We start from the raw sequence: 57003 nt of genomic DNA on the forward strand, positions 1-57003 counted from the left end.
TGCCACGTTTGCCACGCCTGCGGCGCGCGGGCGTTAGGCACCGCATGGGGCTCAAGCGAAGCCCAAACGCGACCCAGGCGCGCCCCGAGTGCGACAGAAACACCAAGAGACATCGCTCCACATTCAATCGATCCTGCATGACCGAACCCGAAGCAACCGACGATTTCGAGCCGAAAAAAGTGCTCGCCCAACTGCCGCATCTGCCCGGCGTCTATCGCTATTACGATAGTCAGGGCGCGGTGCTGTATGTCGGCAAGGCGCGCGACCTCAAGAAGCGTGTGTCGAGCTACTTCACGAAAACGCAGCTGTCGCCGCGCATCGCGATGATGGTGACGCGGATCGCGCGCATCGAAACGACGGTCACGCGTTCCGAGGCCGAAGCGCTGCTGCTCGAGAACAACCTGATCAAGGCGCTGGCGCCGCGTTACAACATTCTGTTCCGCGACGACAAGTCATATCCGTATCTCAAGCTCACCGGCCACAAATTTCCGCGCATGGCGTACTACCGCGGTTCGGTGGATCGCAAGAACCAGTATTTCGGACCGTTCCCGAGTGCATGGGCCGTGCGCGAGAGCATCCAGATCCTGCAGCGCGTCTTCCAGTTGCGTACCTGCGAAGATTCCGTGTTCAACAATCGCACGCGTCCGTGTCTGCTGCATCAGATCAGCCGTTGCACGGCGCCGTGCGTGGCGGCGATCAGCGAAGAAGATTACGCGCGCGATGTCGCCAACGCTTCGCGCTTTCTGCTGGGTCGGCAAGGCGAGGTGATGAAGGAACTCGAACAGAAGATGCACGCGTTCGCGAGCGATCTGAAGTTCGAGCAGGCCGCTGCCGTGCGCAACCAGATGAGCTCGCTGTCCACCGTGTTGCACCAGCAGGCGATCGAGGTCGGCAGCGATAGCGACGTCGACATTCTCGCCGTGGTGGCGCTGGGTGGTCGCGTCTGCGTGAATCTGGCGATGGTGCGCGGCGGCCGGCATCTCGGCGACAAAGCCTATTTCCCGGCGCACGTGGAAAGCGCCTTGACGGTCGACGAAGGCGGTCTCGAAGAGGGCGTCGGCGACGCCGAACTGGCCACCACTTCGACCGACGCAGCCGATCGCGCGGAGCAGGCCGCGGCGACCGCCGACGCGCTGGCCATCGCGCAAGACATGCCGTCCGAAGACGATGACGACGAACAGGAAGCCGCCGCCGACGCCATCGACGTTACTGCCGACCCCGCTGCCAACGGCGAAGAGGACGATTTCGCGGAACGACCGGCGCGCGGCAAGCGCCGTGCTGCGGGAGGTATCGAATCCGAAGTCCTCGAAGCGTTCATCGCGCAGCACTATCTCGGCAATCGCGTACCGCCCGTGCTGGTGGTCAGCCACGCGCCCGCGACGCGCGAACTCGTCGACGTGCTGATCGAGCAGGCCGGTCACAAGGTGACCGTGCTGCGTCAGCCGCAAGGTCAGCGTCGCGCGTGGCTCGCGATGGCCGAACAGAACGCGCGCCTCGCGCTTGCCCGGCTGCTCTCCGAGCAAGGCTCGCAGCAGGCGCGCACGCGCGCGCTCACCGACACGCTCGGCATGGAATGCGACGACCTCGCGCATCTGCGCATCGAGTGCTTCGACATCAGCCATACGATGGGCGAAGCGACGCAGGCGTCGTGCGTGGTCTATCACCATCACAAGATGCAGTCGTCGGAATACCGCCGCTACAACATCACGGGCATCACGCCCGGCGACGATTACGCGGCGATGCGGCAGGTGCTGATGCGCCGCTACGAAAAAATGGTAGCGCAGGCTGCCGCCAATGCCGCCGACGAAGCCGCGGAACTGCAAACCGACGCAGCCGCCGATCCTGCTCTTGCGGCCGACGCTGCGGAGCCTGCGGCGGCCGGCGGCATTCTGCCGACGATCGTATTGATCGACGGCGGCAAGGGCCAGGTCGAAATGGCGCGTCAGGTGTTCACCGAGCTGGGCCTCGACACGGGCATGCTGGTCGGTGTCGCGAAAGGCGAGGGGCGCAAGGTCGGCCTCGAAACCCTGATTTTCGCGGACGGCCGCGCGCCGCTCGAACTCGGCAAGGAAAGTGCAGCCCTGATGTTGGTTGCGCAGATCCGCGACGAGGCGCACCGGTTTGCCATCACCGGCATGCGCGCGAAACGCGCCAAGACGCGGCAGACTTCGCGTCTCGAAGAACTCGAGGGCGTGGGCGCCAAACGCCGTCAGCGGTTGCTTGCGCGCTTCGGCGGATTGCGCGGCGTGGTGGCCGCCAGCGTGGAAGATCTCGCGAGTGTCGAAGGCATTTCGCAAGCACTGGCAGAGCAGATCTACCGGCAATTGCATTGAACACGGCGGCGCAAGGCGCGTTGCCGCGGGGCTGGATACCTGCACTGGACGGCGCGCGCGGCAGGCCTCGCGCGCCGCTTTGCTTGTGGCAGGCCTTGTGACACGGCACAATTGCATCTCCCTTGCCAGACGCTGCGCCTGCCCATGCCGTTTAATTTTCCGATTTTCCTGACCTGGCTGCGAATCGTGCTGATCCCGCTCGTCGTCGGCGTGTTTTACTTGCCCGACATGATGATGAGCCCGGCGCACCGCAATCTGGCTGCCGCAACGATCTTCATTCTGGCGGCGCTCACCGACTGGTTCGACGGCTTTCTCGCGCGTAAGTGGAACCAGACGTCGGCGTTCGGCGCGTTCCTCGATCCGGTCGCCGACAAGCTGATGGTCACGGCCGCGCTGCTCGTGCTGGTGCAACTCACTCGTATCGATTCGGCAATCGCGCTGGTCATCGTGGGTCGCGAGATCGCCATCTCGGCATTGCGCGAATGGATGGCGCAGATCGGCGCGTCGAAAAGCGTCGCGGTGAATTCGCTTGGCAAGTTCAAGACGGTTTGTCAGATGGTCGCCATTCCGATGCTGCTGTTCTACGGCCCGTTGTCTTTCGGCGGTGGGCTCGTCGTGGACACACGCGTGTGGGGACTGTGGCTGATCTATCTGGCCGCCTTCCTGACGATCTGGTCCATGCTGTATTACATGAAGCTCGCGTGGCCGCAAATCCGCGAGCGAGGCGGCGTTGCATGACCGAAATGACGGTCATGATTGCGTGATTCGCCGTAACGTATTGATGCCGCGAGAAAATTTTGTGCGAATGCATCTCAGCCGCTATGAGTGAAATCTTTTCCGCAAAAGACATTCGCAAAAGGGGTTGACACGTTTCAGTCGTTTCTCCATAATCTCGTTTCTCCGATGCACGCAGTACGAAGCGCCGGGCGAAGTAAGGCATCAGTAGCAGTGAATTGGCAGCAGTTAAGCAGTAATACGCGGGAGTAGCTCAGTTGGTAGAGCGCAACCTTGCCAAGGTTGAGGTCGCGAGTTCGAGCCTCGTCTCCCGCTCCAGTTTTTAAAGCACCGCGTTGTTTGGCAGAGTAGTGCAAGGCGTTGTGAAGCAGTGCAATGCGGGAGTAGCTCAGTTGGTAGAGCGCAACCTTGCCAAGGTTGAGGTCGCGAGTTCGAGCCTCGTCTCCCGCTCCATACTTAAGGGGAAGCAACGCTTCCCTTTTTGTTTGGTGGGTCAGTCGTGTAGATAGACCGCCAGACAGAATCTGCGAGCCTGAAGCTAGGTTCCAGTCCGCTTGCGGCGCGATAGCAAAGCGGTTATGCAGCGGCCTGCAAAGCCGTTTAGGCCGGTTCGACTCCGGCTCGCGCCTCCAGTAGTTGATGTGAAGAAAAGCCCCGACCTGTCGGGGCTTTTCTTTTTTGCGCCGTCGATTTGTCGCCTGTGCACCGGCAGTGCGGCACAATGCGCCGGTCAACATCCAACTCGCCTGTCTCTATCGAGGTCGCATGTACCTGCAACTCACCGGCACGCAGGTTCGTCTGCTCGGGTCGATGCATCTGTTTCCCGCAACGAGTCGTCGGACGCCGCCATGGATTGCCGACGCCTACGACTGGGCCGAAGAACTCGTCTTCGAATCCGATCCGCCGACCATCCTGCCGTTTCTGACCGCGCAATCCACGAACGCCGCCGCGCCGCTGTCGTCCGTGCTGCCCGTCGACGTATGGAGCCAACTGCAGGCGGTCTGGCCGACGGAAGGGCCGCTGGCGCCGCTCTCGACCTTACGCCCTTGGGCCGCGTTGATCGTCGCGCCGACGCTGTTTCAGCAGGTCGTCGAAGGCGTCGAGCCGCGACTGTTACGCTCGGCGGCCGCGCAGGGCAAGCCGTTTCGGTATCTCGAGACCGCGCATGATGTCGCGAACTCGCTCGAGTCGATTCCGCTCGCAGCAATTGCCGACGCGCTGGCTCTGCTGATGTCCGACACCACCGAGCCTCAACGCACGCTCGAACGGATGCACGACGCGTGGCTGCACGGCGATCTGCAGGCCGTGCACCATATCGCCGTCGAATCGCCGATGTTCAATCTGCCCGGCATTCGCGACGCGATTCTCGACGCGCGCAATCGTGCGTGGGCCACGCGTATCCACGCCTTGCTCGGGCGTTCGGAGCGCACTCTGGTGGTCGTCGGGGCGCTGCATCTGTGCGGACCGGCCAATCTGATCGACTGTCTGGGCGTGCCCGCCGAGCCGCTTTTTTAAGCGCCTGGCGGATTCGGCCTGGTGGCGGCCGTACCGTCGTTCGCGCGCAAAAGCCCGCAGCGCGGGCCTTGCGTCGATTCAATGATGCGGAACTTGAAGCCGCCAACTCAATCCCACCCTTAAGCTGGCCGCTATACACTATGAGCGAGCCGGTGCTTTGTCGACGCGCGGCCGTCGGGCCCGTCGAATCAGGAACGCGAGATTGGAACAGGAGACAGGAACACGATGCATGTGCCACCGACCCCCATCAATGAAAGCGCCCGTCTCGACACGTTGCGCGCGTTGAATATTCTCGATACGTCGCCGGAAGAGCGCTTCGACCGTCTGACGCGGCTCGCCAAGCGGTTATTCGGCGTGCCCATTGCACTCGTAAGTCTCGTCGACGCCGACCGACAGTGGTTCAAATCGTGTGTGGGCTTGTCCGCGAGCGAAACGGCGCGCGACATTTCGTTTTGCGCGCATGCGATCGTCGGCGACGAAATTCTGACTGTCCCCGACGCGTCGATCGACGTGCGTTTCCACGACAACCCGCTCGTCACGAGCGCGCCGAATATCCGCTTTTACGCCGGCTGTCCGCTGACGGTCGCCAACGGCAGCAAACTGGGAACGCTGTGTCTGATCGACATGAAGCCGCGCGAACTCGACGCCGAAGAGTGCGACCTGCTGCGCGATCTGGCGCGTATGGCCGAACAGGAACTGGCCGCCGTGCAACTGGCCACGCTCGACGATCTGACGCTGCTCTCGAACCGTCGCGGATTCGAATCGCTGGCGCAACACGCGCTCAACGTCTGCAAGCGGCTCGACAAGCCGGCGTCGCTGCTGTTTTTTGATCTGAACGACTTCAAGCAGATCAACGACACCTTCGGTCACGCGGAGGGCGACCGCGCCTTGACGAACTTTGCGGAAGTGCTGCGCCACGCGCTGCGCGAGAGCGATGTGATCGGGCGGCTCGGCGGCGATGAGTTCGTCGCGTTGCTGACCAATTCCAGCAGCGCGGAAACCGAGGAAGTCACGCGGCGGCTCAAACTGGCGCTGGATGTGCGCAACGCCGAAGCGCAACGCGGCTACGAGATCCGCTTCAGCGTGGGACAAATTCAATACGACCCGGCCTCGCATGGGTCGATTTCCGAATTGCTCGCGGCCGCCGACACGGCGATGTACAGCCACAAACAGGCCTCGAAGGCGCGCGCGGCACGTCGCGGCTGAGGGCGGCTTCTGCGGCATAATTGCGCGTCGTCGCCGTCCGTAGCGGCGCGTTTTCTGAAGCCTTTTCATGACCGACTCGCAGCACACTGCCGCCTCGCGGCTTGCCCAACTCGAATGGCGCTGGAAATCCTTCGACAGGCTCGACACCTTCGAAGTGTATGAAATGCTGGCCGCGCGCAGCGCGGTCTTCGTCATCGAGCAGAATTGCCTGTACGGCGATATCGACGGACTCGACCTCGACGCATGGCATCTGCTCGTGTTCGGTCCGCAGGCGGACGCAGGCCAGCGCGCGCCGCTCGCAGGCTATCTGCGCGTGCTGCTGCCCGACGCAGATGAAAGCGATATCCGCATCGGCCGCGTACTCACCACCGCCCAGTTCCGCGGAATCAAGCTCGGCAACGCCATGCTCGAACGCGCGCTGTCGCATATCCGTGCGCAGTGGCCAGGCACGCCGGTTCGGCTGCATGCACAGGCGCATCTGCAAGGCTTCTACGGCGCATTCGGCTTCGCGCCGATTTCAGACATCCACGAAGAGGACGGTATTCCGCACGTCTGGATGCGTTCGGCCTGAGTTTCCGGCGCGGCGCGTGACGACGCGCTACGCGGCGGCAGAGTGGGCAGGTCGTGATTTCGCGCGCCGTTCGCTACGCAAACGTCCACGTGCGGAGAGACGCATCCAGTGACGCAGCGCCAGCAGCGCGCCGATCACGCTCATCATCGAACCCGGAATCCACAGCAACAGCCCGCCGATCTGCTGATCGCGCATCGGGCTCAGCCAGGTGAAGGCGCGGCCGCAGATCGAATAGATCGGATACAACTCGTGCGGCGTGAAGAAGATAAAAGCGCCGAGCATGATCTGCGGCGGGATGGCCGCGATCACCACGAGGACACGTTTGCCCGGCGACAGACGTGCCGGCGGCGCAGGCCGCGGATCGAGCACGAGCCACCAGAACAGCAGTCCGTCGATCACCATGCTCCAGTTCATCACGCGATAAAGCCGCCAGTCGAGCATCGCGACGAAATGAATGGGCGACATCAGCCAGAAGTAAATCAGTCCGACGAACAGCGTGACCGCGACCACCGGATGCATCACCATGTCGAGTAGTTTCCGCACGACCGGCGTGGCGAGCGCCGGACGGACGAAGCGTTGTCGCCAGCCGAACGGAATGCCGGCTTTGAGCGCGGCGCCCGGATACGACAGCGCAATGAAAAACGGCCCGAGGTGATGCAGCACCAGATGCTGCGCGCGATGCATGAAAAACTCGTGCTCGAAGAAATAGTCGAGCCGCGTATGCAGGGCGACGTAGAGCGCGACGAGTCCGAACCAGAACGACACGCGTCGCGCGACCGACACGCGGGCCTTGCGCGCGCCGCGCACAAACAGGATCGCCGGCACCAGCAGGGCGATCACGACGGTCGGCGAGAATTCCCACGGATCGAGCCAGTAGAGCAGGTTCATTGCGCGCTTATTGCGTCTGGGCCGGCGACTTGACGGCGAACGGCGTGTCGAGCGTTTCGCCGTCGGAGAACTTCAGCGTGAGATGCACGGTGTCGCCGGGCGCGACCTTGTGCTTCGCTTCTTCCAGCATGACGTGATAGCCGCCAGGCGCGATCGCGACCTGGCCGTGCGCCGGCACGGTCAGCCTGTCGACCATCACCATCTTCTGCGACGAACCGTTCGACACCGTCTGATGCAGCATGGCGTCGCCGTAGTCTTTGCTCGAAATCTCGACGAGATCGATGGGCTTGTCGCCGGCGTTCACGAGCGTGGCGTAACCGGCGGCCGGCAGGTTGCCCGGCAGCCAGCGGACCCACGCGTCCTTGACGCTGATCGCGTGTGGATCGGCGGCCTGCGCGGCCGGAGCAAACGCGAACGAGAGGGCGAGTGTGCAGCTCAGCGCTGCGTATGTCATGGTTTTGATCGACATGGATGGGTCGGAGGTGGACGGTGAAGAATCAGGAGTGGTCGTCGATGATACGGCGCAGGTCCTGGGCGATCGTATCCGGCGTGTCGTGATCGGTGGCGAGCAGTCGCGCGTGGCCCTGTTTGTCGAACACGTAGACGGCGGAGCTGTGGGTGACTTCGTAGTTGCCGTTCGGATCGCGCTTTTCCATCTGGTACGCGACACGGTAGCGCTTGGCAAGCGACTCGATCTGCCAGTCGGTGCCGGTCAAGCCCTCGGCATGTTGCGCGTCGAACGCGCCGACGTATTCGTGCAATGCCTGGGCGGTGTCGCGCGCGGGGTCGACGGTGATGAAGAGAATGCGCACCTGGCTGGCGTCCGGGCCCAGCTTGCCGAGCACCTGCATAAGCCTGCCCATCGTCTCGGGGCACACGTCCGGGCAATGCGTGTAGCCGAAATAGACGAGCGAGGTACGGCCCTTGAAGGTGTCGCCGCTGACCGCGCGGCCGTCGTCGCCGGTCAGTCTGAATTCGAGGTCGGGCAAATGGCCCGTGACGTCCGTCAGATGCCATGGCTCGGCAGGATGCGTGCATCCGGCAAGCAGGGCTATCGCACTCGCGGCCACGCCGAGGGCGAGGCGCGTCGCCCATCGCTGCGAGCGCGCGACGGGTGTCGATGTCGAAACCGTCTGTTGGCGCAGGTTGGAGAGTTTGGGGAACAAAGCAGGTATCTATTACTCGATTAAAGAGCGACGCATGCTGCCATTCATGACCGCGACCGCTGCGCCGCGAATTATCGCCGGGCAAGGTGCGCGAGGGACTGGCGAGACCCGGTTGTGCCACCATGGCGCTAACGAAGCGCGGCCCGCGTGGCAGTGACTGTAGCGCAAAAGTTTTGGCCGCGCCGCGAAGCGCCTGCGGGCGCAAGGTTTGCGAGTCAATTTGACGCATACGCATGAAAGCTGGCCGAAGCCGGATTGTCGTGCTTCTGAATGCAATCCTGAATGGCCGCGGTACAGGCAGCCCGCTGGGCTTGCGCGCAAGCTTACTTTCTCGAAAAATTGACGGATGCGCGGTAAGATGCGCACACTTTTCCGGCCGCCAAAGGCTGAAAGGCAAAACTAACCGATGCAAGCACTTCCGGCTTTTCTGTCTCCTGGCGAGACGGCATTTTTCTTCGACTTCGACGGCACGCTCGTCGAACTTGCATCCACGCCCGACGGCGTGCAGGTGGAACCGCGTGTATTCGATCTGCTCGCCGAATTACGCAGCCTGACGAACGGCGCGGTGGCGGTGGTGTCCGGGCGCGGCATCGAGAGCATCGACGGATTTCTCGCCATGCCCGATCTGCCGATCGCCGGACTGCACGGTGCGGAGCGCCGCGATTCCAATGGCGACGTGCAGCGCATCGGCTTCCACGACGAACGTCTGCTGCGGATGGAGCAGGTTCTCGCGCAGGTCGTCAACGAAAACCCCGGCATGCTGCTGGAAATCAAAGGCGCGGCGCTGGCGCTGCACTATCGCAACGCGCCGGATCGCGAAGCGGTGGCGCGCGCGGCAACCGAACGTCTGGTGGCGGATTACGCGGCTTCGTACGTGCTGCAACCGGGCAAGATGGTCTACGAGATCAAACCGAAAGACGTCGACAAAGGCCGGGCCGTGCGCGCGTTTCTCGATGAACCGCCGTTCGTCGGCCGTCTGCCCGTGTTTGTCGGCGACGACCTGACGGACGAAAAGGGCTTCGCCGTGGTGAACGAGCGCGGCGGCCTCTCGATCAAGGTCGGCGCGGGCGACACTCTCGCGCACACGCGCGTCGAGTCGGTCACGGCCTTGCTCGACTGGCTGCAATCGATTGTGCTGGCGGCGCGCGGAGCATGATGAGCGCGCCGTCGTATCAGCATCACTTCACGCAAATAACGTCGTACTGGACCGGGACGCGCGCTTCATGAGTCGACTCATCATCGTATCGAACCGGGTGGCGCCGATCTCGGAGGGTGGCCCGGCGGCGGGCGGTCTGGCAGTCGGCGTGTACGACGCGCTGAAGGAAACCGGCGGCATGTGGTTCGGCTGGAGCGGCGACGTGCTCGGCTCGGGCCAGCCGCAAATCAAGGTCGAAGAACGCGGCCCCGTGACGTTCGCGACGATCGCGCTGATGCGTCGCGATTACGACCAGTACTATCGTGGTTTTTCGAACGCGACGCTGTGGCCGGCGTTTCACTATCGCGCCGATCTGCTGCAGTACGACCGGCACGATTTCGAAGGTTATTGCCGCGTCAATGCGTGGCTCGCGCAGCAACTCGTGCCGCTTCTACGCGACGACGACGTCATCTGGGTTCACGACTATCACCTCATCCCGTTCGCGCAGGCTTTGCGCGCGGCGGGCGTGAAGAACCGTATCGGTTTTTTCCTGCACATTCCGTTTCCCGCGTCGCAAGTGCTGCTCGCCGTGCCGCCGCATCGCCAACTGGTGGAAGCGCTGTGTTCGTTCGACCTGCTCGGTTTTCAGACGGCGCCGGATCTGCGCGCCTTTTGCGATTACATCGTCAACGAGGCGGGCGGCACGGTCGAGCCGTCGGCGAACGGGCCACTCACGATTCACGCATTCGAGCGCACCTTGCGTGCGGCGGCGTATCCGATCGGTGTCTATCCGGATGAAATCGCGGAACTTGCGAAAGCAGGTGAGCGTGGCAAGCCGGTTCGCACCATGAAGGCCACCTTGCACTCACGCAAGCTGATCATGAGCGTGGACCGCCTCGATTATTCGAAAGGCCTGGTCGAGCGGTTTCGTGCGTTCGAGCGTTTGCTCGAACATTGGACCGCGCAGCGCAACAAGGTCTCGTTCCTGCAGATCGCGCCGCCCACGCGCGCAGATATGCGCGCGTACCAGGACATCCGTTTGCAACTCGAAGGCGAGTCGGGGCGAATCAACGGCCGTTTCGCGGAGCTCGACTGGACGCCGATTCTGTACATCCACAAACAGTACGAGCGCTCCGTACTCGCGGCGCTGTTTCGTACGGCGCATGTCGGCTATGTCACTCCGTTGCGTGATGGGATGAATCTCGTCGCCAAGGAATACGTGTCGGCGCAAGACCCCGAGAATCCCGGCGTCCTCGTGCTTTCACGCTTTGCCGGCGCTGCGCAGGAACTGGACGGCGCGCTGATCGTGAATCCGGTCGATATCGACGGCATGGCCGAGGCGCTCGCGAAGGCGCTCGACATGCCGCTCGTGGAGCGTCAGGCACGGCATCGCGACATGATGGCCCAGTTGCGCGAGAACAATGTCTCGGTCTGGCGCGACAATTTCATGCGCGATCTGCAGGCGGCACATGGTGCGAAACATGGTGCAACACGCACGAAAACAGTGAAAGTGCGGGCCGGATCGGGCAAGAAAGCTGCCTCGGCCCATTGAGTCTTTCGGGAATAAAAAAAGCCGCTTCGAGCGGCTTTTTTTGTCGGTGCGGGTTGGATCAGACGACGTGCTGTTCGTCGACTTTCTTGCCGCCGATATGCAGCGTCGTGCCCTTGCCGTATTGCTTCGACAGCAGATCGCGATACAGGCCCGGCCGCTGACGCAATTCTTCGGGACTGCCGTCGTCGATGACTTTGCCAGCGCTCATCACGATGATGCGGTCGAAGTTGTTGAGCGTCGACAGACGGTGCGCGATGGCGATCACCGTGCGACCGACCATCAGGCGGTCGAGGGCTTTCTGGATCGCTTCTTCGGACGAACTGTCGAGCGCGGACGTGGCTTCGTCCAGCAGCAGGATCGGCGCGTTCTTCAGAATGGCACGCGCGATCGCGATGCGCTGACGTTGGCCACCCGAGAGCTTCACGCCGCGATCGCCGACGATCGTATCGAAGCCTTCCGGCATCGCTTCGATGAAATCGGAGCAACGTGCTTCACGGGCCGCCGCCAGCACCTCTTCGCGCGTGGCGTCGGGACGTCCGTAAGCGATGTTCTCGTACACCGTGCGATGGAACAGCGAGATGTCTTGCGGCACCAAAGCGATGGCATGACGCAGACTGTCCTGCGTGATCGTGGCGATGTCCTGCCCGTCGATCTTGATCGCGCCGCCCTGCGTTTCGTAGAAGCGCTGCAGCAGCGCCAGCACGGTGGACTTGCCCGCGCCGGATTTGCCGATCAGGCCGACCCGCTGGCCCGGTTCGATGTGCAGATCGAAGTGATCGAGAATCGGACGGCGGCGCGGATACGCGAACGTGACGCCTTCGAAGTCGACCCGGCCGCCTTGCGGCACGAGTTCGGTCGCGTCGTTACGGTCCGGCATGCCGTGTGGTTCGAGCAGCGTGCGAACGGCTTCGGCGAGACGCGCGACGTGCTGCGTGACGTCCACCAGTGCCACCGCCAGATCTCGCGTGCCGTGCAAAATCGTAAATCCGAGCGAGCTGACCAGAACGATGTCGCCGGAGGTTGCCTTGCCTTGATCCCACAGCCACAGCGCCCAGCCCAGCAGGCCGGCGGACAGCAGGGCGGTGATCACCGCGTGGAGTAGACGCAGTTTTTCGAGGTACAGCAGGCTCTGCTGGCGCGCGTCCATCTCGGCCTTGACCGTGGCGCCGAACCGCTGCTGCTCGCGGAACGTCATGCCGAAGGCGCGCACGAGGCCCATGTTGCTGATCACGTCGACCAGTTCGCCGTCCACCGAGGCGGCCTTGGTGGCGAAGTGATGGTGACGCGCCGAGCCGCGCCCGGCCAACTTGTACAGCACCACCGAGAGAATCGCCGAGCACAGCATGAGGCCGCCGGCCATCAGCGGATTCACGGCGATGATCATGACGATGGCACCCAGCACCGCGATGCACGGCGGCAGCACGTTCCAGGCGGTGGTGTTCTCGGCGGTGTAGACGGCGTTCGAGGTCGCGGTGATCCGGCTCGCCAGCATGCCGGGCTGCTTCTCTGAGTAGTAACTGGGTGAGTGCCCCGACAGATAGGAGAAGAGGTCCCGGCGCAAATCGCCCGTGACCGCGACGAACGTATGCGCCGCGACCCACCCGCCGACCCGCCACAGCAGGTTATCGGCGGCGATCAGGCCAACGAGGATGGCGAACGCGCCCCACAGTGGTCCGGGATGATGGCGTCCTTCGCCGAGCACGTCGATCAGATGCTTGATCGCGTACTGCGAAGCGAGCGCACAGCCCACGGCCGCAAACACGCTGCACAGCACGATCGCATGCGCGAGCGGATGGCGGCGGATAAAGCGGAAAAGAAACGCAAGCGGACGGTGCGCATAGCTCGCGAGCTTTGCGTCCTTGGCGTTGCGCTGGGCGATGGTTAATTGTTCCAATTGATCTGAGGTCGGAGTGTGTTTCGGGTTGTGCATGCAAAGCACGGGCCACGGCGAAAATTCATTGTTCGCCGTCAAGCCGATGCTTCGCATTGTAAACATGCAAAAGCGATTGCGCCCTGTGTATCCGGGCGAAGACGCGACTGATTTTGCGATAGATGACCGCGACTCACTGCTACTCGACCACGAACCGGGGCCGATCGTTCAGGCGGGCGGCGAAAAATTCTGGAAAAATTCGAGATATAATTACAAGTTGCATACAGCGGCGGCAAGACATTAGTTGAGCGTTTCTTCAATGTTTGCCGGCAAAGTTGGCGCAGATGCTTACAGATGCCTCGGTCACGGCCCGTGTTGCAAGTCAGTTGCCACTTTAGAACTGTCTTATAAAACAAGGGTTTGCAAAGTGTTTCTTCTTTGTAACAACGTAAAGACTTTGAAATGTTGTGCCGCAGCACAATATCCGGCACTGATAATGCATGCTCGATTGGCCCGGCGAAATATCTGACAGTTTGTCAACGTAGGTGCAGCGTGTGCGTTTACCGGCACATGCACAGATGGTGATCGGCCAGTCTGGGCTCTTTACCCAAGCGATTCATCGCAAGATTTCTCGAAAGTATCAGGCCCGCGCCGGCATGACCGGCCAGACTGCCCTGGCGAGCAAGCGAGTCGCTTTTACCAAACGCAGCACCTTTGCCTGATTTTTTACGAGGAGTTCTTCATTATGCGAATCGCTCAAATCGCTCCCCTGCACGAGGCGGTTCCTCCCAAGCTTTACGGTGGTACGGAACGTGTTGTGTCCTACCTGACCGAAGCTTTGGTTGAACAGGGTCACGACGTTACGCTCTTCGCGAGCGGCGATTCGCAAACCTCCGCGAAGCTCGAAGCGTTCTGGCCGCAGGCACTGCGCCTCGACCCGACCATCCGCGACGTGATGGCGCCGCACATGCTGCTGCTCGAAGAAGTGCGCCGCCGCGCCGACGAATTCGACGTGCTGCATTTCCACATCGATTACTACCCGTTCTCGCTGTTCGCGCGTCAGCCGGTGCCGTTCCTGACCACGATGCACGGCCGTCTCGACCTGCCGGAACTGCAACCGATTTTCAACACGTTCAGCGACGTGCCGGTCGTGTCCATCTCGGACAACCAGCGCCTGCCGCTGCAACAGGCAAACTGGCTGCAAACCGTTTATCACGGTCTGCCGGAAGACGTGCTCACGCCGATCCTCAATGTCGAACCGGGCTACCTCGCTTTCCTCGGCCGCGTTTCGCCGGAGAAGGGCCTCGACCGCGCGATCCGCATCGCCGGCCAGGCAGGCATGAAGCTGAAGGTCGCTGCAAAGATCGACAAGGCCGACCGCGCTTACTACGAAGAAGTGATCAAGCCGCTGATGGCGCTGCCGCACGTCGAGTACATCGGCGAAATCGGCGAGTCGGAAAAGCGTGAATTCCTCGGCAACGCGCATGCACTGGTGTTCCCGATCGACTGGCCGGAGCCCTTCGGTCTGGTCATGATCGAAGCGATGGCGTGCGGTACGCCGGCAATCGCGTTCAACCGCGGTTCGGTGCCGGAAGTGATCGAAAACGGCGTGTCGGGCTTCGTCGTCGAAGACGAAATCAGCGCGGTCGCTGCAGTCAAGCGTCTGCACACGCTGTCGCGCGCCGGTGTGCGCAAGGCGTTCGAGTCGCGCTTCTCGTCGAAGGTCATGGCGCAGAACTACGTCGCCACCTACGAAGAACTGCTGCGCCAGAAGCACCGCACGGTGCTTCGCGAAGTCAACGCGAGCTAATCTGGTCCAGCTCATGCTGGATAGATGAAGCAAGCGAAGCGTTACGCGAATCCTTTCCGGATGGTCCGCATAATCGCCAGCAACGCCCCGCAAGCCTTTCGGCAGCGGGGCGTTGTTGCAAGCGCGCCGCGTTTTTGCGCATGAGCGTCAGAAAGTATCGTTTTGCGTGCGGCAGGATGAGCCGCTCTCCGTAATATCCCTATAATGGCCCTGCCGCAAAAACTGGCTGCGGCGCCGACGAATGGAGGATGCCTTGGCGAGAACGAAAGAGACGCGTGCGAACGCGGCGCCCGGCGCCGGAACGATTTTCGCGTTGCGCGCCATCGGTCTCGTGCTGCTTGCCCGTTGGCTGTTTTCAATGGCGCAGATGGATCTGGGCGCCTCGCTTTCGGCCATGGTGTCGTCGCCGTGGGCCTGCATCAACCTTGTTTTCCTTTTCCTGCTGATTTTCTTGCCTGGCGCGCGAGCTGTCGCCGAACGTCCGTTTCATCCGCTGCCGCAATGGCTGCGGCAGGCGTTGCGGGTCTTCGCCTTTCTCGGTTTCCTGTTTGCCGCGTGGTCGGTCGGTGCGTTCGTCGCGAGCGCGGGCTGGCGGCGTGCGGCACAAGCCGTCGCGGCTACGAACGGCTGGCTGCTGGCCGCACCGGCGCTTTACGCCGCCGTGATGTGGATCTGCCGTCCGCGGGCGCTCTGGCGTACGAATGTTGCCGCGCGGCGTTTCGCGATCGGTCGTTATGCGGTGGCGCTCGATCCGGCCACGCGCACGGTGATCGTGTGGGCAGAGCGCCGGAAAGTCGGCCAGTACGACGCGCGTGAATTGTCCGTGCGATGGGCGCTCGGTTCCGCCGCGCCGTCGGCGCCGCCACCCGGCCCGGCCGTCGCGACCGTGGCATTCGGCATGGCGGGCGAGGGCAGCCAGACTGCGCAGGTCGGCGCCGCTGCCGCTCCGGCGGTTGCGCACGGCTTCGGTCGTCGTCCGAAAATTGAACTGCTGTGGGATTCGCCGGCAGCGGCCGGTCACAATCGCCAAACTGTCTTCCGTACGGCGCTCACTACCGAAGGCGATCGGGTCGCGGCGCGAGCGCTTGACACCTCTCTGCGGCAAGTCTGAATCTGAGTACTGTGCTCTCGGCCCTATCCGCGCTTGCGGCAGGCGTCGTAAAGTAAGCGTGTTCGGATTGTCGTCGTGGTAACTGAAGTCGCTGCTGAGCAAGGTCGTCCGGCGTCTGTCTGCGCGGGGCGAGTGAAACGTACATCGTTCGTGTTGCCTCGTTTGCAGGAGTCGCCATGCTGGTTCGCTGGTTACTTGCCGCCATTCACTTGCTTGCTTACGGCTTCGCGCTCGCGTCGATTCTCCGGCGCACCTGGGCGCTGCGCCGGGCAACGGTGCCGGCGGCATTACGGTCGGTGTTTCGCGCCGACACCGGATGGGGCCTGTCGGCTCTCGTGCTGATCGTTACCGGACTGATACGGGCATTCGGCGGCTACGAGAAGGGTGCCGACTACTATCTGCACGAACCGCTTTTCCACGCCAAGATGACCTTGCTGGTGCTGATCCTGATTCTCGAGGTTCCATCCATGCTTGCGCTCATGCGCTGGCGCGCCGCGCTCAGAAAAAAAGCACCGCCGGATCTACACCGTGCGCGCGCTTATGCACGCTACAGCGTCATCCAGACGGTGCTGCTCGTCCTCATGGTATTCGCCGCCACCGGCATGGCGCGCGGCGTCGGCTTACCCGCTGGCGTCGTGTAATCAACGACGCCGGCTTGCCGGGTTATCGACTCGCTTACTTGCCGACCAGCAGGCTCGAGTCGTCGGTACGGGCAGCCTTCGCGACGGTGGCTTTGGGTACGACTTCGGGGTCGTTCAAACCCTTGATCAGTTCGAGCGCCTGCCGCTCGAAAAGCCGCCGGTAAAGCCCGTTTTCGAGCCTGATCAGCGTGTCGTGGCTGCCTTCCTCTATCACCTTGCCCTTGTCCAGCACCAGCAGCCGGTCAAGTGCGCGCACGGTCGACAGCCGGTGTGCGACCACCAGCGTCGTGCGTCCGGTCATCAGGCGCTCCATGGCCTGCTGGATCAGCACTTCGCTCTCGCTGTCGAGACTCGACGTCGCCTCGTCCAGAATCAGGATCGGTGCGTCGGCGAGAAACGCCCGTGCAATCGCTACGCGCTGACGCTCGCCGCCCGAAAGCTTGACGCCTCGCTCGCCGACCAGCGTGTCGTAGCCGTTAGGGAGCGCCGCGATGAAGTCGTGAGCATTCGCCAGCCGCGCCGCGCGCTCGATGTCGGCCTGGCTTGCGCCTGGTTTGGCGTAAGCGATGTTCTCCGCCAGCGAGCGGTGAAACAGCACCGGTTCCTGCTGCACGATCGCGATCTGACGGCGCAGCGAAGCCTGCTTCACTTGCGCGATGTCCTGCCCGTCGATCGTGATGCGACCGCCGGAAATATCGTACAGGCGCTGGATCAGCTTGATGAAAGTCGTCTTGCCCGAACCCGAATGCCCGACCAGACCGATGCGTTCGCCCGGCGCGATGCGCATGGAGAAATCGTCGTAGAGCGGTTTCTCGGTCGCGCCATAGTGAAACGTGACATGCTCGAAACGGATTTCGCCTTTGTCGATCGCAATCGGACCCGCGCCCGGGCGATCTTCGATCCCGAGTGGCTGACTGTCGAGCGACACGAGTTCTTCCATGTCGTTGACCGAGCGTTGCAGGTTGCGAATGTGCATGCCGACGTCGCGCAGATAGCCTTGCAGCATGAAGAACATGGTCAGCGCGAACGTGATATCGCCGACACCTGCCTCGCCGCGCGCCCACAGCAACAGTGCCACGCCGAGGATCGCGGCCTGGATCGCGACCAGCATCGTGCCCTGCAGTCCGCCGTTGAGCGTGCCGCGCATCCACGTGCGCCGCGTGCGATGACGCCATTTGGCAATCACGCGCGCGAGCAGCGCTTCTTCGCGCTCTTCCGCGCCGAATGCCTTCACGACGCCGTTGCAACTCACGGCGTCCGCGAGCGCGCCGCCCATGCGCGTATCCCACGCGTTGGCGAGGCGTGCCGCAGGCGCGACGAAGCCGAGCGACATGGCAACTGTCACCGCGATATACACCGCCGAGCCGACGCCGACGACCGCGCCCATCAACGGCCAGCGCCAGCCGAGCAGGGTGGTCGCGCCGAGCAGCATGACGAGCGACGGCAGCAGCGCGATCAGCAGCGTGTCGTTGAGCAGGTCGAGCGCCCACATTCCGCGCGTGATCTTGCGCACCGTGGAACCGGCAAAGCTGTTGGCGTGCCAGTCGGTAGAAAAACGCTGCACGCGATGGAAAGCGTTGGCGGCGATCTCGCTCATCATCTGCAACGTCAGCCGGATGATGTTGAAGTACACGCCTTGACGCAGCAGGGTTGCGCCGAGGCCGAGCGCGGCCAGCACGCAGAACGCCGTGATCGCCGCGTGCCAGGCCGTGCCGTTGCTGGCCGCGCCGGAGGCGATCGCGTCGACGAGCCGGCCGGCGTACATCGGCGTGAGGACATCGGCAATCGCCGACAGCAGCGCGAGACTCATGATGACGACGATGCGCCAGGGTTGCCGCGCCCAGTGACGGAAGGTGAAGCCGAGGACATCCTTGAAGGCCTGTCCGCGAAAGTCGAGTTTTTTGATGGTCATTTGCCACGACCCGGTGATGCTTGAGCGCACCGAGGTTCCAGTCAGAAGCGAAAGGAAGAGACAGTCGATTGGCGCCGGATACGACCGGCGGGAATGCTGCGAACTGTCTGGGAATTGCGCGGTATGCCGATCAGGCAAAACCGCAATTGCGACGACTCAGATTCGCGACGACGGTCGCGAGACCATGCCGGGGAAGCACATATGCACTGCGAACATGTGACGCCTCCCTGAAGTCGAAGAAGTGAAGGGAATTGGATCGGAGCGGATGTCCGAGAACTCACTATATCAGCAGTATTTTGCTGCCGCAATCGTACGAGGTTTCGCTGTTGACAGCGATGCTGATCCGCTCTCGTTCAGCTTGCGAGCAAATCCGCTTCGGAAAACAAAAAGCCCTCGAATTCATTCGAGGGCTTTTTCTTGCGGGTCACGCGAATCTGGTGGGTGGTACAGGGATTGAACCTGTGACCCCTGCCGTGTGAAGGCAGTGCTCTACCGCTGAGCTAACCACCCGAAGAGAGCCGAATTATGTCAGGGATTTTTCAGCTCGTCTAGTACTTTTTAAGCGGTTTGCTCATCCGAGGCGGGGGCCGGTTCGAGACGCCACACGCTCGTTCCTTTGATCGCCTTGTCGAGTCCATCGAGTACCGCCTGGTGCTCGACGAGTTCGTCTTCGCTGGCGGAGATGACGATCAGATCCAGCGAGTCGAGCGCGACGCGCGGCGCGTGTGCATCGCCGCCGCCATGTGCGTCGCCCAGCATGTCGATGACGAGGCTCTCCTGGCCGCGCGTCATGGCCAGATAGACCTCGGCGAGCAACTCCGAGTCGAGCAGTGCGCCGTGCAGCGTGCGGTGTGCATTGCTGATGCCGAAGCGATCGCACAGTGCGTCGAGCGAATTGCGTTTGCCCGGGAACATCTGCTTGGCGCGTGCGAGCGTGTCGATGATCTCGCCGCAATACGTGTTCACCGGCGGCAAGCCGAGCAGTGCGAATTCGGCGTCGAGAAAGCCGATGTCGAACGGCGCGTTGTGGATGATCAGTTCCGCGTCCTGGATGAAGTCGCGGAACTGGTCGGCGATCTCGGCGAACTTGGGTTTGTCGCTGAGAAACTCGGTGGTCAATCCGTGAACCGCCAGTGCGCCCGGATCGCTGTCGCGTTCCGGGTTGATGTAGAAGTGCAGGTTGTTACCCGTCAGCCGGCGATTCACCATTTCGACGCAACCGAGTTCGAGAATCCGGTCGCCGGTACGTGCATTCAGGCCGGTAGTTTCGGTGTCGAGGATGAGTTGACGCATGTCGGAATAGCCTGGTCAGAAAATGTGTGCAAAAGAGAAGTGCGACGGCGATTGTCGCCGTAACGGCCAGACCGTCGATCAGACGGCCGTCAGCGACGCGACGCCGCGATTGGCCAGCTGGTCGGCGCGCTCGTTTTCCGGGTGGCCATTGTGGCCGCGCACCCAGCGCCATTCGATCTGGTGCTGCGCGACCAGCGCGTCGAGCCGTTTCCACAGATCGGCGTTCTTCACCGGCTGTTTCGCCGCCGTGATCCAGCCTTTCTTCTTCCAGCCGTGAATCCACTCGCTGATGCCTTTCTGCACGTACTGGGAATCGGTGTGGACGACCGCTTTGCACGGGCGCTTGAGCGCTTCGAGCGCGGCGATCACGCCCATCAGCTCCATGCGATTGTTGGTGGTGTTGGCTTCGCCGCCGAACAGTTCTTTCTCTTGGTCGCCGAAGCGCAGCAGCGCGCCCCAGCCGCCGGGGCCGGGATTGCCTTTGCAGGCGCCGTCGGTGTAGATGTCGATGATGTCAGAGGTCATTGATGGTGGTGTCGTGTGTTCGGGGTGGCGGCGGGCGCGAGGCCGGCGGCAAGGACGGGCTTTTTCACTTTCAGCGGACCGACGAGGCGCATGCCGCGCACGCGCTTGATCGCCTTGATCATGTAGGTGGCGCCGAAGATCGGCCACCAGCGGTCACCGGCCGCTTCCATGAAACCGTAGCGCGAGAGCCACTGGTCGCTGTCGAGCGGCGGACGATAGCAGCCGAAGCGCCCGCGTTCAAGGTCGAAGCCGAGCAGTTTGATCCAGTCTTTGAGGCGCGTAAACGCGATCAGATCGACTGCCGACGGCACGAACGGCCGGCCGGTCATCTTGCCGACCGATTGCCGCGCGCCCCACAGCGAAAGTGAATTGAAGCCCGAAATAATCAGTTGCCCCTCGGGCATCAGCACGCGTTCGGCTTCGCGCAGCAGCCGGTGCGGGTCGCTCGTGAATTCGAGTGTGTGCGGCATCACGATCAGGTCGACGCTTTGCGCTTCGAAGGGCAGGTCGAGCAGGTCGCACCACACGGCGCTGCGCCCGGCCGGCGCGGACAGGCCTTGCGGGCCGACGTTGCCGGGACCTCGGCCGTTCGCACCGCCCACGTTGCGCGGATACGTGTACGGCGCGCTGGCGCCGCTCGCCGCGTCCAGCACGAGGCCGCGGCACGGCATGCGATTTTCGCGCAGCGCGTCGAGTTGCGGCAGGCCGAGCTGCAGCGCATGGTAGCCGAATACGTCCGACACCACGCGATCGAGCTGGGTTTGCTCCCAGTCGAGTACGTAGCGGCCGGGCGGCGAATCGGTCCACGCGGGCCAGTCTATAATCGCTCGGTCAGTCATATCTGAGAATGCGTCGCCTATGAATGCGCTCGAGTACGTACCGGTCCCGGCGTTTGAAGACAATTACATCTGGGTCGTTTCCGACGGGCACCATGCGGTGGTCGTCGATCCGGGTGAGGCCGCCCCTGTGCGCGCTTATCTTGAGAAACGCGGTTGGCGGCTGAGCGCTATTTTACTCACGCACCATCATCAAGACCACGTCGGCGGGGTAGCCGATCTGCTGAATGGCCAGGCCGTACCCGTGTACGGCCCGGCCGGTGAGGCGATCGAGCATCTCACGCAACGTCTCGCAAATGGAGATCGCGTCACGATCCAGTCGCCCGCGCTCGAATTCACGGTGTTGGACGTGCCCGGCCACACCAGCGGTCACATCGCCTATTTTCAGGCGGCCGACCCCAACGGCACGCCGCACGTGTTTTGCGGCGACACGCTGTTCGCCTGCGGTTGCGGCCGGCTGTTCGAAGGCACGCCGAAACAGATGCTGGCGTCGCTCGACGCGCTCGCCGCGCTGCCCGGCGCGACGGAAGTCCACTGCGCCCACGAGTACACGCTCTCGAACATCCGTTTTGCGCTGGCCTGCGAGCCCGGCAACCTCGAACTGCAAGCCTGGCGGGACAAAGCGAATGCGCTGCGGGCGCGCCAAGTGCCGACTTTGCCGACCACGATCGCCCATGAACGCGCGGTCAATCCGTTCTTGCGCGCCGGCGAACCGGCCGTCCAGGCAACCCTGCAGGCGCAGTTGCATGAAACGGTGCCGGATCGACTGGCGGCATTTACGCTGATGCGCGAATGGAAAAATCGTTTTCGTTGAACTAATCCGTGCGAGGGTAATCCTCAAGCGAAGAATCGCGAAAATTCGCCAAGCCTTAGATTTCCTTGATTTTTTTCGTAATATTCCGATTGACGTAAACGTTGCTGTTTCGTACTATCGGCTGCAAATTCCAGCCCTTGTGGAAGCCGAGACGTTCATGAGATTTATCTTTAGTGCGTTATTGGTCCTGACACTCGCCGCCTGCGCGAGCCAGGGACCGACGACGAATAGCCCGACCACCGCAACAAACCCCGCCAGCCAGCAAGCCGTAGCCGACGCCCTTCGCAAGACAGCCACCGCCAAAGAGACGATCAACGTCGATCAAGGCTCGGTCGATCAATTGACGAGCGCCGACGCCGACCTTTGGGGCCGCATTCGTCGTGGCTTCCAGATGCCGGATCTGCAAACCGACCTTGTCGACATGCAGGTCAACTGGTACGCACAGCGTCCCGACTACGTGCAGCGCATGACCGAGCGCTCGCAAAAATACCTGTATCACATCGTCGAAGAACTCGAGGCGCGCCATATGCCGACCGAGTTGGCGCTGCTGCCGTTCATCGAATCGGCGTACAGCCCGCAGGCGCTGTCGGTCGCGAAGGCGGCGGGCATGTGGCAGTTCATGCCGGGCACCGGTCGTACTTACAACCTCAAGCAGAACATGTGGCAGGACGAGCGCCGCGACGTGCTGGCGTCCACCAGCGCCGCGCTCGATTACCTTTCGCGTCTGCATGACATGTTCGGCGACTGGCAACTCGCGCTAGCCGCGTACAACTGGGGCGAGGGCAACGTTCAGCGCGCGATCGCGCGCAACGAAGCGGCGGGTCTGCCGACCGACTACCTCAGCCTGCGCATGCCGAACGAAACGCGCAACTACGTGCCGAAACTTCAGGCGGTCAAGAACATCGTGATGAACCCGCAGGTCTACGGGCTCACGCTGCCGTCCATTCCGAATCACCCGTATTTCGTCACCGTCACGACCTCGCACGACATCGACGTGGAGATGGCCGCGAAGCTGGCGAATCTGTCGATCGAAGAATTCCGTTCGCTGAATCCGTCGTTCAGAAAGCCGGTGATTCTCGGCGCCACACAGCCGCAAATCCTGCTGCCGTTCGACAACGCGAGCGCGTTCGAGCGCAATCTGAAAACTTACTCGGGTTCGCTGTCGTCGTGGACCACCTACACGGTCACCGAGCGCTCGGCGCCCGCGGCGATCGCGCAGAAAATCGGCGTCGACGCAGACACGCTGATGGAAGTGAACAAGATTCCGGTCGGCATGCGTCTGAAGCCGGGCTCGACGATCGTCGTGCCGCGCGGCTCGGACGACGACGAAGACATCAGCGCGGACGTCGCCGAGAGCGCCGTGCTTGCCATGGAACCGGACGTTCCCGATACGCGCAAGATGCTGATCCGCGTGCGCCGGAATCAGTCCATGGCGGCCATCGCCGTGCGGTACGACGTGTCGGTCGGTCAACTGAAGGCCTGGAACCGTACCCGCCGCGATCAGGTTTCGCGCGGTCAGGTGATTGTGCTCCACGTGCCGGTTGGCAAAGCCATGCCGAGCGAGCCGGGCCCGGAACGTATCGCGGCCGACGTGCAGGGCGGCGGTGTCGAAAAGATCGGCACCCGTGTTGCGGACACGCGCAGCGAATCGCGCTACGATAAGAAAAAGGGTCGTGGCCATACCGGCGTCGTGAAGGTGTCCGAGCCGGTAGGCAAAGTCAGCAAGCCGACAGCGTCTGCTGCCACCAAGGGCAAAGTGACGAAGGTGTCGGCTTCCACGTCCGGCAAGGCGTCGAAGGCTGTGGCGGAAAGCCGCCCGAAGACCGCGGCCAGCGCGAAGAAGGGTAAGTAGACCAACAGCGGCTCCACGGTAGTGACCACATGCGTTGCGGGGGCAGCGCATGAATTGCGCTCCGATCACGCACCGTGTTTCTTTCAACGCCGTCACCTCTGGTGACGGCGTTTTTCATTCTGCAGACTAATCGGGCAGCCTGGATCAGATTCCTTTATTGTTCGTGCCTGTTCACGCTGGAATTTTTTCGTCATGTCGCTTACCCAGCTTCGCGTCTTCGTTCTGTTCTCAGCCGGTTACTTCGTCTCGTACGTGTTTCGCGGCGTCAATTTAGGTTTCGCGCCCGCCATCACCCACGAACTCGGCTTGTCGGCCGCCGACCTGGGCGTGCTGACCAGTCTGTACTTTCTCGGCTTCGCGGGTGCGCAGATTCCGGCCGGCGTGCTGCTCGATCACTACGGCGCGCGTCGCGTCACGGCCGTTACGATGCTGTTTGCCGCGCTCGGCATCTGGGTGTTCGGCGCGGCGCACGGCGTCGGCGTGATGATGCTCGGGCGGTTGCTGATCGGCGTCGGCGTGTCGGTGTGTCTCGGCGCGGCGTTCAAGGCGCTGGCGCAACATTTCGAACCGGCGCGTCTGCCGCTGATGAACGGGCTCGTGATGGCCGTCGGCGGCTTCGGCGGCGTCATGGTCGGTACGCCGTTGACCTGGATCTTGACGTTCGCGAACTGGCGGGCAGTGTGCATCGGCTTGGGCATATTGACGGTGCTGGTGTCGGTGGCGCAATGGACGCTCCTGCCCGACGCCCAACAACCGCGGCATCAGGCGAGTATCGGCACGCAATTCAAGGGCACGCTGCATATTTTGCGCAGCGCCGCGTTCTGGAAAATCGGTTCGTTTTCGATCGTCACGCAAGGCGTTTTTTACGCGATGCAGTCACTGTGGGTCGGCGCGTGGTTGCGCGACGTGCAGGGTTTCGCGCCGCGTGAGGCGGCTTCGCTGGTGTCCGTGCTCGGCTTTGCGATGATGGCGGGCTGCGTCGGCTTCGGCGCGGCGGCGCGCGGTCTCGAGCGACGCGGCGTGTCGCTATACGCGTTCTGCGGCATCGGCATGGCCTTGTTCGTCATCACCCAGTTGCTGATCATGTTCGGCGCGCCGCTCCCTGCCGGGCTGTTATGGGCGGGCTATGGCGTGTTCGGCGGCACGGGCATTCTGAGCTACGCGATCATGGCGCGGCACTTTCCGGCGAGCATGACGGGGCGCGTCAACACCACGCTCACGCTCACCATTTTTGTGCTGATTTTCGGTTTTCAGATCGGCGTGGGGGCGGTGCTGTCGCACTGGCCTGCCAACGGCGGCCACTATCCGGCCGCCGCACATCTCTGCGCCTGGGGCATTCTGGTCGCGCTGCAAGTGGTCAGCGGCATCTGGTACGTGATGCCCGGCCGGACCCGCAATCAGCCGGTTCCGGCGCCCGTCCCGCAAGAAAACTGACCGTCGAAAGTGTGTGGCGCGGAGGGGCGTCATTTTTACCCGCGCTATCCCGAATGGTCGCGTGGAAAATTTGTCTTTCGGCCGCTGAAGCCGGTCCAGTAAGGATTTCTTTGGGGTAGGGTCAGGCGTTTCCACACCGTCGCACCATCTCGGATTTGGCGGGAAGGGCGGATTCAAGCTATAATTACAAGGTTTGAGCTTATCAACCCGCACCCTAGCGCCTACCTCTCCCATACCGTTCATCCGCCGCGCGCAGCTGACGCCCCGCACCTTAGCCGATCCGTCCACACAATGGACTCATCGCGCCCCTTGCGACGTTAGCGGCAGTACGCGAGCGAGTCTGCGCGCGCATCCCACGGATGCGTTTCGCTGCGGCTCGCAGTCGGATAGACAGGTCGGCAACAGGGTGTTCCCCAAGGAGTCTCCCGTGTTGCCGTCATTTTCTCCCGCTCTGCTCGCGCTCGCCGACGGCACGGTCTTTCGTGGTTACTCGATCGGCGCCCCCGGCCATACGATCGGCGAAGTCGTGTTCAACACCGCTATCACCGGCTATCAGGAAATCCTGACCGACCCGAGCTACGCGCGCCAGATCGTGACCCTCACGTATCCGCACATCGGTAACGTCGGCGTCAATGCCGAAGACGTCGAAGCCACGAAAGTCCATGCCGCCGGCCTGATCATCCGTGATCTGCCGGTCCTCGCGTCGAATTTCCGCATGGAGCGCACGCTCCCGCAATACCTGAAAGACGAAGGCGTGGTGGCTATCGCCGGTCTCGACACCCGTATGCTGACACGCGTTCTGCGCGACAAGGGTGCACAGAACGGCGCAATTCTCGCCGGCTCCGATGACGAAGCGAAGGCCATCGAACTGGCGCGCTCGTTCCCGGGGCTGTCGGGCATGGACCTCGCGAAGGTCGTGTCGACGAAGGAAACCTACGAATGGACCCAGACGGAATGGCGTCTGGAAACCGGCTACGGCAAGCAGAACGCGCCGAAGTACCGCGTGGTCGCATTCGATTACGGCGTGAAGTACAACATTCTGCGCATGCTGGCCGAACGCGGCTGCCACGTCACCGTGCTGCCGGCGCAAGCCACCGCGGCCGACGCGCTCGCGCTCAACCCGGACGGCATCTTCCTGTCGAACGGCCCCGGCGACCCGGAACCGTGCGACTACGCGATCGCTGCCACCAAAGAGTTGATCGAGCGCGGCATTCCGACCTTCGGCATCTGTCTCGGTCACCAGATCATGGGTCTCGCGGTCGGCGCAAAAACCATGAAGATGAAAACCGGTCACCACGGCGCGAACCATCCGGTGAAGGATCTCGACGACGGCCGCGTGGTCATCACGTCGCAGAACCACGGCTTCGCGGTCGACGCCGACACGCTGCCGGCCAACGCGAAGGTTACGCACGTCTCGCTGTTCGACGGCACGCTGCAAGGCTTCGCACTGACCGACAAGCCGGCGTTCTGCTTCCAGGGTCACCCGGAAGCGTCGCCGGGTCCGCACGACATCGCCTATCTGTTCGACCGCTTCACCGCGTTGATGGACACGAAGAAGGCCGGCAAGACCGCGGCATAAATCAGCTTGTGACGCGCCCCGGCGGCGCGCGGCTCGACGAGCGCGCCGCCCCTGGCGCGAGGCACGGCGAGCCGCACACAACACAGCGCGCGCAAGTTTGAAACGGCGCGCGCCGACGTAAAGAATTGCAACCGAGTTGCATGGGACCGGAGTAAGGCGCTAAAGCGCCAACTCAGGTCGGCACAGGAATACATTAGCGAGAGCGTTATGCCGAAGCGGACAGACATCAAGAGCATCCTCATCATCGGCGCGGGTCCGATCATCATCGGCCAGGCGTGCGAGTTCGACTACTCGGGCGCGCAGGCGTGCAAGGCGTTGCGTGAGGAAGGCTACAAGGTCATTCTCGTCAACAGCAATCCCGCGACGATCATGACCGACCCGAACACGGCCGACGTGACCTACATCGAGCCGATCACGTGGGAAGTCGTGGAGCGCATCATCGCCAAGGAGCGCCCCGACGCGATCCTGCCGACGATGGGCGGCCAGACCGCGCTGAACTGCGCGCTGGATCTCCACGCGCACGGCGTGCTGGAAAAGTACAAGGTCGAGCTGATCGGCGCGTCGCCGGAAGCCATCGACAAGGCGGAAGACCGTCAGAAGTTCAAGGACGCGATGACCAAGATCGGCCTCGGTTCGGCCAAGTCGGGCACCGCGCATTCCATGGAAGAAGCGCTGCAGGTGCAGGCGAAGATCGCGGTCGAAACCGGCAGCGGCGGCTATCCGGTCGTGATTCGCCCGTCGTTCACGCTGGGCGGTTCGGGCGGCGGCATTGCCTACAACCGCGACGAATTCGAAGAGATCTGCAAGCGCGGTCTCGATCTGTCGCCCACGCGCGAACTGCTGATCGAAGAATCGCTGCTCGGCTGGAAAGAGTACGAGATGGAAGTGGTCCGCGACAAGCAGGACAACTGCATCATCGTCTGCTCGATCGAAAACCTGGACCCGATGGGCATTCACACGGGCGACTCGATCACGGTCGCGCCGGCGCAAACGCTCACCGACAAGGAATATCAGATCCTGCGTAACGCCTCGCTCGCGGTGCTGCGCGAAATCGGCGTGGACACGGGCGGGTCGAACGTTCAGTTCTCGATCAATCCGAAAGACGGCCGGATGATCGTTATCGAAATGAATCCGCGCGTGTCGCGTTCGTCGGCACTGGCGTCGAAGGCAACCGGTTTCCCGATCGCCAAGGTCGCGGCGAAGCTGGCGTGCGGCTACACGCTGGACGAACTGAAGAACGAAATCACCGGCGGTCAGACGCCGGCGTCGTTCGAGCCGACCATCGACTACGTCGTCACCAAGATTCCGCGTTTCGCGTTCGAGAAATTCCGCGAAGCCGATTCGCGCCTGACCACGCAGATGAAGTCGGTCGGCGAAGTGATGGCCATTGGCCGCACCTTCCAGGAGTCGTTCCAGAAGGCGCTGCGCGGTCTGGAAGTGGGCGTGGACGGTCTCGATGAAAAGACCGACAACCGCGACGAGATCATCCGCGAGATCGGCGAAGCCGGTCCGGATCGCATCTGGTACGTCGGCGACGCGTTCCGTGTCGGCATGACGGCCGAGGAAATTTTCGAAGAAACCTCGATCGACCCGTGGTTCCTCGCGCAGATCGAACAGATCGTGCTGAAGGAAAAGGCGCTGGCCGGCCGCACGCTCGCGAGCCTGTCGAAAGAAGAACTCAAGTATCTGAAGCAGAGCGGCTTCTCGGACCGTCGTCTGGCGAAACTGCTCGGCGCGAAGCCGGCCGACGTGCGTCAGCGCCGTATCGAGTTGAACGTGCGTCCGGTGTACAAGCGCGTCGACACGTGCGCGGCCGAATTCGCCACGAAAACCGCCTACATGTACTCGACCTACGAGGAAGAGTGCGAAGCGAATCCGACGAACAACAAGAAGATCATGGTGCTGGGCGGCGGCCCGAACCGGATCGGCCAGGGTATCGAGTTCGACTACTGCTGCGTGCACGCCGCGCTCGCCATGCGCGAAGACGGCTACGAAACGATCATGGTCAACTGCAACCCTGAAACCGTTTCGACCGACTACGACACGTCCGATCGTCTGTACTTCGAATCGCTCACGCTCGAAGACGTGCTCGAAATCGTCGACAAGGAAAAGCCGGTTGGCGTGATCGTTCAGTACGGCGGTCAGACGCCGCTGAAGCTCGCACTCGACCTCGAAGCGAACGGTGTGCCGATCGTCGGCACGTCGCCGGACATGATCGACGCGGCCGAAGACCGCGAGCGTTTCCAGAAGCTGCTGCAGGACCTCGGCTTGCGCCAGCCGCCGAACCGCACCGCGCGCGCGGAAGACGAAGCCCTCAAGCTCGCCGAAGAAATCGGCTACCCGCTGGTGGTGCGTCCGTCGTACGTGCTGGGCGGCCGCGCAATGGAAATCGTCCACGAGCCGCGCGACCTCGAGCGCTACATGCGCGAGGCCGTCAAGGTGTCGAACGATTCGCCGGTGCTGCTCGACCGCTTCCTGAACGACGCGATCGAGTGCGACGTCGATTGCATTTCGGATGGCGAAGCCGTGTTCATCGGCGGCGTGATGGAGCACATCGAACAGGCAGGCGTCCACTCGGGCGACTCGGCTTGCTCGCTGCCGCCGTACTCGCTGTCGCAGGTCACGATCGACGAACTCAAGCGTCAGACCGCCGCGATGGCCAAGGCGCTGAACGTCGTCGGTCTGATGAACGTGCAGTTCGCGATCCAGCAGGTGCCGCAAGCGGATGGCTCGAAAGAAGACATCATCTACGTGCTGGAAGTGAATCCGCGCGCCTCGCGTACCGTGCCCTACGTGTCGAAGGCGACCAGCCTGCCGCTCGCGAAGATCGCGGCGCGTGCGATGGTCGGTCAGACGCTCGCGCAGCAAGGCGTCACGAAGGAAATCGTGCCGCCGTATTTCAGCGTGAAAGAGGCCGTGTTCCCGTTCGTCAAGTTCCCGGCGGTCGATCCGGTGCTCGGACCGGAAATGCGCTCCACCGGCGAAGTGATGGGCGTCGGCATGACATTCGGCGAGGCGCTGTTCAAGTCGCAACTCGCGGCGGGTTCGCGTCTGCCGGAGTCGGGCACGGTGCTGCTCACCGTAATGGACGCCGACAAGCCGAAGGCGGTCGAAGTCGCGCGCATGCTGCACGAACTCGGCTATCCGATCGTCGCAACCAAGGGTACGGCTGCCGCGATCGAAGCGGCCGGCGTGCCGGTCAAGGTCGTCAACAAGGTGAAGGACGGCCGTCCGCACATCGTCGACATGATCAAGAACGGCGAGATCGCGCTGGTCTTCACCACCGTCGACGAAACGCGCGCGGCGATCGCCGATTCGCGTTCCATCCGCATGAGCGCGCAGGCGAACAAGGTCACGTATTACACGACCATGTCCGGCGCACGGGCCGCGGTGGAAGGTTTGCGCTATTTGAAGAACCTGGAAGTCTATGATTTACAAGGCCTCCACGCTCGCCTAAACTAAGGCGTCAAATACCTGTCCAAGATGTAAGTGCCGCGGTTAAGCGGCGTTCCGCAGGTGCTTGGGTCCGGATTGTGTCCGGCGCTCCGGCCCTGCGGAATGCACTTAACCGCGGTGATTTTTTTTACGGCTGTTTTTTGCATAGAGTTGTTTATGAGCACTGTTCCATTGACGAAGCGCGGCGCGGAAATGTTGCGCGATGAATTGCAGCGCCTGAAATCGGTCGAGCGTCCGTCGGTGATCAATTCGATCGCCGAAGCGCGTGCCCAGGGCGATCTGTCGGAAAACGCGGAATACGACGCAGCGAAAGAAAAGCAGGGCTTTATCGAAGGCCGGATTGCCGAAATCGAATCGAAGCTTGCCGGCGCGCAGGTGATCGATCCTGCCGCGGTAGAAGCGGATGGTCGCGTGGTGTTCGGCGCGACGGTGGAACTGGAAGACCTGGATTCGGGTGCGTCCGTCAAGTATCAGATCGTCGGCGACGACGAAGCCGACATCGACCACGGCCTGATTTCGATCAGCTCGCCGATCGCGCGCGCGCTGATCGGCAAGTCGGAAGGCGACGTGGCATCGGTGCAGGCACCGGGCGGCGTGCGCGAGTACGAAATCATCGCGGTTAGCTACGTTTGAAGGCGGCTCCGGTGTCCACGATGCCGCATCGACTATTCCGTCTGCTGACGGTGGTATGGGTGGGCAGTCTGCTGACCATCGGCTATGCGGTGGCGCCGGTGTTGTTCACGTCGCTCGACCGGATGACGGCGGGCGCGGTGGCTGCGCAACTGTTTCGCATTGAAGGTGTGCTGGGCGCGGTCTGCGGTATTTTGCTGCTGGGTCTGGCCAACGTACTCGTTCGCCGTGGCAACGACGCCTATCGGCGCCTGCGCTGGCTGATCGCCGGTATGCTGATCTGCGTGCTGGTCGGCTACTTCGCGTTGCAACCGTTCATGAATGCGTTGCGTGTGGCGGCAGCAGAGGCCGGCAGCGATGTGGGACATTCGGCGTACGCCACGCGATTCGGCATCCTGCATGGCGTGTCGAGCCTCTTCTATCTGATCGAGAGCCTGCTGGGTGTGGCGCTGGTGTGGAAGCTGCCGGCGGGAATGAGCGCGGTGGCGGAGCAGGGCGCTCGCAATGCTGCGGGAAAAGTGACCGGCTAGGTCAGCGTTCCGACCTTGGTGATGGCTGCTCCCGGTATGGTTTCGAGCAGCTCACGTGAAGCGTGGCAAGGTGCGGGCGTGGCCCACACCTCTCACCAGTTTCTTACTTCGACGATTGATGCGCGCGCTTTGCGCTGGTTTGACGCTTCTTGGCGCGCTTGATGTTGCCGCCTTGCGTGACACGCTCATTGCCACGCACCACCACGGCTTTGGCCTTCGGCTTGCGCATTGGTACTTCGCTGGGCTTGACCACTTTCACTACGCGCGGCGCGCGGCCTTTACCCGGTTTGGCTTCGACAGCGGCTTCACGAGCGCTCGGCAGGGCGCCGCGTTTGGCCTTCGCAGCCGGTTGCGCAGCGGCTTCCGGCTTCCAGATCACCAGCAACTTGCCGATATGCTGGATCGGCGCGGCGTTCAGCTGATCGCAGATCTGTTCGTAGATCGCGATGCGCTCTTCGCGTTCGTCGCCAAAAACGCGGATCTTGATGAGTTGATGGGCCCCGAGGTGGACCTTGATTTCAGAGAGAACGGCGTCGGTCAAACCTTCGGCGCCGACGAGCACGACCGGTTTGAGCGCATGTGCCTGGGAGCGCAACTCGGCGCGTTGGTCGGAAGAGACTTTGAGGGCGGGCATGGAAAGTAGGAGACTCGACTAAAATGGCGGCACCTGCAGATCCGAGAGATTCGGCCAATAGCGCAGGGCGGCGCGTCAGAACAACAGAATCGCGGATGACAACCAGTTTTTGGCGGTGTCCGCGCGAATTAACCGCGTATTATCCCCTAAAGCGCGTCATAACGCAGCAAGAGTTCAACGTTTAATGGCAAAAAACAAGTTCAACACGGCGTGGTTGCATGATCACATCAACGACCCGTACGTAAAAATGGCGCAGCGGGAAGGCTATCGCGCCCGCGCGGCCTACAAGCTGAAGGAAATCGACGAGGTCGATAAACTGATCCGGCCGGGGCAGGTCATTGTCGATCTGGGCTCCACGCCGGGCAGCTGGAGCCAGTACGCGCGCAACAAGCTCGCCAAAGGTTCGCAGCGCGACGCGGAACGTGCAGGCGGCATCGACGGCACGATCATCGCGCTAGATCTGTTGCCGATGGAGCCCATCGCCGACGTCCATTTCATCCAGGGCGACTTCCGGGAAGACTCGGTGCTCGGTCAGCTGGAAGAATTGGTGGGAGAACGGCAAGTAGACCTTGTAATTTCCGATATGGCGCCCAACCTGTCGGGAGTGGCGGTGGCGGATGCCGCGCGAATCGAGCATTTATGCGATCTCGCGATGGAATTCTCACAAAATCACCTGAAGGCAGATGGCGCCCTTTTAGTGAAATGTTTTCACGGCAGCGGTTATAGCCAGATTGTGGAAAAGTTTAAACGCCAGTTCAAAGTAGTAGCGGCCCGCAAGCCAAAAGCCTCGCGGGACAAGTCGTCAGAAACATTTATTTTGGGTAAGCATCTCAAGCGCGTCGGTTAATGACGTTGCAAGACAGTTCGGAATTTGCCGATAACGGGGTTGAGGCGTCGTAAATTTGTGTCGCCGCGGCTCGCTACGCTATTTCTGTGGTAGCGAAACCTTATGGCAGGGGTCTGCGGACTGGATTAGAATGCTTTCGTGGTGCCGCAAGGCAAATGTAGGCGCCCGTCTAAGTGAAGGAGTGGTGCTTTGAACAACAATATGTTTTCGAAAGCAGCAGTGTGGCTGGTTATCGCACTGGTGCTGTTTACGGTGTTCAAGCAGTTCGACAAGCCCCGTGTCCAGGAAGGCGTTTCCTATTCGCAGTTCATGGACGACGCGAAGAACGGCAAAGTCAAGAACGTCATTGTCCAGGGGCGGAACCTCACGGTCACTCCAGCAGACGGCCAGAAGTACCAGATCGTGTCGCCCGGCGACATCTGGATGGTCGGCGATCTGATGAAGTACGGCGTTCAGGTGAGCGGCAAGGCTGACGACGAACCGAATGCGCTGGTGTCCGCGCTGTACTACCTCGGACCCACCATTCTGATCATCGGGTTCTGGTTCTACATGATGCGACAGATGCAGGGAGGCGGGAAAGGCGGCGCCTTCTCGTTCGGTAAATCCCGAGCGCGTCTGATCGACGAGAACAACAACGCGATCAATTTCACCGACGTCGCCGGTTGCGACGAAGCGAAAGAGGAAGTCTCGGAACTCGTCGACTTCCTGCGCGACCCGCAGAAATTCCAGAAGCTGGGCGGACGCATTCCACGTGGCGTGCTGCTGGTCGGCCCGCCGGGAACCGGTAAGACGCTGCTGGCGCGCGCCATCGCCGGTGAAGCGAAAGTGCCGTTCTTCAGCATCTCGGGTTCGGACTTCGTCGAAATGTTCGTCGGTGTCGGCGCGGCACGTGTGCGCGACATGTTCGAACAGGCCAAGAAGCATGCGCCGTGTATCGTGTTCATCGACGAAATCGACGCGGTCGGTCGTCATCGCGGCGCCGGCATGGGCGGCGGCAACGACGAGCGCGAACAGACCTTGAACCAGATGCTGGTCGAGATGGACGGTTTCGAAGCGAACTCGGGCGTGATCGTGATCGCGGCAACCAACCGTTCCGACGTGCTGGACAAGGCGCTGCTGCGTCCGGGCCGTTTCGACCGTCAGGTGTACGTGGGTCTGCCGGACATCCGCGGCCGCGAACACATCATGAAGGTTCACCTGCGCAAGGTGCCGATTTCGAACGACGTCGACGCGGCGGTCATCGCACGCGGCACGCCGGGCTTCTCGGGCGCCGACCTGGCGAACCTCGTGAACGAAGCAGCGCTGTTCGCGGCTCGCCGCGGCAAGCGCATCGTCGAAATGAACGACTTCGAAGATGCGAAAGACAAGATCTTCATGGGCCCGGAACGCAAGTCGGCCGTGATCCGCGAAGAATCGAAGCGTGCCACGGCGTATCACGAGTCGGGTCACGCGGTTATCGCCAAGCTGTTGCCGAAGGCCGATCCGGTGCACAAGGTCACGATCATTCCGCGCGGTCGCGCGCTGGGTGTCACGTGGCAATTGCCGGAGCACGATAACGAAACGTATTCGAAAGACTACCTGCTGGACCGCCTCGCGATCCTGTTTGGTGGCCGTGTGGCGGAAGAGTTGTTCCTGAACCTGATCAGCACGGGTGCATCGGACGACTTCAACAAGGCTACGCAAACGGCTCGCGCCATGGTCGCCCGTTTCGGCATGACGGATGCGTTGGGACCGATGGTCTACGTCGACGACGAAAACGACGCTACACCGTTTGGTCGCGGCTTCACGCGCACGATCTCCGAAGCGACGCAGCAGAAGGTCGACGCGGAAATCCGCCGGGTGCTGGACGAGCAATACACGCTCGCCAAGCGTCTACTCGACGAGAACCGCGACAAGGTCGAAGCGATGACCGCCGCGCTGATGGAGTGGGAAACGATCGACGCCGATCAGATCAACGACATCATGGCAGGCCGTCCGCCGCGCTCGCCGAAGAGCTCGCCGCCGTCGGCAACCGACGCCTCGTCGGGCGGCAGCCCGGGCACCGAGGTCAAGCCGGGTAGCGCAACGGCGCCGGCCTGATAATCGACCAGTAGAATGTGCGGGCCGGTGTGATACACCGGCCCGTTTTGCGTTTATCCGCTTTTCCGAACGACCTGCTCAGTGCTGAAAGCCGAATTTTCTTCTCTTCCCATTCCAGAGCCGCTTCAATGCGGCCGCTTCAATCTGACCTTCGAGCGCCCGTTGGTGATGGGCATTCTGAACGTCACGCCCGATTCTTTTTCCGATGGCGGCCTGTATGCGATACGCGGCGAGGCTTTGCGCCAGGCTGAGCGCATGCTGCTCGACGGCGCGGACATCATCGACATCGGCGGCGAATCGACCCGGCCAGGCGCGCCTCCCGTACCGCTCGACGAAGAACTCGAGCGCGTCATGCCGCTCGTCGAACAGTTGCGTGGCGCGAACGTGCCGCTGTCCATCGACACCTACAAGCCGGAGGTCATGCGTCACGCGCTTGCCGCAGGTGCCGACCTGATCAACGACATCTGGGGCTTCCGGATGCCCGGCGCAATCGATGCCGTGCGCGACGGCAACTGTGGTCTATGCGTGATGCATATGCTCGGCGAACCGCAGACTATGCAAGTCGGCGAGCCCGCCTATCATGACGTAGTGAGCGAAGTGCGAAGTTTTCTCGACGAACGGGTGACGGCACTGAAGCAGGCAGGCATTGCACGTGCGCGCATCAGCGTCGATCCGGGTTTTGGTTTCGGCAAGACGGTCGAACACAACTACGCACTGCTGGCGCGTCTTCCGGACACGGCGCCGCACGCCGAGCCGCCGTATCCGATTCTTGCGGGCATGTCGCGCAAGTCGATGATCGGTGCGGTGGTGGGGCGTCCGGCGCCGGAACGCGTGGCGGGCAGCATTGCGGCAGCGGTATGCGCGGCCGAACGGGGCGCCGCGATCGTGCGTGTTCACGATGTCGCCCAAACAGTAGATGCACTAAAAGTATGGGCCGCCATGCGCGATGCGGCGAATCAAAACCGCGCGCACGGTTGAGTCCAAAGTCCAAGGAGGAACATAAAAGATGGCACGTCGATATTTCGGTACGGACGGCATTCGCGGCAAGGTAGGTGAAGGACCGATTACGCCTGAGTTTGTTTTGCGACTCGGCTACGCAGCGGGCAAGGTGCTTGCCGGCGCCGATCACTGGGCAAAAACCGGGGCGCGGCCCACGGTGCTGATCGGCAAAGACACGCGGGTGTCGGGCTATATGCTCGAAGCCGCGCTGGAGTCGGGCTTCTCGGCGGCCGGCGTGGACGTGATGCTGGCCGGTCCGATGCCGACGCCCGGCATCGCCTATCTGACGCGCGCGTTGCGGCTCGCGGCGGGGGTCGTCATCAGCGCCTCGCACAACCCTTACTACGACAACGGCATCAAGTTTTTCTCCGCCGACGGCAACAAACTGCCGGACGAAGTGGAATCCGAGATCGAAGGGCAACTCGACCAGCCGCTCGCCTGCGCGGCGTCGGAACAACTCGGTAAGGCGCGGCGTCTGGACGACGCAGCCGGCCGCTACATCGAATTCTGCAAGAGCACGTTCCCGGCCACCTTCGACTTGCGCGGCCTCAAGCTGGTGGTGGACTGCGCGCACGGCGCCGCGTACGACGTCGCGCCGCACGTGTTTCATGAACTCGGCGCGGACGTGATTCCGATCGGCGTCGCGCCGAACGGCTTCAACATCAACGACGGCGTCGGCGCTACCGCACCGGATTCGCTGGTGCGCGCCGTCCGCGCGAATCACGCGGACCTCGGCATCGCACTCGACGGCGACGCCGACCGTCTGCAGGTCGTAGACGCTGCGGGCCGCCTGTATAACGGCGACGAACTGCTCTACGTGCTGGTCAAAGACCGCATCGCCACCGACGGCAAAGTCGAGGGCGCGGTCGGCACGCTGATGACCAACATGGCCGTGGAAGTCGCGCTGCAGGAAGCCGGCGTGAAGTTCGTGCGCGCCGCAGTCGGCGACCGCTACGTACTCGAGCAATTGCGCGAGCATGGCTGGCAACTCGGCGCGGAGGGCTCCGGCCACATCCTGTCGCTCGACCGTCACTCGACGGGCGACGGCATCGTCTCGGCGCTGCTGGTGCTGGCCGCGATGAAACGCAGCGGCAAGACGCTCGCCGAAATCCTGCACGGCGTGACGCTGTTCCCGCAAAAGCTGATCAACGTGCGCATGCAGCCGGGCGCCGACTGGAAGGGCAGCGACGTTATCCGCCGCGCCATCGCGAAGGCGGAGGACGCGCTGCGTGGCCGTGGCCGCGTGCTGATCCGCGCATCGGGTACGGAGCCGGTTCTGCGCGTGATGGTGGAGGCCGAGAAAGCCGACGACGCGGTCCATCACTCGGAAACCATCGCTGCGGCAGTGAAGGACGCGACCGCCTGAACGGCATAAGCGTTTTGCATCGAAACAGGCGGGCGGGACGATCCACGAGATCGTCCCGCCCGTTGTCTTTTCCGGCTCAATTAAGTAACCGCTGCGGCGATGCGTCGCAGACAGAATGTAGCCGCGTCCGGACCGGCGTCGACGTTCGAAAACACCCGCAAACGTTCGCGCCCCTTCTTTTTCGTCTAATCTGAAGTATTCCGGCCACAAACGCAGCCAACTTGCATTTTTTCAGTCTGAACGGCTTTCATCGGCGTAATCCCACTGTCACATCCGTTTCACGATAAGTCACGTTACTGTCACAAAGGGACCCTAAGATTCGCGGTGTTCGTGTTATCCGCTCACACCGCTCACACCTTGGAGAGTCTCATGAAATTGATGCAAACCGTGTTCGCTGGCGTCGCTGGCGCGCTTTTCGCTATCGCAGCGCAAGCCGCAGACATCACTGGCGCGGGCAGCACCTTCGCAGCACCGATCTACACGAAGTGGGCTGACGCCTACCAGAAATCCGGTGGCGGCAAGGTCAACTATCAAGGTATCGGCTCGTCGGGCGGTATCAAGCAGATCGAAGCGAAGACGGTCGATTTCGCTGGCTCGGACGCTCCGCTGAAGGACGACGAACTCGCGAAGGCAGGTCTGTTCCAGTTCCCGACGGTGGTCGGCGGCGTGGTGCCGGTGGTCAACGTGCCGGGCGTGAAGGCTGGTGAACTGACGCTGTCGGGCGAAGTCCTGGGCGACATCTACCTGGGCAAGATCAAGAAGTGGAACGATCCGGCGATCGCTGCACTGAACCCGAAGATCAAGCTGCCGGATACCGACGTTGCCGTGGTTCGCCGCGCCGACGGTTCGGGCACCAGCTTCATCTGGACGAACTACCTGTCGAAGGTCAATGCCGACTGGAAGTCGAAGGTCGGTGAAGGCGCAACGGTCGCATGGCCGACGGGCACGGGCGGCAAGGGCAACGACGGCGTCGCAGCTTTCGTGCAACGTCTGCCGGGCGCAATCGGCTACGTGGAATGGGCGTACGCGAAGCAAAACCACATGACGTACGTCGGCATGAAGAATTCGACGGGCGCAGTGGTCGAGCCGAAGACGGAAACGTTCAAGGCAGCGGCAGCAGGCGCAGACTGGTCGAAGTCGTTCTACCAGATCCTGACGAACGAGCCGGGCAAGGACGCATGGCCGATCGTCGGCGCAACCTTCGTGCTGCTGCACACGGCGCAGGAAAAGCCGGCACAAGGCACGGAAACGCTGAAGTTCTTCGACTGGGCGTTCAAGAACGGCACCCAGGCTGCAAACGATCTGGACTACATCTCGCTGCCGGATTCGGTGACGGCTGAAATCCGTACGCAATGGAAGTCGAAGGTGAAGGACGCTGCAGGCAAGGCAATCGCCGACTAAGCGTCGCTTGATCTGGCGGCTGCCAGCCAGCCGCATGCATCACGTTGGCCGTCCTCCTGCGAGGACGGCCAACGGCTTTAACCCGGCCGCAACAGCAATACGCGAAGTCGCGCCGGCAAGCTCAGGCAACAACAGCAACACCCCGGCAGCACCCGGTTTCAGACACATTCATCGCATCAACCCGCTTCAACGGCCGCGCGACAGGTGTCGTACGGCAACTGGAAACAGGTCCATCAGGCTCTCATGTCCGATATCCAATTAGCGCCCGGCGCAAGCAGGTCGACTCCGCCCGGCAGCGCGTCGCAGCAGAAAGCGCCCAGCCGCGCCGGCGACGTCGTCTTCGGCGGCCTTGCGCGCCTCTCCGCCATCATCACGTTGCTGCTGCTCGGCGGCATCATCGTTTCGCTGATCGTCGCGTCCATGCCGTCGATCAAGCAATTCGGCCTCAGCTTCCTGTGGACCGCCGACTGGGATCCACCCAGCAAGCAGTTCGGCGCACTGGTGCCGATCTACGGCACGATCGCCACGTCCATCATTGCACTCATCATCGCGGTGCCGGTCAGCTTCGGCATCGCGCTCTTCCTGACCGAACTCGCGCCCGCCTGGCTGCGCCGGCCGCTCGGTATCGCGATCGAGCTGCTCGCCGCGATTCCGTCGATCGTCTACGGCATGTGGGGTCTGCTGGTGTTCGCGCCGATCTTCGCGACGTGGTTCGAAAAACCGCTCGGCGCCGTGCTCGGCGGCATCCCGTTCGTCGGTGCGCTGTTCCAGGGCGCGCCGATCGGCATCGGCATTCTGTGCGCGGGCGTGATTCTCGCCATCATGATCATTCCGTACATCGCCTCGGTGATGCGCGACGTCTTCGAAGTGACGCCCGTGCTGCTGAAGGAATCGGCGTACGGCATCGGCTGCACGACGTGGGAAGTCATGTGGAAGATCGTGCTGCCCTTTACGAAGAGCGGCGTGATCGGCGGCGTGATGCTCGGCCTCGGCCGCGCGCTCGGCGAAACGATGGCGGTGACCTTCGTGATCGGCAATACCAATCTGCTCGACAACGTCTCGCTGTTCTCGCCGGGTAACAGTATTACCTCGGCGCTCGCCAACGAATTCGCGGAAGCCGATCCTGGCCTGCATACGTCGGCGCTCATGGAGCTCGGTTTGATTCTGTTCGTGATTACCTTCATCGTGCTGGCGATCTCCAAGGTCATGCTGCTTCGCCTCGAGAAAGGGGAGGGCGCGAAATGAGCCAGCCCACCTTGAATATGCCGGGTTCGCACGACGCCGACGCGCTCGAAGCAATGCGCGTGCGTCTGCAAGGACGCCGCCGCATGAAAAACGCCGTCGCGCTGACGATGTCGCTCGCGGCGATGGCCTTCGGCCTGCTGTGGCTCGTGTGGATTCTCTACACGACGCTGCGCCTCGGTATCGGCGGCCTGTCGATCGAGTTGTTCACGCAATCCACGCCGCCGCCGAACACCGACGGCGGTGGTCTCGCCAACGCCATCGTCGGCAGCCTGATGATGGTCGGTCTCGCCACCTTCGTCGGCACGCCGATCGGCATTCTGGCGGGCGTGTATCTCGCCGAGTATGGTCAGAAGGGCTGGCTCGCGAGCCTCACGCGCTTCATCAACGACATTCTGCTGTCGGCGCCGTCTATCGTGGTGGGTCTGTTCGTCTACGCGCTCGTCGTCGCGAAGATGGGGCATTTCAGCGGCTGGGCCGGCATTTTCGCGCTCGCCCTGCTGCAGATCCCGATCGTGATCCGCACGACGGAAAACATGCTGAAGCTGGTGCCGAACGCGCTGCGTGAAGCGGCTTTCGCACTCGGTACGCCGAAGTGGAAGATGGTGCTGTCGATCACGCTGAAGGCGTCGATCGCGGGTATCGTGACCGGAGTGTTGCTCGGCGTCGCGCGCATTGCAGGCGAAACCGCGCCGCTGCTGTTCACGGCGTTGTCGAACCAGTTTTTCTCGATGGACATGGGCCAGCCGGTCGCGAACCTGCCGGTCACGATCTACAAGTTCGCGATGAGCCCGTTTGCGCAATGGCAATCGCTCGCGTGGGCCGGCGTTTTCCTGATCACGCTCGCGGTACTGGGATTGAACATCCTCGCGCGCACGATCTTCACGAACAAGTAAGGGCGGAGTGTAATCCGATGAATATGGCAGAAACTCAACTCAATCCGATTTCGCGTCCGACCGCGCCCGCCGGCTTCGATCCCGTCCAGGGCGGCCAGTCGCAATCGCCGTCACGCCCGAAGATCGAGATCAACGATCTGAACTTCTTCTACGGCAAGTATCACGCGCTGAAGAACATCAACCTGCAGATTCCCGAAGGCAAGGTGACGGCGTTCATCGGCCCGTCGGGCTGCGGCAAGTCCACGCTGCTGCGCACGCTCAACAAGATGTACGCGCTCTATCCGGAGCAGCGCGCCGAAGGCGAGATCCTGATGGACGGCGAAAACCTGCTGACGTCCAAGCGCGACATTTCGCTGCTGCGCGCACGGATCGGCATGGTGTTCCAGAAGCCGACGCCGTTCCCGATGTCGATCTACGACAACATCGCGTTCGGTGTGAAGATGTTCGAAACGCTGCCGCGTTCGGAAATGGACGACCGCGTGGAATGGGCGTTGACCAAGGCCGCGCTGTGGAACGAAGTGAAAGACAAGCTGGGCCAGAGCGGCTACGGTTTGTCCGGCGGTCAGCAACAACGTCTGTGTATCGCGCGCGGCATCGCGATCCGCCCGGAAGTCCTGCTGCTCGACGAGCCGTGCTCGGCACTCGATCCGATCTCCACGGGCCGTATCGAAGAACTGATCGCCGAACTGAAGAGCGATTACACGGTGGTGATCGTCACGCACAACATGCAACAGGCGGCCCGCTGTTCGGACTACACTGCCTATATGTACCTCGGTGAACTGATCGAATTCGGCGATACCGAAAAGATCTTCATCAAGCCGGTCCGCAAGGAAACCGAGGACTACATCACCGGCCGCTTCGGCTGAGCCGACGAGCAAAACAAGGGAGTACGACATGTCCGACAAACACCTGTCCAGCCAGTTCGACGCAGACCTGAATCTCGTTTCCTCGAAGGTGCTCGAAATGGGCGGCCTCGTCGAATCGCAGATCGTCAACGCGATGCAGGCGCTCAACGAGTTCGACCTCGACATCGCCGAACAGGTGATCGCCGCGGAAGACCGTCTGAACAAGATGGAAGTGGATATCGACGAAGAATGCAGCAACATCATCGCGCGCCGTCAACCGGCCGCGCGTGACCTGCGTCTGCTGATCGCGATCTCGAAGACCATCACGAATCTCGAACGCGCCGGCGACGAAGCCGAAAAGATCGCCAAGCGCACCAAGCGTCTGATGGAAGACGGCGCGTCGCGCACCATCAACATCGCCGAAATCAAGCTGTCGGGCGAGATGGCCGTGTCGATCCTGCGCCGCGCGCTGGACGCGTTCGCGCGTCTCGATACGGTAGCCGCCGCGCAGATCGTGCGCGACGACAAGGCGATCGACGAAGAATTCCGCGCCTTCGTGCGCAAGCTGATTTCGTACATGACTGAAGATCCGCGTTCGATCTCGGTGGGACTCGACTTTCTGTTCATCGCCAAGGCAATCGAACGGATCGGCGACCACGCCAAGAACATCGCCGAATTCATCATCTACATCGTCAAGGGTACGGATGTGCGGCACAAGTCGCGCGACGCGCTCGAACGCGAAGCACTCAGTTAAGCCAGAGATAAGGAACAGAGGTGCCGATGCCCAGCAGCATTCTCGTCATTGAAGATGAGCCCGCCATTTCCGAACTGATTTCGGTCAATCTTCAGCACGCCGGCCACTGCCCGATTCGTGCGTACAACGCTGAACAGGCGCAAAACCTGATCAGCGACGTGCTGCCCGATCTCGTGCTGCTCGACTGGATGTTGCCGGGCAAATCAGGCATCGCCTTCGCGCGCGATCTGCGTAACAACGAACGCACCAAGCACATTCCGATCATCATGCTGACGGCTCGCGGCGACGAGCAGGACAAGGTGCTCGGCCTCGAAATCGGCGCGGACGACTACGTCACCAAGCCGTTTTCGCCGAAGGAACTGATGGCGCGCATCAAGGCGGTGTTGCGCCGCCGCGCGCCGCAGCTGACCGAGGACGTGGTCGCCATCAACGGCCTGAAGCTCGACCCGGCTACCCACCGTGTCGCCGCGCACGCCGAAGGCAGCGAGATCAAGCTCGATCTCGGTCCGACCGAATTCCGTCTGCTGCACTTTTTCATGACGCATCCGGAGCGCGTGCACAGCCGCACGCAATTGCTGGATCAGGTGTGGGGCGATCACGTGTTCGTCGAAGAGCGCACCGTGGACGTTCACATCAAGCGTCTGCGTGCGGCGCTCAAGCCCGCGGGATGCGATGCTATGATTGAGACGGTTCGCGGCAGCGGTTACCGCCTCGCGAAAAGCGCCTGACATTCGTCGGGTCCGTCGGCGGCGCGTGAGCCGCATGCTGTGCCTGCGTTGCGCTATGCCAACGTGTTCGTCGTCACGTCCGGCGCCGCGATCCCGCATCACGGCGCTAACGGTTTTCTCTTCGATCGCTAGACCATGAACATCATCTGGGCGCGCTCCATCGTGTCCGTCGTGCTGCTGGCGGTTCTGTGCGTGGCGGTCGGCGCGCTCGTGAACGTCAAGGCAGGGCTGATCCTCGCGATCCTCATGCTGCTGGCGCAAAGTCTCTTCAGTACCTTTCACAAGCAGCGCTTGTGGCATCTGCTCGACGCGCCGGTCTACGGCGAAGTGCCGAGCGCGCCCGGCATCTGGGGCGAAATCTATTACCGTCTGCATAAGCTCGCCAAGCGCTGGCACGCGCAGGTGCGTCAGGTCGAGCAGCAGCACTCGCGTTTCATTCAGGCCATCCAGGCGTCGCCCAACGGCGTTGCCATGCTCGACGATCACGATCAGATCGAGTGGTGCAACGCGATCTCCGAACTGCACTTCGGTCTCGACGCCAAGCGCGACTTGCGCCAGCACATCACGCATCTGGTGCGGCATCCGGATTTCGTGCGCTATCTGAATTCGCACCGTTACGAAGAAATGCTGATCATGCGCGGCATGGGCAGCAAACGGCAGAACGTGCTGTCCGTGCAGGTGTTTCCGTACGGCGAGAATCGCAAGCTGGTGCTCTCGCAGGACATCACCGAACTCGAACGCACCGACGCCATGCGGCGCGATTTCGTCGCCAACGTATCGCATGAACTGAAAACACCGCTCACCGTGCTGTCCGGCTTTCTCGAAACGATGCGCGAGCTGCCGCTGAGCGAGGCCGAGCGGGCGCGCTATCTCGAACTGATGGAGCAGCAGGCGTCGCGCATGCGGCACATCGTCAGCGACCTGCTGGTGCTCGCCAAGCTCGAAGGCGACAACAAGCCGCCGAGCGATCAGATGATCGACATGCGCGCCGTGCTGCGGCATCTGCGCGACGACGCCGAAAGTCTGTCGAGCGACCATCACAAGATCGTGTTCGACGTCGACGAAGGGCTGACCGTGACGGGCGTCGAGACGGAAATACTCAGCGCGTTCGGCAACCTCGTCACCAACGCGATTCGCTATACGCCGGACGGCGGCGCGATTCGCGTGAGCTGGCAGGGTAGCGGCGGTCAGGCGGTGTTCTCCGTCACCGATAGCGGACTCGGCATTCCGGCCGCGGATATTCCGCGTCTCACCGAACGTTTTTATCGCGTCGATCGCAGCCGTTCGCGCGATACGGGCGGCACCGGGCTTGGCCTCGCAATCGTCAAGCATGTGCTGCAACGCCACGAAGCGCAGCTCGACGTCAAGAGCGAGGAAGGGCGAGGCAGCACCTTCACCGTACGCTTCCCCGTTTCCCGCACGGCACGCCGGCAACCCGCGCCGGTCTGAAGTCAGCGGCAGGACAATCAGCGATACAAAAAAGCCCGCCTGGTCGAGTGAACCGACCAGGCGGGCTTTTTTCATGCAACTCGGGCGGCCCGGCGAGCACGCCCCGCACGTATCAAGGACAGAACTTCGACAGCAGACTCATCTGTGCATTGCGCGACGATTTGCCCGGACGACGCCGACGGTAATGGCCGTCGCTTTGCATGAGCCAGGCGGTCTGGTTGTCGCCGAGGAATGCCGAGAGTCCTTCCGCGATCACGCGGCGCTTCAAGCGCCGGTTGTTGATCGGGAACGCCACTTCGACACGGCGGAAGAAGTTGCGATCCATCCAGTCGGCGCTCGACAGATACACCTGTTCCTTGCCGCCGTCGTAGAAATAGAAAATGCGGTGATGTTCGAGGAAGCGCCCGACGATCGAGCGCACCGTGATGTTCTCCGACAGACCCGGCACGCCCGGTTGCAACGAACACACGCCCCGCACGATCAGATCGATCTTCACGCCGGCCTGCGATGCGTCGTACAGCTCGGCGATCACCGTCGGTTCGAGCAGCGCATTCATCTTCGCGACGATGCGCGCCTTCTTGCCGGCGCGCGCGTGTTCCGCTTCGGCGCGAATCGCTTCGACCAGTTTCGGATGCAGCGTGAACGGCGACTGCCACAACTCGTGCAGCTTCAGTTCGCCGCCGATGCCCGTGAGCTGCTGGAACACGTGATGCACGTCTTCGCAGATTTTCTGGTCCGCGGTCATGAGACCGAAGTCGGTGTAGAGGCGTGCCGTGCGCGGATGATAGTTGCCGGTGCCCAGGTGCACATAACGCTTGAGCGTGGTCTTGCCGCCCGCCGACACGCGCCGCACGATCAGCATCATCTTGGCGTGGCACTTGTGGCCCACCACGCCATACACGACGTGTGCGCCGACCGCTTCGAGTTGCGAGGCCCAGTTGATGTTGGTCTCTTCGTCGAAACGCGCGAGCAGTTCCACCACCACCGTGACTTCCTTGCCGTTGCGCGCGGCCTGCATCAGCGCGTCCATCAGCGGCGAGTCGGTGCCGGTGCGATAGATGGTCTGCTTGATCGCCACCACGTTCGGATCTTTGGCGGCCTGCAGCAGCAGTTCCAGCACGGGCTGGAAGCTCTCGTACGGATGATGCAGCAGCACGTCGCCCTGATCGATTACGTCGAACATGCTCGCGCTGTTGGCGATCTGCTGCGGAATAGCGGGGATGTGCGGCACGAACTTCAGATCGGGCCGGTCGACCATCTCCGGAAGCTGCATCAGGCGCACGAGATTGACGGGGCCATTGGCGAAGTAGCAATCTTTCGTGCTCAGGCTGCTTTCGTCGAGCAGACGCCGCACCACGTGCGCGGGCGTTTCCGCCGACACTTCGAGGCGCACCGCGTTGCCGAGATGGCGCGCCGGCAATTCGCCCTGCAAGGCCACGCGCAGATTGGTGATTTCGTCTTCGTCGACGAACAGTTCGCTATTGCGCGTGATGCGGAACTGGTTGCAACTGCGCACGACCAGACTCGGAAACAGTTCGCCCACGAATCGTTGCAGCAACGAGCTCAGCAGCACGAAACCGTGCGGATAACCCGATAGGTCTTGCGGCATGCGCACGAGCCGCGGCAGCGCGCGCGGCGCCTGCACGATGCCCATCATCGCCTGGCGGCCGAATGCGTCCTTGCCCTCCAGTTCGACGACGAAGTTCAGGCTCTTGTTGAGCACGCGCGGAAACGGATGCGCCGGATCGAGACCGATCGGCGTAAGCACGGGCAGCAGTTCGTCGAAGAAGTAGTTGCGCGCCCATTCGGTCTGCGCTTCGTTCCACGCTTCGGTGCCGTGAAAATAGATACCTTCGCCTTCGAGTGCGGGCAGCACGGTGTCGTGCAGCATCGCGTATTGACGATGCACGAGTTTCTGCGCGCGTTCGACCACGAGGTCGTACACATGTTGCAGCGACATGCCGTCCGGCGACAGGGCGCCGGGATTGTCGCGCATCTGTTCCTGCAGTCCGGCCATGCGGACTTCGAAGAATTCGTCGAGGTTGCTACTGGTGATGCAGATGAAACGCAGGCGTTCGAGCAAAGGGACGGCTGGGTCGGCAGCTTGTGCCAACACACGCTCGTTAAAACCCAGAATGCCCAACTCGCGATTCAATAAGGGGTAGCGGATGGACATCGGCAGCGAGAATGAGGTGTCAGGAAGGGAGGCGGAAAGACGCTCGGAAATTCTCACAGTATGATGACGTTGTTATGACATTCTGAATCTTTTTGATTCTACGCCCGAATCATCGCGTGTCGTCAATATGACGCAGTTCATATGGGACCATACTGAACCCCCATTGCTGCGAGGTGACATCGTGAGGTCCGGTACGCTTAGAATGGCGTCTTTGAACCACGCGGCCGGCCACAAGGCGTCGAAGCCATATTCGGCGTCTTCCGCATCAACGGCGGCCGCGCTCGCGCGCATGGAGTCTGCTCAATCGATGGTCACTACGCCACAACTCCTCGCTGCCGTCGACCTCGGCTCGAACAGCTTCCGGCTGATCGTTGGCCGGGTCGAGGAAACCGACGCGGGCAGCCAGATCTATCAGGTCGACGCCTTGCGTGAACCGGTGCGTCTCGCCGCTGGTTTGTCACGCGACAAGATGCTCGACCGCGCTTCGCAGGTTCGCGGCTGGGACGCGCTCAAGCGTTTCGGCGAACGCCTGCGCGATTTTCATCCCGACCACGTTCGCGCGGTCGCCACCAATACGTTGCGCATCGCCAAGAACGCCGGTGAGTTTCTTGGCGAAGCGCAAGCCGCGCTGGGTTTTCCGATCGAAGTGATCGCGGGCCGCGAAGAGGCGCGCCTCATTTATGCGGGCGCTGCGCACTCGGTGCCGGCGAGCGCGGGCAAGCGACTCGTCGTCGACATCGGCGGCGGCTCGACCGAGTTCATCATTGGTTCGCACTACACGCCGATCAAGATGGAGAGTCTGTACATCGGCTGCGTGAGTCATAGCCGCACGTTCTTTCCCGCCGGCAATGTCGACGAATACACGATGCGGCAGGCCGAACTCGCCGCGGGTCGCGAAATCCAGATCATTTCCGCCGAGTACAAGAAAACCGGCTGGGAGCAGGCCATCGGTTCGTCCGGCACGGCGCGCGCGCTGGCGGAACTGGTCGAAGCGAACGGCTTCAACGATCCGGGCATCACGCACGGCATTTCGCGCGGCGGTCTGGAGCGTCTCAAACGCGCGCTCATCAAGGCGGAAAACGTCAATCGTCTGAAGCTCGTGGCCCTGAAGGGCGACCGCATTCCGGTGCTGGCCGGCGGCCTGTCGATCATGATCGCGGTGTTCGACGAACTCGGCGTCGATTACGTCGACACGACGGACGGCGCATTGCGCCTCGGCGTGCTGTACGACCTGCTGGGCCGCTCGCAGCACGAAGACATGCGCACGGTCACGGTGGAAGGCTTCATGCGCCGCTACGGCGTCGATCGGGCGCAGGCGGGGCGTATCGGCGAACTGGCGGTGAGCTTCTACAACCAGTTCGAGGAAGCGGACGAAGAGCGTCGCGTGGAAAATCGCATGTTCCTCGGCTGGGCTGCGGCTTTGCACGAAATCGGATTATCGATTTCGCATAGCGCTTATCACAAGCACTCGGCCTACATTGCCAGCAACGCCGACATGCCTGGTTTCTCCCGCACCGATCAGGCGCGTCTCGCCGCACTGGTGCTCGGTCATGCGGGCAAACTCGGCAAGCTGTCGCAAACGCGCGAAGTGGAGTGGCCGCTGCTGTTCTGCCTGCGGCTCGCGTCGTTGCTGTGCCGTCGTCGTGCGGATGTCGGCCTGCCCGGCATCGCGGTCGCGCAGGTCAACGGCGGCTACGAGGTACGTCTGCCGACCGACTGGGTCGCGAACAATCCGCTCACCGACTACAGCCTCATCCAGGAAGCGGCGGAGTGGGAGAAAGTCGGCATTCCGTATCGTGTGGTGTACACGGACGATTGAGGTATCACGGTCGGCGCACATGGCGCGCCGGCGTGACGCAGATAGTGAAAAAGCCCGGCAGGTCGCATCGATCTGCCGGGCTTTTTTTGCGGACCGAGTATTCAGCGTGGATTTCAGCGCGGCAGTGCGTCGCCGAGAAAGTGCCGTGCGTAGCGTGCGTTGATGTCCGACAGACGGAACAGCGTCAGGAAGTCGGCGGTGTTGAAGTCGGGGTCCCAGGCCGGCGCGCCGCAAATTTTCGCGCCGAGTCGCAAGTAGCCCTTTACCAGCGGCGGCGGGGCGACGTCGCCGCCCGTTTGCAATTCATCGACCGGCAGCGGCGTGTGCGGGAACGCGCGATACTCCGGCGCGGTCAGCGCGCTGTCGCGCAACGAGCAGTACAGATTCGCCGCGTAGTGGCCGCCGTCGACCATTGCGACGCTCGCGCAACCGAGCATCGTTTCGTAGCCGTTGTGCTTCATGTAGGCGGCGAGACCGGCCCACAGCGACATGATGACCGAGCCGCTGCGGTAATCCGGATGCACGCACGAGCGGCCCACTTCGACCATCTTCGCGCGCAGGTGCGTGAGACGCGAGACGTCGAATTCGCTTTCCGCATACAGACGGCCGATGCGCGCGGCCTGGTGCGGCGGCAATGCGCGATACGTGCCGACCACCTTCAGCGTGTCGAGATCGCGCACCAGCAGGTGATCGCAGTAGGAGTCGAACACATCGACGTCGAGGCCGGCGGGGCCGCTCAGCCGTGCGCCCATTTCATCGGCGAACACACGGTAGCGCAGACGCTGGGCTTCGCGCAGCTCTTCGTCGGTACGGGCCCAGGTGACCTGCAGACGATGCTGGGCAGTGACCGTTTCTTCGGCGCGCGGCAGACGCCGCGTTTCGAAGATCGAAGCGAGTGGCAAGGTAGGCGTCGGCAGTTCTCGCATAAGGCGTCCTGGTCGAAAAAAGGGGATTTCTTTTTTCGCCAATGTAGTAACGCCTGGTGACGCTCGCATGGCAAAGCCGTGACGATTGGATGACTGGACGTAAGCTCGGCGCGCACGGCTTGTAATGTCGCCGATGGGCCGCGTGCAGGTTGCGCTTGTGTTGTTTCCGCGCGACCGTCGGCCGGTCGCACGGGTCTCGCGGTCAGACCAGATCGGGACTGATGGCGGCGCGCAGGACGGCGTGATCGTCGCCGTCGCGTTCGCGGCTGCCGATCCACCAGACACCGGCTTTCTTGACCGGCCAGCTTGCGTCGCTGCGGCCGATCAGACGCGCGGCGACGTGGCCCAAAGTAGGCTGGTGCCCGACGATCACCACCGTCTGCGCAATGCCTTTGGGCCAGCCCGCGGCTTCGAGCACGTCTTCGGGGCGGGCGTTCGGCGCGAGTTCGCGCACGACGCGATATTGGTCGCTGAGTGTTTCGGCGGTTTGAATGGTGCGCACGGCCGGGCTCGCGAGCACGAGCGCGTCGTCGGGCAGCCGCGTGCGCAGCCATTTGGCGACGCTCTGCGCCTGCTTGCGGCCGCGCGTGGTGAGCGCGCGAGCGAGATCGCTGGCGGCGAAATCTTCGGCTTCGGCGTGACGCCAGAGAATCAGATCCATGCGTGTCTCCTGTGTGGCGGTGATGAACTGCGGTGACGGCGCGAGGCGGGCACCGCAATCGACGGCATGGCGATCAACTCGACAGAACCTTCTGCACGACAAAGTGGCCGCCGACAATGCAAAACCGGAAAGCAAAGCCCCAAAAGCAAAAACCCGCGAAGCCGTGAGGCGACGCGGGTTTCGTATTGCTTTTCGTGGTCGGAGCGAAAGGATTCGAACCTTCGACCCTCTGATCCCAAATCAGATGCGCTACCAGGCTGCGCTACGCTCCGACGAATCCGAGATTCTACGTGGCATTCGGTGCCAGAGTCAATCACGAATTGCATCGGACGAAAATTAAGCGGGCGAAGCGCAGCCGCGCGCGAGGAATCGATCAAAGGCATCGGCAAACGCGCCGGACGGCACGCGCGCTAGATGCGTCCCATGAGCAGCGAAATGATCACGATGATCAGCACGACGCCGACAAGGCCTGTGGGACGATAGCCCCAGCCGCTGCTATACGGCCAGCTCGGCAACGCGCCGATCAGCAGCAGAATGAGCACGATGAGCAGGATGGTTCCGATGGTCATTTGAGTCTCCCTGTCGGGCCCTCGGACGCTGCCGGGCCGCGGATAACGGTTGGTCCGGCGCACCTGTGCCGGGACGATTCGAAGGCGCGTCAGGCACGCCCCGCGTTGCTGTGTTGCTGCGATTGAAACAGCAAGGCATGTGCCCAAGGTCGACAGACGGAAGGGGAGAGAAATGGAAGGCATGCACGGACTGCGCAAGTGAACGTCGAGCGCAAACCGTTAGCTGCATAAAGAAAAACGGCGAGATGAAACTACGAGGATCTGTGACGAGGAAAAGCCGCTAAAGCAGCCGCGCGAAGTCCGCTTCCTGCGCAGCGGCTTCGCGATATTTTCCTGCTGTGTTCAATGCCTTCGATGCAGCCAGCGTGGCATGTGCTGGTGAGCGAGCCAGTGATGCAGCATGCCTTCGCCGTCGTGTTCGCGCCGATACGTTCTCGATTCGAAAATGGACAGGGCCAGCAGCACCAACAGACCGATTGCAAGTCCGACCAGACCCGCGATGGTTTCAGCGTCCATGGCAGCCTCCTATGACGTGCAGCCATGCCTCAATAGTAGGTCACGCGAATAGGTCACGCGAATCGAAATGCGAGCCCGTCGCCGCCCGGCGATGCTGCACTGCGCAGTTGCACTGGCAGCCTTCGTGGAACGCGCTTTGCAGGTAGACTTCCGGCGCTGCTGTTTGCGCCACGCGCTCTGCAGCTCAATCATCCCGTATCGAGATTCTATGAACCGTATCCTGTTGGTGGCTTTGCTGGCAGCCGCCAGTCTCGCCGGCTGTGCCAACGATCCCTCCGGCCACAAGGGTGGACCGCCGCCCAAAGATCCCGCCGACTACCACGGCGTGCCGACCGACGATCGTCCTCCCGCCATGGTGCCTGCGCCGGTCACGCCTTGAGTCGCTTGTGAAGGTACGGGCCGGGTGAGAAATAGCGGCGTCAGACAGCAGCCGCACCCGGCACGCTGCCCATTACACGCGGCAGACAGCGCGCCAGCGTCGCACCGCGCGCGGCCATGAAGATCAGCATCGCGGCCCATAGTCCGTGATTGCCGTACAGCGTCAGCAAGATCCACGACGCCGCGACGAATACGCCGAACGACACCACCATCGACGTCATCAGATCTCGCGTGCGCGTTGCGCCGATGAACACGCCGTCGAGCAGAAACCCCCACACGGATACCACGGGCGCGAGCGCGGCCCACGGCAGGTACGTTTCGGCCGCGGCGCGCACGGCGGCCTGATCGGTCAGACGTTCGATGATCCACGTGCCCGAGCCCCAGTAGACCAGCGAAAAACCGAGCGCACCGAGCGCGGACCATTGCGCCGTGACTTTGATGGCCATCGCGAATGCGTGCCGGTCGCGCGCGCCGATCGCCGCGCCGACCAGCGCTTCAGCGGCGTGCGCAAAACCGTCGAGTCCGTATGCCATGAAGGTCTGGAAGTTGAGCAGCAACGCATTCGCGGCGAGTGTCGCGTCGCCCTGACGCGCGCCGAGATGCGTGAACCAGCCGAACGACGCGAGCAGGCAAAGTGTTCGCACGAAGATGTCGCGATTCAGTATCACCAGACGCTTGAGTGCGTCGGCGTCGAACAGTTTTGCGCGGGTGGGCGCCGGCAGGCCGCGCGTGCGTCCGTGCCACAACAGCGCCACGCCGAGCACGAAGCCGAGTGCGTCGGCGGTGGCGGTCGCGGCGCCGATGCCGGCCACGCCCCAGTCGAACGCGTACACGTACAACAACACTGCCGCGATGTTCACGCTGTTGATGAACACCTGCGAGAACAGGGCGAGCCGCACGCGTTGCGTGCCGAGCAGCCAGCCGAGCACGACATAGTTGCCGAGCGCGAGCGGCGCCGCCCAGATGCGTCCGTGGCAATAGAGGCGAGCGTGTCGTTGCACGGCGTCGCTGCCGCCGAGCGCACGCAGCGCGTAGTCGATCAGCGGCGTTTGCAGCAGGAGCACCGCGGCGCCGATCACCGCTGCCAGCAGCAGTGCGCGGATCACCGTGTCGCGCATGCCGGTCTGGTCGCCGGCGCCATGCGCCTGCGCGACGAGTCCGGTCGTGCCCATGCGCAGAAAACCGAAGCCCCAGAAGACGAAGCTGAAGAACAGGCCGCCCAGCGCGACACCGCCCAGATAGGACGCGCCGTCGAGATGGCCGGCGACGGCGGTATCCACGGCGCCGAGGATGGGTTGCGTCAGATTGGCGAGCGCGATCGGAAAAGCCAGCGTGAGCACGCGCCGATGCCAGCGCTGGGGCACGGCAGGGGCCGCGCCGTGCGAGGCGTCGCTCAACTGCGTTCCTGCACGCAAACCCAGGGCGAAACGACCACGGCCCACAGGTCGGGGTCGCGTGCGGCGAAATCGGCGGCGGTGTCCGCCTGAACGCGTTCGACGAGACCTGCCGACAGCCATTGCGCGACCTGCGTGGTGTCGTCGCCGGCGATGGCCTCGGCGACGCTCACCAGGTCGAGGTCGCGGGCCACGCGCAGCAGCATGCCACGGGCGAAGAAGCGTTCGAGTTCGGACCAGCCGATTTTGGCGGTTTCCGCGAGCAGCTTGGCGTAGAGCGGGCTGTGGGTGGCGTCGTTGGAAGTCATTGTAAGGAGGCTTTGACGGGGCCGTTACTATAAACCATCGACGCGCGCTGCCATGGCCGCGCGCGTTCCGGTACGCTTTGGGTTTCCCGGAATCGATTCTGAACCTTCATGTCACTGGATTCAACGGCGCCGGCTTCGGGCACGCAAGCCCATGCCCAGGCCCATGTCATTACCGACGCTACCCTGACGCGCGCCGACGTGCAGCGCCTGATCGAAGCGAATCACGCCGGCAAGCAGGCGCTTCATTTCACCGATTGCGATTTCGAAGGCGCGGACCTGTCGCGACTCGACTTGCGCGGCGCCGAGTTTCATCGTTGCACGATCGTCGAGACCTCGTTTTTCAGCGCCTCGCTGTCGCACACGCGCTGGGTACGTTGCCGCGGGCGGCAGGCCGATTTCGCGTCGGCGGATCTGGTCGACGCCGCGTTTCAGTCTAGCGATCTGAACAACACGAGCTGGCGGCGCGCCAAACTCGCGTCGGCCTCGTTCCATAGCTGCAAGCTGACCGGCGCGAACTTCGAAGCCTGCACGGCTCTGGGCCTGAGCTTCGTCGAAACCTTGCTGGTGGGCGCGCATTTGCGCGGGCTGTCGTTTCGCAAAGCCACGCTGCAGCAACTCGATTTCTCCGACGCCGATCTGGCCGGCGTCGATTTTCGTGAAGCGGTGTTCGACGGCGGTAGTCTGAAGGACGCGCATCTGAAGGGCGCGCGTTTCGACGGCGCGGATTTGCGCGAAGCCGATCTGAGCGGCGTGCGTCTGGTGGACGCGGCGCTTTTCAAGGGCGCAACGATTTCCCATCAGCAGGCAGCCGTGCTTGTGACCGAGTTAGGTTTGCGCGTGATGTGATGACGGCATGCGTTTGCGTCGGAATAAGACAGCCGGCTGGCCTGAATGGACTGGTGTGAATAGTTAAATGCTTCGTCAATCGCGCTATATTGGTCTGCGGATTTTTGCGCACATAATTCGTCGGTAGATTAAATTAAATTAATCCGTTCGCCATCCGCGAATTATTTCTGCTGGAATGCGTTGATCGATTCGTGGTTCAATAGCGATTAAAACGCTGCAAGGGTGCGTTGGCGCACTAAAGAAAGTATCGGAAAGAATTGGCGGGCCGGCCTCCAGCGGCCCTAGCCCAAATCGGCCACGGGCCTTTCTTCAGGCTTAATGGCCGCTTTCCGTTAGATGTCCCGTTTATGCGGCCTGCCGGCAAGATTCGAGTTTTCAATGTGCGCGCGAGAATGGCGCAATGCGCCGTGAAGCATTGCGTATTTAAGCGTTTATTCTTCCCATTTTCTCTTCACGTATTGCGGACTCCGTACGCCGAGTCACATTTCTCGCGCAATTAATATATTGCACTTGAATAAACGGGTTGTTAGATTCCGTTCTGGCGCATGGTGAACCGGTCCTTTGCCGATATGCGCCGAACCCCCGTTAGCCCGGCCTCGAGCCGGGCTTTTTTTTATTCGACGCATGACGCGAATTACGTCAGTTCAATTGCAACGGCGTGATTGATCGAAGAATGCCCGCGGTCAATCGCGCATTGTGGCCATTACTGTTTGCAGCGGACCACCATCGAGCGGTTTTTGACGTTCGCTCCGAAAATGCCGCCGATCGTGCCGCCCGAGGTCGCGCCGTTGTCGACGTCTTTCGACACCACGTCGTAGCCATAGTTGCCGCATACCTGGCCCGCCTGCTTGTAGCACTCGGCCCAGCTGGAGCTGGCGTCGCTGCCGCTGCAGTTGATGGCGAAGCCGGTGTCGCCGCTCGGCAGGTAGGTCATGGTGGTGGTGCTGGAGCAGCCGCTCAGGCTGCCGAGTGTCAGCAGGCCAAGACCGATCGCCGCGGCCGTGGCCGCCGACGCAAATGCACTCTTCATTGCAGATTCCTTACTGATGACATCGAAGACGCGGCGCAAACCGCATCTCACGTCGGATTGATTAATGGCGCGCGAGGTTCCCCGGCCGCTGTTGCAGTTGGCGTGCCTGATCCATGCATGCGCATTTCAGAACGCCTGCAAGGACGGCTGTAAGGGCGTGTGCAGCGGCGCGCTTCCCGATGCACCCCGCCACCCATCAGCGCGGCGGCAGCGCCCGCGACGGGTCGATCGAACGACCCTGATAGCGCAACTCGAAATGCAGCATCACGCGATCGGTGTCGGTGTCGCCCATTTCGGCGATTTTTTCGCCGCGCGTCACGGTCTGACCTTCCTTCACCATGAGCGCACGGTTGTGCGCGTAGGCGGTCAGATATTCGGCGTTGTGCTTCAGGATCAGCAGATTGCCGTATCCGCGCAAGCCGTTGCCCGCGTACACCACGGTGCCGGGCGCGGCCGCCACGACGGGCGTGCCGGGCGCCGCCGAAATGTCGATGCCCTTCGAATTGTTGCCGTCGAAGCGCCGGATCACTGTGCCGTCGGCGGGCCAGACGAGCGAGATGGTCGACGCCGGCGCGGCCGATGGCGCCGTATCCGCCGGTGCCGGACGTGGCGCGGCCGACGCCGCGCCGGCGTTGCCACTACGTATCGCACCGCTCGTCGAGCTTGCGCCGCCCGGCGGCACCACGCGCAACACCTGTCCCACCTCGATGCTGTCCGGGTTGGTCAGATTGTTCCAGCGGACGATGCTCTGCACCGACTGCCGGTTGCTGCGAGCGATCTTCGACAACGTATCGCCACGTTCGACACGGTAGAACCCCGGACCCACCGGCGCCGACCCGCAGGCGACGAGCGCCGCGAGTAGCGACGCACAGGCGAGCCGCTTCATCATTCTTGTTGTTTCCAGCATTGGACCTCGCAAAGCGCTGCCGCGCGCCGATCCCGATCACGTGGCAGATGGGTGCAAAAGCGTCCGATTCTAACGGTTTTGCGTTGCAGCACCCGAAAAGCGGGCAGCGGACCGGCGAGTCGAGGCGGTCGGCCGACCGCATTTAGCCGCGGTCCGCCCTCGTGCTGGTCCGCAATTGGCAGGCGGCAAATGCCGTTGATTCACCCGCAACCGCCGCCCCGAACCGGCGGCCGGATCAATGCGCCGCCGGCGCTCAGCGCAGCTTGCCGACGCTGATGCGCAGCGCCGCCGTTTCGGTGACGCCCGGCGCGAGCCAGCGCAGGCCCATGCCGTTGTGGATGGCGTCGGGCAGACCCAGCCACGGTTCGACGCAGTAGAAGTCCGACTCCGCCGCTTCGGTCCAGGTGGTGACGGCGTACCACGGCAGCGACCCCGGCCGTTGCAGATCGATGGTGACGACCCGGTTCAGACCCGGCGCGATCAGACGGACGGGCTGGTCGGGCGTGCCTTTGAGGCAGTGGAAACGGTCGAGAATGCGTGCTTCGTCGAGCGTGTAGCGCGGCTCGCCCGGTTCCGCCGCGCTGATCGAACCGTCGGCCTGCTGGAAGCGTCGCTCGGTAGGCGGCAATTCCAGCGACGTTTCCGCGCGCTGCGTGTGCGGCAGGGTGAAGTAGAAGTGGTGGCCGGCGTAGTAGGGCAGCGGCGTGTCGCCCGTGTTTGTGGTGGTGAGCGCGACGTCCAGCGTATGCGCGTCGACGAGCGTGTAGGCGGCTTCGAAGCGGAAGCCGAACGGGTAGCCGGTGCGGGTCGCGTCGCTGTCCGTCAGGGTCATGCGCAGG

51 protein-coding genes and 5 tRNA genes (1 of these 56 only partly in view) are annotated in these 57003 nt (G+C 62.5%); 35 read left to right on the top strand and 21 right to left on the bottom strand.

All coding sequences use genetic code 11. From position 1 onward, the window contains the following. Positions 1-137 precede the first annotated feature (137 nt). The 8 genes from uvrC to P3T18_RS25010 all read left to right on the top strand — a co-directional run bounded on the left by uvrC (position 138) and on the right by P3T18_RS25010 (position 6360). Positions 138-2333 (top strand): excinuclease ABC subunit UvrC, encoded by a 2196-nt coding sequence (gene uvrC / locus P3T18_RS24975; protein WP_429302647.1) that lies wholly within the window; start codon positions 138-140, stop codon positions 2331-2333. Between the two features lie 144 nt (positions 2334-2477). Continuing rightward, positions 2478-3071 (top strand): CDP-diacylglycerol--glycerol-3-phosphate 3-phosphatidyltransferase, encoded by a 594-nt coding sequence (pgsA, locus tag P3T18_RS24980; RefSeq protein ID WP_429302648.1) that lies wholly within the window; start codon positions 2478-2480, stop codon positions 3069-3071. A 239-nt stretch (positions 3072-3310) separates the two neighbouring features. After that, a tRNA-Gly gene (locus tag P3T18_RS24985) sits at positions 3311-3386 on the top strand. A gap of 59 nt (positions 3387-3445) precedes the next feature. Further along, positions 3446-3521 (top strand) — tRNA-Gly (locus tag P3T18_RS24990). Between the two features lie 105 nt (positions 3522-3626). Further along, positions 3627-3700 (top strand) — tRNA-Cys (locus P3T18_RS24995). A 133-nt stretch (positions 3701-3833) separates the two neighbouring features. Next, complete coding sequence (locus P3T18_RS25000; RefSeq protein WP_429302649.1) at positions 3834-4583, top strand: TraB/GumN family protein; 750 nt, start codon at positions 3834-3836, stop codon at positions 4581-4583. Positions 4584-4808: 225 nt separating this feature from the next. Next, positions 4809-5789, top strand: a complete 981-nt coding sequence (locus P3T18_RS25005; RefSeq protein WP_429302650.1) for a sensor domain-containing diguanylate cyclase — start codon at positions 4809-4811, stop codon at positions 5787-5789. A gap of 67 nt (positions 5790-5856) precedes the next feature. Beyond that, positions 5857-6360, top strand: a complete 504-nt coding sequence (locus P3T18_RS25010; RefSeq protein WP_429302651.1) for a GNAT family N-acetyltransferase — start codon at positions 5857-5859, stop codon at positions 6358-6360. Between the two features lie 27 nt (positions 6361-6387). Here the strand turns inward: P3T18_RS25010 and P3T18_RS25015 are convergent, their stop codons facing one another. Genes P3T18_RS25015 through P3T18_RS25025 form a run of 3 tightly spaced genes read right to left on the bottom strand, consistent with a single transcriptional unit; the run spans position 6388 to position 8414 of the window. Beyond that, positions 6388-7248, bottom strand: a complete 861-nt coding sequence (locus P3T18_RS25015; RefSeq protein ID WP_429302652.1) for a cytochrome c oxidase assembly protein — start codon at positions 7246-7248, stop codon at positions 6388-6390. A gap of 7 nt (positions 7249-7255) precedes the next feature. Continuing rightward, positions 7256-7717: a copper chaperone PCu(A)C gene (locus P3T18_RS25020; protein WP_429302653.1), complete on the bottom strand. Its 462-nt coding sequence runs from the start codon at positions 7715-7717 to the stop codon at positions 7256-7258. Between the two features lie 28 nt (positions 7718-7745). Beyond that, the gene (locus P3T18_RS25025; protein WP_429302654.1) at positions 7746-8414 is read right to left on the bottom strand and encodes an SCO family protein; all 669 of its coding nucleotides are present in this window, start codon (positions 8412-8414) and stop codon (positions 7746-7748) included. Positions 8415-8820: 406 nt separating this feature from the next. Between P3T18_RS25025 and otsB the strand changes: the two genes are divergently transcribed. After that, positions 8821-9570, top strand: coding sequence for a trehalose-phosphatase (gene otsB / locus P3T18_RS25030; RefSeq protein ID WP_429302655.1), 750 nt, complete (start codon positions 8821-8823; stop codon positions 9568-9570). Between the two features lie 67 nt (positions 9571-9637). Continuing rightward, a complete protein-coding gene (gene otsA, locus P3T18_RS25035) occupies positions 9638-11101 on the top strand; it encodes an alpha,alpha-trehalose-phosphate synthase (UDP-forming) (protein WP_429302656.1) in 1464 nt (487 codons plus the stop codon). Positions 11102-11159: 58 nt separating this feature from the next. On the opposite strand, the gene P3T18_RS25040 is transcribed toward otsA, so the two are convergent. Next, positions 11160-13031 carry an ABC transporter ATP-binding protein gene (locus P3T18_RS25040; protein WP_429302657.1) on the bottom strand — a complete coding sequence of 624 codons (1872 nt, stop codon included), beginning with the start codon at positions 13029-13031 and terminating at the stop codon, positions 11160-11162. A 518-nt stretch (positions 13032-13549) separates the two neighbouring features. Here P3T18_RS25040 and P3T18_RS25045 point away from each other — a divergent pair. The 4 genes from P3T18_RS25045 (at position 13550) to P3T18_RS25060 (ending at position 16533) form a co-directional block, all read left to right on the top strand. Continuing rightward, positions 13550-13693 carry a hypothetical protein gene (locus P3T18_RS25045; protein ID WP_429302658.1) on the top strand — a complete coding sequence of 48 codons (144 nt, stop codon included), beginning with the start codon at positions 13550-13552 and terminating at the stop codon, positions 13691-13693. A gap of 23 nt (positions 13694-13716) precedes the next feature. Then, positions 13717-14781: a glycosyltransferase family 4 protein gene (locus P3T18_RS25050; RefSeq protein ID WP_429302659.1), complete on the top strand. Its 1065-nt coding sequence runs from the start codon at positions 13717-13719 to the stop codon at positions 14779-14781. A gap of 253 nt (positions 14782-15034) precedes the next feature. Then, the gene (locus tag P3T18_RS25055) at positions 15035-15892 is read left to right on the top strand and encodes a hypothetical protein (RefSeq protein ID WP_429302660.1); all 858 of its coding nucleotides are present in this window, start codon (positions 15035-15037) and stop codon (positions 15890-15892) included. A gap of 176 nt (positions 15893-16068) precedes the next feature. After that, positions 16069-16533, top strand: a complete 465-nt coding sequence (locus P3T18_RS25060) for a DUF2214 family protein (RefSeq protein WP_429302661.1) — start codon at positions 16069-16071, stop codon at positions 16531-16533. Between the two features lie 34 nt (positions 16534-16567). Here P3T18_RS25060 and P3T18_RS25065 read toward each other — a convergent pair whose 3' ends face one another. The 5 genes from P3T18_RS25065 to P3T18_RS25085 all read right to left on the bottom strand — a co-directional run bounded on the left by P3T18_RS25065 (position 16568) and on the right by P3T18_RS25085 (position 21102). After that, complete coding sequence (locus P3T18_RS25065) at positions 16568-18445, bottom strand: ABC transporter ATP-binding protein (RefSeq protein WP_429302662.1); 1878 nt, start codon at positions 18443-18445, stop codon at positions 16568-16570. Between the two features lie 435 nt (positions 18446-18880). Then, positions 18881-18955 (bottom strand) — tRNA-Val (locus P3T18_RS25070). Between the two features lie 48 nt (positions 18956-19003). Further along, the gene (dnaQ, locus tag P3T18_RS25075) at positions 19004-19738 is read right to left on the bottom strand and encodes a DNA polymerase III subunit epsilon (protein ID WP_429302663.1); all 735 of its coding nucleotides are present in this window, start codon (positions 19736-19738) and stop codon (positions 19004-19006) included. 78 nt (positions 19739-19816) lie between these two features. Beyond that, the gene (gene rnhA, locus P3T18_RS25080) at positions 19817-20263 is read right to left on the bottom strand and encodes a ribonuclease HI (protein WP_429302664.1); all 447 of its coding nucleotides are present in this window, start codon (positions 20261-20263) and stop codon (positions 19817-19819) included. Beyond that, entirely contained in the window at positions 20260-21102 is an 843-nt protein-coding gene (locus tag P3T18_RS25085; protein ID WP_429302665.1) for a class I SAM-dependent methyltransferase, read from the bottom strand. The genes rnhA and P3T18_RS25085 overlap by 4 nt, the downstream gene beginning before the upstream one ends. Before the next feature lie 19 nt (positions 21103-21121). Here P3T18_RS25085 and gloB point away from each other — a divergent pair, with 19 nt between their 5' ends. The 7 genes from gloB to P3T18_RS25120 all read left to right on the top strand — a co-directional run bounded on the left by gloB (position 21122) and on the right by P3T18_RS25120 (position 31394). Then, a complete protein-coding gene (gloB, locus tag P3T18_RS25090) occupies positions 21122-21913 on the top strand; it encodes a hydroxyacylglutathione hydrolase (RefSeq protein WP_429302666.1) in 792 nt (263 codons plus the stop codon). Positions 21914-22070: 157 nt separating this feature from the next. Beyond that, entirely contained in the window at positions 22071-23765 is a 1695-nt protein-coding gene (locus P3T18_RS25095) for a transglycosylase SLT domain-containing protein (protein ID WP_429302667.1), read from the top strand. Between the two features lie 192 nt (positions 23766-23957). Next, entirely contained in the window at positions 23958-25199 is a 1242-nt protein-coding gene (locus P3T18_RS25100) for an MFS transporter (RefSeq protein WP_429302668.1), read from the top strand. 427 nt (positions 25200-25626) lie between these two features. Continuing rightward, positions 25627-26778, top strand: a complete 1152-nt coding sequence (carA, locus tag P3T18_RS25105) for a glutamine-hydrolyzing carbamoyl-phosphate synthase small subunit (protein WP_429302669.1) — start codon at positions 25627-25629, stop codon at positions 26776-26778. 207 nt (positions 26779-26985) lie between these two features. Next, on the top strand, positions 26986-30240 hold the full coding sequence (carB, locus tag P3T18_RS25110; RefSeq protein WP_429302670.1) for a carbamoyl-phosphate synthase large subunit: 3255 nt from the start codon (positions 26986-26988) through the stop codon (positions 30238-30240). Positions 30241-30390: 150 nt separating this feature from the next. Further along, positions 30391-30867: a transcription elongation factor GreA gene (gene greA, locus P3T18_RS25115; RefSeq protein ID WP_012433846.1), complete on the top strand. Its 477-nt coding sequence runs from the start codon at positions 30391-30393 to the stop codon at positions 30865-30867. A gap of 20 nt (positions 30868-30887) precedes the next feature. Beyond that, the gene (locus P3T18_RS25120) at positions 30888-31394 is read left to right on the top strand and encodes a DUF4149 domain-containing protein (protein ID WP_429302981.1); all 507 of its coding nucleotides are present in this window, start codon (positions 30888-30890) and stop codon (positions 31392-31394) included. 103 nt (positions 31395-31497) lie between these two features. Here the strand turns inward: P3T18_RS25120 and P3T18_RS25125 are convergent, their stop codons facing one another. After that, positions 31498-32028 carry a YhbY family RNA-binding protein gene (locus P3T18_RS25125; protein ID WP_429302671.1) on the bottom strand — a complete coding sequence of 177 codons (531 nt, stop codon included), beginning with the start codon at positions 32026-32028 and terminating at the stop codon, positions 31498-31500. A gap of 184 nt (positions 32029-32212) precedes the next feature. Between P3T18_RS25125 and P3T18_RS25130 the strand changes: the two genes are divergently transcribed. The 11 genes from P3T18_RS25130 to phoR all read left to right on the top strand — a co-directional run bounded on the left by P3T18_RS25130 (position 32213) and on the right by phoR (position 44634). Next, positions 32213-32875 carry an RlmE family RNA methyltransferase gene (locus P3T18_RS25130; protein ID WP_429302672.1) on the top strand — a complete coding sequence of 221 codons (663 nt, stop codon included), beginning with the start codon at positions 32213-32215 and terminating at the stop codon, positions 32873-32875. Positions 32876-33064: 189 nt separating this feature from the next. Continuing rightward, positions 33065-34954, top strand: coding sequence for an ATP-dependent zinc metalloprotease FtsH (gene ftsH / locus P3T18_RS25135; protein ID WP_429302673.1), 1890 nt, complete (start codon positions 33065-33067; stop codon positions 34952-34954). 168 nt (positions 34955-35122) lie between these two features. Continuing rightward, complete coding sequence (gene folP / locus P3T18_RS25140; protein WP_429302982.1) at positions 35123-35932, top strand: dihydropteroate synthase; 810 nt, start codon at positions 35123-35125, stop codon at positions 35930-35932. A 28-nt stretch (positions 35933-35960) separates the two neighbouring features. Next, the gene (gene glmM / locus P3T18_RS25145; RefSeq protein WP_429302674.1) at positions 35961-37319 is read left to right on the top strand and encodes a phosphoglucosamine mutase; all 1359 of its coding nucleotides are present in this window, start codon (positions 35961-35963) and stop codon (positions 37317-37319) included. Positions 37320-37688: 369 nt separating this feature from the next. Beyond that, positions 37689-38720, top strand: coding sequence for a phosphate ABC transporter substrate-binding protein PstS (gene pstS / locus P3T18_RS25150; protein WP_429302675.1), 1032 nt, complete (start codon positions 37689-37691; stop codon positions 38718-38720). 243 nt (positions 38721-38963) lie between these two features. Then, on the top strand, positions 38964-39965 hold the full coding sequence (gene pstC, locus P3T18_RS25155; RefSeq protein ID WP_429302676.1) for a phosphate ABC transporter permease PstC: 1002 nt from the start codon (positions 38964-38966) through the stop codon (positions 39963-39965). Beyond that, positions 39962-40858, top strand: coding sequence for a phosphate ABC transporter permease PstA (gene pstA / locus P3T18_RS25160; RefSeq protein WP_429302677.1), 897 nt, complete (start codon positions 39962-39964; stop codon positions 40856-40858). Before pstC ends, pstA begins: the two co-directional genes overlap by 4 nt. A gap of 17 nt (positions 40859-40875) precedes the next feature. Beyond that, positions 40876-41724, top strand: coding sequence for a phosphate ABC transporter ATP-binding protein PstB (pstB, locus tag P3T18_RS25165; RefSeq protein ID WP_429302678.1), 849 nt, complete (start codon positions 40876-40878; stop codon positions 41722-41724). Between the two features lie 28 nt (positions 41725-41752). Continuing rightward, entirely contained in the window at positions 41753-42457 is a 705-nt protein-coding gene (gene phoU, locus P3T18_RS25170; protein WP_074764835.1) for a phosphate signaling complex protein PhoU, read from the top strand. Positions 42458-42483: 26 nt separating this feature from the next. Continuing rightward, complete coding sequence (phoB, locus tag P3T18_RS25175) at positions 42484-43185, top strand: phosphate regulon transcriptional regulator PhoB (RefSeq protein ID WP_006051991.1); 702 nt, start codon at positions 42484-42486, stop codon at positions 43183-43185. Positions 43186-43320: 135 nt separating this feature from the next. Then, positions 43321-44634: a phosphate regulon sensor histidine kinase PhoR gene (phoR, locus tag P3T18_RS25180; RefSeq protein WP_429302679.1), complete on the top strand. Its 1314-nt coding sequence runs from the start codon at positions 43321-43323 to the stop codon at positions 44632-44634. A 112-nt stretch (positions 44635-44746) separates the two neighbouring features. Here phoR and ppk1 read toward each other — a convergent pair whose 3' ends face one another. Beyond that, entirely contained in the window at positions 44747-46810 is a 2064-nt protein-coding gene (gene ppk1 / locus P3T18_RS25185; protein ID WP_429302680.1) for a polyphosphate kinase 1, read from the bottom strand. 202 nt (positions 46811-47012) lie between these two features. On the opposite strand from ppk1, the gene P3T18_RS25190 reads away from it, so the two are divergent. Beyond that, positions 47013-48629: an exopolyphosphatase gene (locus tag P3T18_RS25190; protein ID WP_429302681.1), complete on the top strand. Its 1617-nt coding sequence runs from the start codon at positions 47013-47015 to the stop codon at positions 48627-48629. Positions 48630-48742: 113 nt separating this feature from the next. Here the strand turns inward: P3T18_RS25190 and P3T18_RS25195 are convergent, their stop codons facing one another. From P3T18_RS25195 to P3T18_RS25215, 5 genes are all read right to left on the bottom strand, one after another. After that, positions 48743-49555 carry a GNAT family N-acetyltransferase gene (locus P3T18_RS25195; RefSeq protein ID WP_429302682.1) on the bottom strand — a complete coding sequence of 271 codons (813 nt, stop codon included), beginning with the start codon at positions 49553-49555 and terminating at the stop codon, positions 48743-48745. Positions 49556-49757: 202 nt separating this feature from the next. After that, positions 49758-50216: a phosphohistidine phosphatase SixA gene (gene sixA / locus P3T18_RS25200; protein WP_429302683.1), complete on the bottom strand. Its 459-nt coding sequence runs from the start codon at positions 50214-50216 to the stop codon at positions 49758-49760. A 195-nt stretch (positions 50217-50411) separates the two neighbouring features. Continuing rightward, positions 50412-50488 (bottom strand) — tRNA-Pro (locus P3T18_RS25205). A gap of 138 nt (positions 50489-50626) precedes the next feature. Next, the gene (locus tag P3T18_RS25210; protein ID WP_429302684.1) at positions 50627-50785 is read right to left on the bottom strand and encodes a DUF3309 family protein; all 159 of its coding nucleotides are present in this window, start codon (positions 50783-50785) and stop codon (positions 50627-50629) included. Positions 50786-51127: 342 nt separating this feature from the next. Further along, positions 51128-51301 (bottom strand): hypothetical protein, encoded by a 174-nt coding sequence (locus P3T18_RS25215; RefSeq protein ID WP_429302685.1) that lies wholly within the window; start codon positions 51299-51301, stop codon positions 51128-51130. A 208-nt stretch (positions 51302-51509) separates the two neighbouring features. On the opposite strand from P3T18_RS25215, the gene P3T18_RS25220 reads away from it, so the two are divergent. Further along, complete coding sequence (locus tag P3T18_RS25220) at positions 51510-51680, top strand: hypothetical protein (protein ID WP_429302686.1); 171 nt, start codon at positions 51510-51512, stop codon at positions 51678-51680. Between the two features lie 40 nt (positions 51681-51720). Here P3T18_RS25220 and P3T18_RS25225 read toward each other — a convergent pair whose 3' ends face one another. After that, on the bottom strand, positions 51721-53076 hold the full coding sequence (locus tag P3T18_RS25225; protein WP_429302687.1) for an MATE family efflux transporter: 1356 nt from the start codon (positions 53074-53076) through the stop codon (positions 51721-51723). Next, complete coding sequence (locus tag P3T18_RS25230; protein WP_429302688.1) at positions 53073-53381, bottom strand: DUF2288 domain-containing protein; 309 nt, start codon at positions 53379-53381, stop codon at positions 53073-53075. Before P3T18_RS25230 ends, P3T18_RS25225 begins: the two co-directional genes overlap by 4 nt. 108 nt (positions 53382-53489) lie before the next feature. Between P3T18_RS25230 and P3T18_RS25235 the strand changes: the two genes are divergently transcribed. Next, complete coding sequence (locus P3T18_RS25235; RefSeq protein WP_429302689.1) at positions 53490-54227, top strand: pentapeptide repeat-containing protein; 738 nt, start codon at positions 53490-53492, stop codon at positions 54225-54227. A gap of 703 nt (positions 54228-54930) precedes the next feature. On the opposite strand, the gene P3T18_RS25240 is transcribed toward P3T18_RS25235, so the two are convergent. The 3 genes from P3T18_RS25240 to P3T18_RS25250 form a co-directional block, all read right to left on the bottom strand. Beyond that, the gene (locus P3T18_RS25240) at positions 54931-55257 is read right to left on the bottom strand and encodes a hypothetical protein (protein WP_429302690.1); all 327 of its coding nucleotides are present in this window, start codon (positions 55255-55257) and stop codon (positions 54931-54933) included. Positions 55258-55453: 196 nt separating this feature from the next. Continuing rightward, positions 55454-56164, bottom strand: a complete 711-nt coding sequence (locus tag P3T18_RS25245) for a peptidoglycan DD-metalloendopeptidase family protein (RefSeq protein ID WP_429302691.1) — start codon at positions 56162-56164, stop codon at positions 55454-55456. Between the two features lie 253 nt (positions 56165-56417). Then, on the bottom strand, positions 56418-57003 hold the 3' portion of the coding sequence (locus P3T18_RS25250; RefSeq protein ID WP_429302692.1) for an aldose epimerase. The gene runs 323 nt beyond the window's last position; the window shows 586 of its 909 coding nt (coding positions 324-909); its start codon lies off the right edge, out of view — the gene reads right to left on this strand; the stop codon is at positions 56418-56420.

Origin of the sequence: Paraburkholderia sp. GAS199 (genome assembly GCF_050436585.1) — a bacterium.
GTDB lineage: Bacteria > Pseudomonadota > Gammaproteobacteria > Burkholderiales > Burkholderiaceae > Paraburkholderia.

Coding starts and splice junctions, on each gene's coding strand:
- uvrC (WP_429302647.1), top strand. CDS start 138: ATGACCGAACCCGAAGCAACCGACGATTTCGAGCCGAAAAAAGTGCTC.
- pgsA (WP_429302648.1), top strand. CDS start 2,478: ATGCCGTTTAATTTTCCGATTTTCCTGACCTGGCTGCGAATCGTGCTG.
- P3T18_RS25000 (WP_429302649.1), top strand. CDS start 3,834: ATGTACCTGCAACTCACCGGCACGCAGGTTCGTCTGCTCGGGTCGATG.
- P3T18_RS25005 (WP_429302650.1), top strand. CDS start 4,809: ATGCATGTGCCACCGACCCCCATCAATGAAAGCGCCCGTCTCGACACG.
- P3T18_RS25010 (WP_429302651.1), top strand. CDS start 5,857: ATGACCGACTCGCAGCACACTGCCGCCTCGCGGCTTGCCCAACTCGAA.
- P3T18_RS25015 (WP_429302652.1), bottom strand. CDS start 7,248: ATGAACCTGCTCTACTGGCTCGATCCGTGGGAATTCTCGCCGACCGTC.
- P3T18_RS25020 (WP_429302653.1), bottom strand. CDS start 7,717: ATGTCGATCAAAACCATGACATACGCAGCGCTGAGCTGCACACTCGCC.
- otsB (WP_429302655.1), top strand. CDS start 8,821: ATGCAAGCACTTCCGGCTTTTCTGTCTCCTGGCGAGACGGCATTTTTC.
- otsA (WP_429302656.1), top strand. CDS start 9,638: ATGAGTCGACTCATCATCGTATCGAACCGGGTGGCGCCGATCTCGGAG.
- P3T18_RS25040 (WP_429302657.1), bottom strand. CDS start 13,031: ATGCACAACCCGAAACACACTCCGACCTCAGATCAATTGGAACAATTA.
- P3T18_RS25045 (WP_429302658.1), top strand. CDS start 13,550: ATGGTGATCGGCCAGTCTGGGCTCTTTACCCAAGCGATTCATCGCAAG.
- P3T18_RS25050 (WP_429302659.1), top strand. CDS start 13,717: ATGCGAATCGCTCAAATCGCTCCCCTGCACGAGGCGGTTCCTCCCAAG.
- P3T18_RS25060 (WP_429302661.1), top strand. CDS start 16,069: ATGCTGGTTCGCTGGTTACTTGCCGCCATTCACTTGCTTGCTTACGGC.
- P3T18_RS25065 (WP_429302662.1), bottom strand. CDS start 18,445: ATGACCATCAAAAAACTCGACTTTCGCGGACAGGCCTTCAAGGATGTC.
- dnaQ (WP_429302663.1), bottom strand. CDS start 19,738: ATGCGTCAACTCATCCTCGACACCGAAACTACCGGCCTGAATGCACGT.
- rnhA (WP_429302664.1), bottom strand. CDS start 20,263: ATGACCTCTGACATCATCGACATCTACACCGACGGCGCCTGCAAAGGC.
- P3T18_RS25085 (WP_429302665.1), bottom strand. CDS start 21,102: ATGACTGACCGAGCGATTATAGACTGGCCCGCGTGGACCGATTCGCCG.
- gloB (WP_429302666.1), top strand. CDS start 21,122: ATGAATGCGCTCGAGTACGTACCGGTCCCGGCGTTTGAAGACAATTAC.
- P3T18_RS25095 (WP_429302667.1), top strand. CDS start 22,071: ATGAGATTTATCTTTAGTGCGTTATTGGTCCTGACACTCGCCGCCTGC.
- P3T18_RS25100 (WP_429302668.1), top strand. CDS start 23,958: ATGTCGCTTACCCAGCTTCGCGTCTTCGTTCTGTTCTCAGCCGGTTAC.
- carB (WP_429302670.1), top strand. CDS start 26,986: ATGCCGAAGCGGACAGACATCAAGAGCATCCTCATCATCGGCGCGGGT.
- greA (WP_012433846.1), top strand. CDS start 30,391: ATGAGCACTGTTCCATTGACGAAGCGCGGCGCGGAAATGTTGCGCGAT.
- P3T18_RS25120 (WP_429302981.1), top strand. CDS start 30,888: ATGCCGCATCGACTATTCCGTCTGCTGACGGTGGTATGGGTGGGCAGT.
- P3T18_RS25125 (WP_429302671.1), bottom strand. CDS start 32,028: ATGCCCGCCCTCAAAGTCTCTTCCGACCAACGCGCCGAGTTGCGCTCC.
- P3T18_RS25130 (WP_429302672.1), top strand. CDS start 32,213: ATGGCAAAAAACAAGTTCAACACGGCGTGGTTGCATGATCACATCAAC.
- folP (WP_429302982.1), top strand. CDS start 35,123: ATGGGCATTCTGAACGTCACGCCCGATTCTTTTTCCGATGGCGGCCTG.
- glmM (WP_429302674.1), top strand. CDS start 35,961: ATGGCACGTCGATATTTCGGTACGGACGGCATTCGCGGCAAGGTAGGT.
- pstS (WP_429302675.1), top strand. CDS start 37,689: ATGAAATTGATGCAAACCGTGTTCGCTGGCGTCGCTGGCGCGCTTTTC.
- pstC (WP_429302676.1), top strand. CDS start 38,964: ATGTCCGATATCCAATTAGCGCCCGGCGCAAGCAGGTCGACTCCGCCC.
- pstA (WP_429302677.1), top strand. CDS start 39,962: ATGAGCCAGCCCACCTTGAATATGCCGGGTTCGCACGACGCCGACGCG.
- pstB (WP_429302678.1), top strand. CDS start 40,876: ATGAATATGGCAGAAACTCAACTCAATCCGATTTCGCGTCCGACCGCG.
- phoU (WP_074764835.1), top strand. CDS start 41,753: ATGTCCGACAAACACCTGTCCAGCCAGTTCGACGCAGACCTGAATCTC.
- phoB (WP_006051991.1), top strand. CDS start 42,484: ATGCCCAGCAGCATTCTCGTCATTGAAGATGAGCCCGCCATTTCCGAA.
- phoR (WP_429302679.1), top strand. CDS start 43,321: ATGAACATCATCTGGGCGCGCTCCATCGTGTCCGTCGTGCTGCTGGCG.
- ppk1 (WP_429302680.1), bottom strand. CDS start 46,810: ATGTCCATCCGCTACCCCTTATTGAATCGCGAGTTGGGCATTCTGGGT.
- P3T18_RS25190 (WP_429302681.1), top strand. CDS start 47,013: ATGGCGTCTTTGAACCACGCGGCCGGCCACAAGGCGTCGAAGCCATAT.
- P3T18_RS25195 (WP_429302682.1), bottom strand. CDS start 49,555: ATGCGAGAACTGCCGACGCCTACCTTGCCACTCGCTTCGATCTTCGAA.
- sixA (WP_429302683.1), bottom strand. CDS start 50,216: ATGGATCTGATTCTCTGGCGTCACGCCGAAGCCGAAGATTTCGCCGCC.
- P3T18_RS25210 (WP_429302684.1), bottom strand. CDS start 50,785: ATGACCATCGGAACCATCCTGCTCATCGTGCTCATTCTGCTGCTGATC.
- P3T18_RS25215 (WP_429302685.1), bottom strand. CDS start 51,301: ATGGACGCTGAAACCATCGCGGGTCTGGTCGGACTTGCAATCGGTCTG.
- P3T18_RS25220 (WP_429302686.1), top strand. CDS start 51,510: ATGAACCGTATCCTGTTGGTGGCTTTGCTGGCAGCCGCCAGTCTCGCC.
- P3T18_RS25230 (WP_429302688.1), bottom strand. CDS start 53,381: ATGACTTCCAACGACGCCACCCACAGCCCGCTCTACGCCAAGCTGCTC.
- P3T18_RS25235 (WP_429302689.1), top strand. CDS start 53,490: ATGTCACTGGATTCAACGGCGCCGGCTTCGGGCACGCAAGCCCATGCC.
- P3T18_RS25240 (WP_429302690.1), bottom strand. CDS start 55,257: ATGAAGAGTGCATTTGCGTCGGCGGCCACGGCCGCGGCGATCGGTCTT.
- P3T18_RS25245 (WP_429302691.1), bottom strand. CDS start 56,164: ATGCTGGAAACAACAAGAATGATGAAGCGGCTCGCCTGTGCGTCGCTA.